Raw genomic sequence first — 56,963 nt, forward strand, 5'->3', positions numbered from 1 at the left:
TTTATGGGCATGAATCAGCAGCAGCCCGAACAGCCCAATCACCAGCAAGGCCAGGGTAATGCTAAAAACCACCATCAGGTGCGGATAACTCCCCAGTTTCTTTTTGCGGGTAGGTCGGTTCATACAAAGGTGAAATTGTGAAGGGTGAAGTTGTGAAGTTGTGCGGGGTACAGCTGCTGATTCACAACTTCACCCTTCACAATTTCACCTTTACATCACCGTACGCGGGTCGTCGTCGATTTGAAGTTCGCGGGCTTTGCGGGCGTTCTGGTCGCGGCGGCGCAGGCGCTTGCGCGAGAACAGCTCCCGGAAGGTATCAAACTGCTCGGTGTGCAAGAGCGATACGCCGGCCCGGGCCTGGTTCACGCCCTGGGTGAAGCTCGTCAGGTCGCGGGGGGTGGTTTCATAGCGCAGCTTCGCCCGGAACTTGCCATCGGGCCGCAGGTAGTACTCCAGGCTCAGATCACCGATAAACGAGGTCTGCGAGGAGGCAATGGGGGTAGTGCCGCCGGTAGTAGCCGTGGTGTTGCTACTGATGCTGCCCTCCCGCGTAATGCGCAGGCGGCCATTCAGGAAGGCATAGCTCAGGCGCAATTGCAAAGCCTGCAAATCCTCGGCAGTCAAGCCGTTCAGGTTAAAGCTGATTTCCAGGTTGGGGTCAATCTGGGACGTCAGCAGGCCCAGCTGGGTAGAAATAATTTGGCCCAGGGAGTTGCCGATGGCGTTGTTCTCGCCCTGCAGGCGCGTAACGGCCAGGGAGCCGATGGGCGTGAGCTGGCGGAACACAATCAGGCTGAACACCTGGCGGTTTAGCTCCTGCTCATCGTTGCGGATGGCGGAGAAGAAGGGAGCCAAATCCCCCTCCAGGGAGGAGGGAATATCGTTGAACTCCAGGTTAAGCCGAATAATGGGCTGCAGCAGCGGGCCGCTCAGATTCATAACGGCCGTTACGGGTACCACCGCCGCGTTGGAGCTGGAGGAGTTGCCGGTATTGTACACGATAGGGGCCAGGGAGGTGCGCTGCGTGTACGTAGCCGTCACGTTCATCTCCCCGGCCAGCGGGTCGCCGTTCCAGCTGATGGTACCGCCCGGCCGCACCACAAATTCCTTGTTCACCAGTCCCTGCAGCGTAAAGTTGTAGGCCCCGCGCACAATCTCCACCTGCCCATACATATTGAAGTCGCCGCGGGTGTCAATGTTCAGGCGCAGCTGCCCGGTGGCCGAGCCCCGGATAATGTCGCCGGTGCTTTCATCCAGCAGCAGCTCCACGTAGGCATCGGGCGTAATATCCAAGTTCATATTCAGCCGAATGCCCGACAAATCGGTAGTGCCGGCTACCTGCACCGGGGCCGTGCGGGCCGTATCGGAGAGGTTGCGGTTCACGAAGCGGATGTAGCTAGCCTGCTCGGCCTTGGCTGCGTTATCGAACGGTAATGATACCCGGGTGCCCGCCTCGGAGCGGGCCGTTACGTTGATAAACAGGTTATCGGCGGGGCCGCGCACCACGGCCGTGCCGGTGGCATAGGCCTGCCCAAAGTACAGTTCGTTGTCTTTGCGGGTGGTATTGAGCACCTGCAGCTTACGGAAGGAGGCGTTGAGGTCCAGGCGCATGTTCTGGAAGCCCTGCTGGTAGATATTGCCATTCACCACGCCGGAATTGCCCTGAGGGTCGCGCACGGCAATGTTCTGCAGGGCTATGCGGTCTTCCAGAAACCGGATTCGGTCGGAGAAGGTGTAGGTGGTGCCCAGGTAAATGAACGTGAGCTGCCCGTTGGTTACATCAATATTGCCGGTAAGCTGCGGGGCCGAAAGCAGCCCGTTCAGGCGCAGGGTGCCCACCCCGGTACCGCTCATGTCACGGAAGATGGTGTTCAGGAACGGCTCGGCCAGCTTGATGGGGGCATTATCGAGCACGCCGGTTAGGCTAAGTTGCTGCTTTTCGGCGCCCGGAGCTATGTAGCCGGTTACGGCCAGCACGCGCTGCTGGTCCCGGCCCACATCCAAGTTTACGCCCAGGCGCTTCAGATCATTGTCCCAGTCGCCCCGGCCCTGCACGTTGCCAATCAGCACGTTGCCCATCTGCAAGGAGTCCACAGTAAGGGTAGAGTTGATAACCAGCGGACCGTACACGCCGCTGATGGTGCCCAGGGCGTTTACCCGGCCGCCAAACTTCTGCGTGCCAGTCAGGCCGCTTAACGTGGCCAGCTCGAAGTCCTTCACCGTTAGAGCCAGCGGCTTGTTGGGGTTCTCCGATAGAAAGCCCTGGGCACTGATGCTCTGGTTGCCGTTGCTGAGCGTCACGTTCTGAAAGTCGAACTCCCGGCCCCCACCCGAAATCACCAGGGAGTTGTCCGGGGCAATGGCCCATTCCTTGCCCAGCACGTTCACCCCCGACTGCCGGAAGGTCACTTTCACAGCATCATCCAGAAAAGCCAGGGCCCCGTTGATCTGGGCCTTGTTGGTGGTGCCGGTCTGGGCCAGGGAAGTGGAGAAGTTAATGCGCTCCTGGTCCCAGACGCCCTCCACGTAGAACTTCTCGGTGGCGCCCAGCCCAGGCAGCCGCTGCCGCTCCGAGGTGACGCTGGCCTGGGCCAGTACCTCAGGCTGGTAGGGCAGCTTGGAAGTGGTCAGGTCGAACTCATTATTGCGCAGCTGCAGGCTGTCGTAGCGTACCTCAGCCACGCGCCCGCCGAGCTGGAAAATGGACGTTTGCCCGTTGCGGAAGGAGCCGTCAATAACCGTAGAATCCGAAACAGTGAGTTGGGGCATGAACAAGTGCAGCACCGGGTTGGGGCGCTTCAAGTACAGGTTCAGACCAATCTGATAGTCGGGGAGGGGGCGCTGGCGCTTGCGGCTGTAGTAGTCAGCAATGGCCACGTCGTTGCTGGCAAAGTTGAGGCGGTACTCCTCCACCAGCGTAGTCACGTCGCGCAGCACGGTAGTAGGCGTGAAGTTGCCATCCAGGGCCAGGTTCAGCACCTCTGAGCGTACCGTGAGGCGGCGCTGCCCCCCGCCATACTGGCTCACAATATCCAGAGTGTCTATGGGCACCGTGCGGCCGGCGTAGCTGAGGCGGGAGTTGCGCAGGCGGGCGTAGCCCAGCAGCTCATCCAGCTTCAGACCCTTGAATTTTACGTCGGCGGTAGTAGCCACTACCACGCTTCGGTTGGTGAGGCCCAGGGCCCGTAAATCGGCCCTACGGATGCGGGCGCGCAGGTCGAAGGCCTGGCGCTGCTTGTTCAGCTCCACAGTGCCGTCGGCGTCGAACTGCAGGTTGGGGTCGTTGGCGGCTAGTTTGCCAGTGAACGACTCGCGGCTGAAGCGGCCGTTGGTGCGGATGTTGCGGAAGCGGTAGCCGTTGAGCCAGATGCTGGGAATGGTGGCGTTGGCCGTAAGGCGGGCCGTGCGCAAATCGAAGCCCACGCCGGCTACTTTGCCGTTCATAGTCACGTCGCGCACCACGCTTTCGTCGCCCAGTAGCCGGCCCAGTTGGAAGCCGGCGGTGCGCACCGTACCCTCGTAGCTGGAGTAGCGCGGGTCGTCCTTAAACTTCAGGTTCACATCCGATACCACCGAGCCCAGGGCTGTCTGGAAGGAGCCGTTGGCCACAAAGTCATTGTAGAAGCCCAGGAACTGTCCTTTCAGCTTCACCGTGCCCAGGCGCTGCACATAGGGCCAGCCCGATGCCGGAATGTAGCGCCGGATGTCGCGCCCATCCACCACCGAAGGCTGCAGGCGCATTTCGATAAAGCTTTCCTTGAAGTTGGGCAGGCCTTCCACGTTGATGTCGCCCTTTACCCGGGTGTTGCGGCCGTAGGTGACATCCAGGTTTTTGGTGGTGAAGTTGCGCACGTAGCCCTTGGCCTCCCCCGAAATCAGGACGGTTTCCTTTAGCTCCCGCATAAAAGGCTGGGGCGCAAACTTGGCAATGTCGTCGGAGTACACCCGGCTGGGCTTGAGCCGGGCAATGACTTTTACCGAATCGTTGAAGTCGGTGAAATTCAGAAAATGCTGGTACTCGAAGCGCAGATAATCATGGAGTTGGCTGTTCTGCACGCGCAGCATCAGCTTATCAAACTCCCAGAATTTGCCCGCGTAGGTCATGTCGGAGGTCAGCTCCCGCAGGCGGGTGCCGGAGGGCGTATCCACAGTGCGCAGGCCCTGAATGTTGGCGTGAATGGTGTCACCCTTAAACCACAGTTGGTCGGCATCGGCGTAGATGCTGTCCAGGTACATGTGGGCGTAGTCCATGGTGCGGCCGTACTCCGGAATGCGCGGTACGTTCTGGCGGTCCAGCACAAAGCGGCCGTTGCGCAGCCCTAGGGCCTCAATCTTAAAGTCGAAAGGCTTGCTGACCTTAGTGGTATCGGAGGGGCCCAGCAGCCGCTTCACCGAGCTGATGAACTGGTCGAGGGTGGTAGAATCGGGTTGGTTTTTATAGGTAACCAGGTTAAAGCGCGGCTCCTCCAGCGTGAGCTTGCCCACGTGCAGGTGGCTGGGGTCAAACACGCTGAACAGGCGAATATCGGCATCGGCCCGGCCAATGTTGAACAGCTCGTTGCCGCGCCGGTCCAGCACCCGCACACCCTCCAGCACCACCCGCGAAAACGGCCGGATATCCACCCGGTTCACGATTACCTGCTGCCCCAGCTTATCCGTAAGAATACGGGCGGCGCGCTGGGCCACGTCCGTTTGCACGCTTGGAATGCGCAGTGCCACTAAAGTCCCCACCACAGCCAGCACTACCAGCAGCAGCAGGGCAAACAACACCTTAAGGATGACGGACAGAAACCGGGGCACGGGAGGAGAGCTGGTACGGGGCAACCACAAAGATAGGCAGTTGGCCCCGACCGTTGCCCGGGAAAACCGCCCGCGCAAGGAAACGGCGCGGTAACCCGCAAGGTTAGCCTAAAAACTCCCCCGCGCGGCATTCTGGCATTTTGCCCCGACCTTTGGGGGAATTAAGAAGTAGGAATCAAGAATGAAGAATTGAGGAAGGCAAAAACCCGGTCGAAAAAGCCTCTTTTCAACTCCTGACTAATTCCTGCTAGCCGCTTGACCTTGCCCGCTATTCGCTGCCTTGCGTCATCAGCCCACTTCGTAATTCTTAATTCTTGATTTTTAATTGACATGACCATTCTCGCCATCGAATCTTCCTGCGACGACACCTCGGCTGCCGTGATGGTAGGCGGGGAAATCCGCTCCAACGTGGTAGCCACTCAGCAGGTACACGAGCAGTACGGTGGTGTAGTACCCGAGCTGGCCTCCCGCGCCCACCAGCAGCATTTGATTCCGGTAGTAGACGCGGCCCTGCAGAAAGCCGGTATCAGCAAAAATGACCTTGATGCGGTGGCCTTCACCCAGGGGCCGGGACTGTTGGGCTCCTTGCTGGTAGGCGGCATGTTTGCCAAAACCCTGGCCCTGGCCCTCGGGAAGCCCCTAATTGCCGTCAACCACATGCGGGCCCACATTCTGGCGCACTTCATCGAGGCGCCCCGGCCCGCGTTTCCATTTCTGTGCCTGACCGTAAGCGGCGGCCACACCCAACTGGTCGTAGTGCGCTCGGCTCTGGACATGGAAATCATCGGGCAGACCACCGATGATGCCGCCGGTGAGGCTTTCGACAAAACCGGCAAGCTGCTGGGCCTGCCGTACCCGGCTGGTCCCCACCTCGATAAGCTGGCCCGCCAGGGCAACCCCAAGCGTTTCGCGTTTCCGGTGGGCACCATGCCCGGCTATGATTTCTCGTTCAGCGGCCTGAAAACGGCGGTGCTTTATTTTCTGAAAAAGGAAATGGCCCAAAACTCCGACTTCATTCAGGAAAACCTGCCCGACCTCTGCGCCAGCATCCAGCACACCATCATCCAGACGCTGCTGCGCCAGCTGCGCCGCGCCGCCCACGACCAGGGCCTCACCCAGGTAGCCCTGGCCGGGGGGGTAGCCGCCAACAGCGGCCTGCGCCAGGCCTTGCAGGATGAAGCCGAAGCCCAGGGCTGGCAGGTATTCATTCCGGCCTTTCAGTTTTGTACCGACAACGCCGGCATGGTGGCCATGACGGCCCACTTCCAGTACCAGGCCGGCGACTTCGCCAACCAGCTCGTCAGCTCCGACCCACGCCTGAAGCTGACCTAGGCCGCCGGAAACCGTTATTTTCGGTCGGGGGCAGCTTTGCCGCAGCGTGCTGCGTACACCCCCCACTGCGAAACCCCGCGCTACCCACCGCGCCCCACTGCGAGAATCAATACCGTGAGCAAGAAAGACGATAAACCCAAGAACATCAACATCCAGAACCGCCGGGCCCGCCACGAGTACGCCTTTCTGGTGCAGTATAATGCCGGAATGATGTTGCAGGGTACCGAAATCAAGAGTATCCGGGAGGGCAGCGTGCAGCTCCAGGATGGCTTCTGCACCTTCCACCAGGACGGAAGCCTGTGGGCCCACAACATCACTATTGCTCAGTACACCGAGGGTACCTATAACAACCACGAGCCCACCCGGGCCCGCAAGCTGCTCCTGAATAAGAAAGAGCTAAAACAATTGGCCGGCAAGGCGCAGGAGCAAGGACTCACCATTATTCCGGTGCGCATGTTTGTCAACGACCGGGGCTTTGCCAAGCTGGAAATAGCCCTGGCCAAAGGCAAAAAGCTCTACGACAAGCGCGACGACCTCAAAGCCAAGGACCAGAAACGCGAAATGGACCGCGCCCGGGACTACTAAGCGACTTGGAGAAAGGATGATTTGGTGAGTTTTCAGCCGGATATTTGGCGGGCTGCCGTATAAATGGGAGCTTCGTACGTTAATGCAGTGAGTGCAAGCGTGCTTGCTGGTAAAGCAGCAACTCACTAAGTCAGCTAACCCACTAAATCACCACTTTGGAACACGGAATCTGCGCACTGAGCGCTGTGCCGGTACGCGCAGAGCCTTCCGATAAGGCCGAAATAGTTACCCAGCTTCTCTTCGGAGAGTGTTACACCATCCTACGGGCCCAGGACCAGTGGCGGCAAATCCGGTTGGCCGCCGATGGCTACGAAGGCTGGTTTGACAGCAAGCAGCACCTGCCCGTAACGCCGGCCTACTTCCAGCAGTGGCAGCACCAGGACCACCCCCGCACCCTGGATGTAGTGCAGATGGTAAGCAACGAAAGCACCCGTATTCCCGTCACGCTGGGCACACGTCTGCCGTTTTTTGATGGCATGACGCTACGGGTAGGGGAGCAGCAGATGTTCTATAACGGGGCCGCCACCAACCCCCAGAACGGTCACGGCCCCCAGGGGCCGGCCGAAATACGCCTGCGCCTGCTCCTGAAAATGGCCCAGACCTTCCTGAAAGCGCCTTACCTCTGGGGCGGCCGCACCCTGTTCGGCATCGACTGCTCCGGCCTCATGCAGCAGCTCTACGGCCTGATTGGCGTGCAGCTCCCCCGCGACGCCAGCCAGCAGATTCATGTGGGCCAGCCAGTGCATTTCGTGGCCCAAACCCGCCCCGGCGACCTAGCCTTCTTCGATAACGCCGATGGCCGCATCATTCACGTGGGGCTCGTGCTGGAAGATCAGCAGATTCTGCACGCCAGCGGGGAGGTGCGCATCGACCCCCTGGACCACAATGGCATCTTCCGCCGCGACTGGCAGAAGTACAGCCACAAGCTTCGCCTCATCAAGCGCCTGCTGCCGGAGGACTGAGTTACCAGTTGATTGTTGTCAGTTCTCAGTTGTCAGTTATAGGATATTAACTGACAACTGAGAACTGACAACAATCAACTGGTAACTCAACACCCCGCCGAACTAAACCCATTGGCTATTGTTAATGCGCTAAGAATCATCTAGCTTTCTGGCAGACCTGATTCCTTTTTCTTAGCGTACTATGGACCAAAAAGTTCTTGTATTGAACGGTGACTACACGGCCATTACGCTGTGCAGTGTGCAGAAAGCCTTCGTGCTACTGTTTCTGGAAAAGGCCGAGTTGATTGCCAAGTCAGAAAACGGGGTGTTGCGTACGGTGAGCAAGGCGTTTCCCAAGCCTAGCATCATCCGGTTGCAGCGCTACGTGCGGGTGCCCTACAAGGGCATTGCCCTGAGCCGGCATAATATTATGAAGCGGGACCATTTCGAGTGCCAGTACTGCGGCTCCACGAAAAACCTCACGCTCGACCACGTACTGCCCCGAAGTAGGGGCGGGGACTCTAGTTGGGCTAACCTGCTCACGGCCTGTGCCAGGTGCAACCACGCCAAAGGACACCGTACTCCCCAAGAGGCGGGTCTTACTATCAGGCAGCAACCCAAAAAACCTACCCTCACCGGCTTCCTTAAGCTCAGCGCCGGCACCCTCGACCAAAACTGGCACCCTTATCTACACTAAAACCGGCAGCCCTTGCGGCTAGCCGGTTTTTTTGTTTCTGACAAGTAGTAGTTATGCAACGCCACCAGCATCCATGGGCTCCTAGCTAAGCCAACCATCCTGTATCTATCAGCCATGAAACAACTTATCCTGCTGGTATGCCTCTTTGGCATCAGCCTTTTCCAGTTATCCTGTAAGAAAGAAGAGGAAGACACTAAAGTCCAGATAAGAGTAAGGAATGCCAGTAACTACCAATTTGAAGCCGTGCAGGTGCTCATGCCCAGTGGACAACACGCCTACGGCACCTTAAACGCCGGCCAAAGTTCCAACTACGCAACGTACTCCGAGGCGTTCAGATACGCGGCAGTAAAGGTGAAAGTCAACGGCCAGGATCTGGAGTGGATACCTACCGATTATGTGGGCGAAACGCCATTGCAGCCCGGTAAGTATACGTACCTGGTAGGCATAACGGACATAGCTAACGGGCGGCTTGGCCTCCGTTTGGAGCAGTAAGTGCTCCTGCCATAACATACCAACGCCCTACCCAAGCATAAGCTCAGGTGGGGCGTTGGTATGTTAGTAGAAAGCTGAATTTAGTACCGGTCAGCAGTACCTTCTACCGCGGTGCCGCTTACAAAGGCCTGCAGGTCACGGTTCAGACGGTCTTTTTCAGTGATAAACAGGCCGTGGGGAGCCCCGCTATACTCCACGTACTGGGCGTGGGGTACAAATTGCGTCATTCGCTCACCGCTTACTTTGGCCGGTACCGTGGCGTCGTCGCCACCGTGAATAACCAGTGTAGGCACTTTGATGGTCGCCAAATCCTGACGGAAGTCGGTGGCGGCAAAGGCGTATACGCACTGCTCGGTGGCGCGGGGTGAAGCCAGCTGGCAGATGCTCTGCATCCAGTCGAGGGTGGGCTGGCTGACGGGGTGGCTGATAGTACCCACGCCGAAGAACTGCTTGCCAAAGGTGGCCAGGAAGTCAAACCGGTCTTTGCGGATGCCTTCCACCATTTTGTCGAAGTTTTCTTTGGGGGCTCCGTCGGGGTTGCCTTCCGTTTGCAGCAGGAAGGGCGTTACGGCCGATACGAAAGCCACTTTGCTTACGCGGGCTCCATTGTACTTACTCATGTAGCGCGCCACTTCGCCCCCACCCATCGAGAAGCCTACCAGCGTCACGTTCTGTAAGTCCAGCTCCGTTAGTACAGCGTTCAGGTCATCGGCGAAGGTATCGTAGTCGTTTCCGTCCCAGGTTTTGCTGGAATTGCCGAAGCCCCGGCGGGTGTAGGCTACCACGCGGTTGCCGTGCTTGGGCAGCTCGGCCAACTGGTATTCCCACATTTCGTAGGTAGCGGGCCATCCATGAATCAGCACAATAGGGGTGCCAGTCCCTTGGTCGGTATAGTGGAGTTTGACGTCGGCGCCGTTAGCGTCTTGGCCGGCTTTGATGTAGCTCATAACGGAGGTGCTTGGAATACGGGGAAAAATCTTTGTGGCTACATACGCTCCAGCTGAAGGGGAGATAGGGAAATGCCAATATGTTGCACGGGTTTGAACGCCTGCCCAAATTCTGCGTTCTTTGGGACGATGAGCTTCCTTTCCAATCATTCCGCCAGCCGACTGCTCCGTGCGTGGTCGGCTCCCGTGGCGGCCGGTATGCTACTGGCTGCCTGTAATTCCGGCTCCGATAAGTCGGCCGGAAAAACCGCTACTACCGAAAACCCAACTGCTTCGGCTCCCTTCGTTGCCGATACTCCGCCTTGGTACCATCAGTACCGGGGTGTATTGCCGGGTACTTCTGATAGCATAACGGTACACCTGCAGCATTTGGGCGAAGCTCCCGGCGAAACCACCATGGGCCGCTTGGTCGGGTTCTACGCCGCTGCCGATGGCCACCCCTACGAGTTGGCCGGCGACCAACCCACCGGTACCGACAGCTTAAACCTCCGCGACGTGAGCCAGGAGCGGGCCGATGCCAACTCCGATGGTGCCCAGTGGCTGCTAAAACAGGAGGGTGCGGCGCTGGTTGGTACGCTGGGCGGCCAACCTCTGCGGCTGCGGTTGGTGCGTACCCCCACGGGTATCCAGTTCAAGGCCCGCACTTTTTCCGAAGACGTGCTGGCCCGCCCCGACCACCCGGAGGATAGCATAGCGGCTCACCTATCCATGTATGCGCTGGTTCCTGCTTCGGGCTCCAACCAGGAAAAACTGGCCGCCAGCCTGGTGCGCGGCCTGCGCGGCGACTCCGTAGAAACCAAGCCGGCACCTTCTCTGGAAAACCTGTGGAAGGAGCAATTGGCCTACTTCACCAAGGAGTATCGCAAGGAAGTAGCTCCTTTGGTTGCCGAAGCCGTTAAAGATACTTCCGACTACCAGCCCCGGGCCTCCCTGGCTTACGAGCAGGAAGCCAACACCTACGTGCTCTGGAACGCGGATAATCTGCTCAGCATCGGGTACTTTGGCTATGATTTCTCCGGTGGTGCCCACGGCATATATGGCACCTACGTGCGCAGCTACGATACCCGCACCGGCCAGGCCCTGCGCTTCGATGATATTTTCCGCCCCGGCACTAAAAAGCAGCTGGAAGGTATTCTCGGCCGCTACGCCCGCCCGGCCCTGGGCCTTAAGGATTCTGAACCGCTGAAAGGCACCTTGTTTCAGAACTCCTTGCCCGTCACCCGCAATGTATACCTGACCAGTGGCGGCGCGGTGTTCGTGTATCTGCCCTATGAGGTGGCCTCTTATGCCCAAGGGGAAATCAGCGTGTTTGTGCCGTACTCAGCATTGCAGGCGGTATTGAAGCCGGGACTGCCTATCAGCGGCGGCCAGGCGGTAGCCCGCCGTTAATAAAGAATGCGCCGGTCCGGCGGCTGCAAGCCGTCGGGCCGGTTGTCGTGTGGTTCACTCGCCCAGCCTCACGCCAACGTCAGCTTCCGTTAACCGGCCCGCCGCGGAATATTTCCAGTAACCTGGGGTATTCTGCGGCGGGCCGGACTTTATTCGGCCCTTTGGGGGTTGTTGACAGTGAAAGGCCACCGGCGTACATAATACCGGGCTTTTGCGCCCGCCTGAATCCGCATCGGGGGCAGAAGCGGTATCTTTGACACAGTTTCTTCTTATCACCTCCTATGCTCGCACCCAAATTCGCGGCTTCTCGCTCCTTTCACCAAGAGCTGAAACGCCGCACCAACGCCTACTTCGCGGAAGCCGGTAAATCTACCACCGGCGGCAAAACCTTGTTTTTCAAGGCCGTGCTGCTAACGGCCGCCTTTGTGGCCGTGTACCTGCACCTTGTGTTCTGGACGCCTTCCGCCTGGGTTGGAGTGGCTGAGTCTGCTTTGCTGGGCCTAATTGGGTCGGCCATTGGCTTCAACGTGATGCACGACGGCGCCCACGGCTCCTTCAGCAAGAAGAAGTGGATGAACCAGTTTGCGGCCTTCACTCTCAACGTGATGGGCGGCAACTCCTATATGTGGAACGCCAAGCACAACCTCATCCACCACATGTACACCAACGTGGAAGGCGTGGACGATGACCTCGACGCCCAGCCCTGGCTGCGCCTGAGCCCCGAGCAGCCCCGCCGCAAGCTCCACCGCTTCCAGCACCTGTACTTCTGGTTTTTCTACGCCCTGCTGTTCATTGCCTGGATTTTCTTCATGGATTACCAGAAGTATTTCAAAGGCAAAATCGGCGAGATGCCCATCAAAAAGATGACTGCCTCCGACCAGGGCGTGTTCTGGGGCTTCAAGGCACTGCATCTGGGTCTGTTCGTGGCGCTGCCCATTTACACTGTAGGCTTTCTGGGCTGGTTGGTGGGCTTCCTGGTGTTTGCCGCCGTGGCCGGTTTCACCCTGAGCATCGTGTTCCAGCTGGCGCATACCGTGGAGCACACCAGCTTCGTGGTGCCCCACGAAACTACCCGCAAGATTGAGGACGAGTGGGCCATCCACCAGATCAAAACCACCGCCAACTTCGCCACCGATAACAAGGTTATCAGCTGGCTGGTGGGCGGCCTCAACTTCCAGGTCGAGCATCACCTGTTCCCCAACATCTCCCACGTCCACTATCCGGCCCTGAACAAAATCATCCGCCAGATGTGCCAGGAGTTCAACATCGAGTACAACGAGTACCCCAAGATGCGCTACGCCGTAGCCTCCCACGTAGCGCACCTGCGCGAGTTGGGCCGGGCGTAGAAAACCGGGAATAAAAAAAGCGGCGGTAGCAATTGCTACCGCCGCTTTTTTTATTCCCGACACCTCTCATCCTACCGTCATGGAGCACGACACGCAAGAACCCGAATTACACTTTTTATAGCCAAGACCAGACTCCGCAGTACAACCACTGCCGCCCGAAGAACAATTGCAGCTGAAGCCACTTTCTTCATCTGCGCGCACGAAGTGCTGGCTTGGCTCGGCAGTGGTTTCGGATTGAACACCAATAGAAGTTTCTCTCTGGCTCAATCTGTTGGTTTCACTGTCTAAGTACTTAAGCGGTACCGCGTAATCGACTAGCGCACCAAAAGCGTTGATTGCCACGTGCCGATACTTGGCAGGGTTTTGAGCAATCATTTTGGTAGGGTCAGCCACTCCATGCACCTTAATATTCAGTTCACGCATTGCCTGCTTAACATATTCAAACTGAAACAAGTCGTCGGGAGACTGAATATTCTTGGTGCGTAGCTCCTTTAGCTGCACTTTGTTTCTGATAAAAGAAATACCGGCATTTACATCAATAAAACCGCCGGTGGCAATGGCGCGGGATGCTTTGCCCGTGCAGGCACTGCCATTTGAACACTGGCTGCAAGCAAAGGAGCCTTGAACATAAAATACGTCACAGCCGCTGCTACACGCTCCGGTGCAGGTGTAGGTAGCCCCCCCGTCAATCATCTTGGCGGCTAAATCCGCGCGGTATTGTAATGAAGTAACGAACTGTATTCCGGCAGGATAAAGAAGTCGCACCGTTTTTCCTCCATCCTCCACGCTTGTTCTGGTTCCGTCCGGTATGGCAACCCCGTCTAAAGTCGCCCCGTGCAGAACGGCTGGGACAGTATGTGTTTGTACCAGGTCAGAGGTAGGTTTGGGAGTTTGCTCCGGCTGATTACAGGCATAAAAGCCAGTGGCGCATAGCAAGGTGGTGGATAAGGCCAAGAAGATTTTTTTCATGGTAATACAGGAATTATATGATGATTGACTTGTGTCAAGGTATTGGGTTATATGAAAAGTTGCCAGGACAAAAACACTGTAATTGTGACATGATGTATGTGCAAAATTTCGCCATAACTCACCATCTGTTCCCTAACATCTCCCACGTCCACTATCCGGCCCTGAACAAAATCATCCGCCAGATGTGCCAGGAGTTCAACATCGAGTACAACGAGTACCCCAAGATGCGCTACGCCGTAGCCTCCCATGTGGCACATTTGCGCGAGTTGGGCCGGGCGTAAAAGAGAAGACCCGATTAATATTCAAAAAGCCGAACGGCCTACTCTGCTTAGAGTGGGCCGTTCGGCTTTTTGATTACTAGCGTTTTAGTTGTGTCACTCTGCGACGAATAAGTGGTAAAGCATTCCTCTTGAACTCCGCTAGTGCGGGGCCAGCATCTTTCCAATCAACTTCATGTATAATTGAGTCATTTTGTAACACACTAATTGACGTGATTCTCAGGTCGCAATTCGGACCAATTAAGCCCTGAGAAGATGATACAGGGACACCGCAATTACACAGATCGAACCCATAGAATGTACTGGTTTTAGGATAGTAGAGGATATATTTCTTATTGTTTCGATAGTCAAGAGAATATCCACTAGCTATAAACCTTGTGTCTCCAACAACCTTCCCACCTGTGCGCTTGGCTTTTCTACTGACAATTGGTTGTAGTATTTGATAATTCGTGTGAAACGTGCTGTCACGGTAAAGGCTAGTAATTCCTTCCTCCGTTAGAGCTTTGCTACGAGCTCTGACCTTATGGTAAGAGCTAAATTGTTGGTAGTAAGTGCTGCAACCGCTAAGCAAAAAAGCGGCAGTATAGAATATGCATCTGAGTTTCATATATGAAGTAATAGATAAGACGATAGATCAAGCTAATCAAATGTAGCAAATACACTTTCGTATTCCTGCCCCAAACTCCGTATCTTTGCGGCCCCGCCAGGGTGGCGAGGCCGGCGCAACTGTGCTGTGTATCAAACAAAAACGCGTTCCGGAGGCGGGCCCTGCGCCGGACGTGTACACGAGGGCCATTGCTTATATCATGGCAGAAGTAGTAGACAACTTCGACTGGGACAACGTTTCAGCCAACGCTTTCGGTGGTAACTACACCGCTGAGCAGCGCGCCGAAATGGAGCAGATGTACAGCAGCACGCTGACTACTGTTCAGGAGGAAGAAGTAATTAAAGGCACCGTGGTTGGTATTACCGACCGTGACGTAATCCTGAACATCGGCTTCAAATCCGATGGTCTGGTGCCCCTCTCCGAATTCCGTGACCTGCCCGAGCTGAAAGTAGGCGACGAGGTGGAGGTATTCATCGAGGACCAGGAAGACCAGAACGGTCAGCTGATCCTGTCCCGTAAGAAGGCCAAGATCAAGCAGGCTTGGAAGTCGATTTACGACGCTCTGGAGAACGACACCGTTCTGGAAGGCGTAGTGAAGCGTCGCACCAAAGGCGGTCTGATTATGGACCTGGACGGCGTAGAAGCCTTCCTGCCCGGCTCGCAGATCGACGTGAAGCCCATCCGTGACTTCGACATCTATGTTGGTCGTCGCATGGAAGTGAAAGTGGTGAAAATCAACGCTGCTTTCGACAACGTGGTAGTTTCGCACAAAGTGCTCATCGAGAAAGACCTCGAGAAGCAGCGCGAAGCCATCCTCAACAACCTGGAGAAAGGCCAGATCCTGGAGGGCGTTATCAAGAACATGACCAACTTCGGTGTGTTCATCGACCTCGGTGGTGTAGACGGTCTGCTGCACATCACGGACATTTCGTGGGGCCGCATTGCTCACCCGAGCGAAGTGCTGCAGCTGGATCAGAAGCTGAACATCGTAGTGCTGGACTTCGACGAAGCCAAGAAGCGTATCAGCCTCGGTCTGAAGCAGCTGACTCCCCATCCATGGGATTCGCTGCCCGCCGACATGGGCGTAGGCTCGAAGGTGAAAGGGCGCATCGTGAATGTTGCCGACTACGGCGCGTTCATGGAAATCATCCCCGGCGTAGAAGGCCTGATCCACGTTTCAGAAATGAGCTGGAGCCAGCACCTGCGTAACCCGCAGGACTTCATCAAGCAGGGCGACGTAGTGGAGGCTCAGATCCTGACCCTCGACCGTGAAGACCGCAAGATGAGCCTGGGCATTAAGCAGCTGACTGAGGATCCGTGGACCCGTGGTGACTTCGGCACGAAGTACGCCGTTGGTACCAACCACAACGGTCTGGTGCGCAACCTGACCAACTTCGGCCTGTTCGTAGAGCTGGAAGAAGGTGTGGACGGCCTCGTGCACGTTTCCGACCTGTCGTGGACCAAGAAGATCAAGCATCCTTCGGAAGTTGTGAAGGTAGGTGACCGTCTGGACGTGGTAGTGCTGGAGCTGGACGTTGCTAACCGTCGTCTGGCCCTGGGCCACAAGCAGCTGGAAGAAAACCCCTGGGATACGTTCCAGACGGTATTCACCCCCGGCTCGGTGCACAAGGCTACCATCACCGAGAAAACCGACCGTGGCGCGGTGCTCGAACTGCCTTACGGCATCGAAGGCTTCGCTTACCCCAAGTCGCTCGGCAAAGAAGATGGCTCGCAGGCTGAAAACGGCGAAACCCTCGACTTCCGCGTGGTGGAATTCTCGAAAGACGACCGTCGCGTAGTACTGTCGCACTCTGCTGTGTACAACCAGCAGGCTGAGGAAGATACGCGCAACTCGAAGTTCGCCAAGAAGAAGCCTGCTGCTGGTGCTGCCGCTCCGGCCGCTGGCGAAGGCAAAGTTGCCGATCTGAAGAAAGCTGAAAAGTCGACCCTCGGCGACCTGGATGCTCTGTCGGCTCTGCGCGACAAAATGCTGGGCAACGAGCAGGGCGCTGAGTAATCAGCAGCCAGCTTTTGCCACCTGAAGAAGGCCCCGGAGCAATCCGGGGCCTTTTTTTGTTCGAACCTAGCTTCCCGAGCCGAGGGAAGGATATTGTCACGTCAGAACGGGTGCCCTATTCTCAGCGGAACGGCTGTACTTGGCTTGTGTCGTTCAATCGGGGAAGGTCTTTCGCGTTGCTCAGGATGGCACGGAGGAAATAAAAATTTTCTTGCACGCTCCCAGCGCCTTACCGGCAAGTGCCAACGAAAACAGGCCGCCGGCTTGGTAGAAGTAGGATTAAGGTGTATGTTTGCATCCTCAAAGCCCCTGGTGACGTGACCGAGTGGCTAGGTAGAGGTCTGCAAAACCTCCTACAGCGGTTCGAATCCGCTCGTCACCTCTTTTTAGAATTCCTGTTTTCAGTGCCTAGTGCCCCGGTTGATTAGCCCCGACCGGGGTTTTTTGCGTCTAGGCCGGCGGGTAGAAAAAAACTTGCCGACCTTGGAGGCTGAGAATGACCCGCTAAGCTCAAGCATAAGGTGCCCCGCTCATAAAAGGTTTGCTGCGGCATAATCCCTACATTCAATTCCGCGTAGAAACGCGCACGCAACGATAATTTCCACCTCTCTCCCCACATGAAGATACTTGACCTTCGCACGATGCGCGGCCCCAGCTATTGGTCCGTGAAACATTACAAGCTGATTGTAATGAAGGTGGATATGCAGGATCTGGCTGATGTATGGTCAAACAACACGCCCGCCCTGGCCGAAAACTTGCCTAGCCTGCTACCGGAGCTATTGGAGTTGCAACCGCACCAGGAAGCTGGCAAACACGGCCCTAAAAACCCACCGCTTACCGAAGAACAACTTCAGGATGGTGAACCCCTGGGCCACGTTATCCAACAGGTGGCTTTGGCTTTGCAGCGCACGGCTGGTATGCCGGTGTACTGGGGGAAATCATATCCGGCGCACCAGGAGGGAGTGGAGTTTGTGGTATTCAGCTACCAGGAGGAGCGGGCCGGGCGCATGGCCGCTGAGGCCGCCGTGCAACTGGTAGATGACCTCTGCCACGGCCGGGAGGTAAGCGTGAAACCCATTGTGGACGAACTGCATGAAATCCGGGAGGAAGAATTCTTTGGTCCCAGCACCTACAGCATTGTAGCGGAAGCCGCCTCGCGCAACATTCCCTACATCCAGCTCAAAAATAGCAGTATTATCCAGCTGGGCTACGGGGTTAATCAGAAGCGAATCTGGGCCACCACTACCAGCTACACTTCCCACGCGGGTGTGGAAGTAGCTGGTAATAAAAACCGCACCAAAGCCATGCTGAAGGATGCGGGTGTGCCCGTGCCTTACGGTACTACCGTGTACTCCGAGGACGGCTTACGCGACGCAGTGGAGGAATTGGGTTTCCCCATCGTGACCAAGCCCCTGGATGGCAACCACGGCAAGGGGGCCACCATTCGCATTATGAACTGGGAAGATGCGGTGGAGGGCCTGAAAGCGGCGCAGAAATACTCTCGCGCCGTAATTGTGGAGCAGTTCATTGAGGGCGACGACTACCGTATGTTGGTGGTAAACGGCAAGCTCATTGCCGCCGCCAAACGCACCCCGGCCGCCGTAACCGGCAACGGGCAGCACACTATTCAACAGCTGATCGAGGAAGTTAACAAAGACTCCCGCCGGGGCTTCGGTCACGAAAAGGTGCTCACCAGCATCAAGGCCGACCAGCACACGCTGGACATCCTCACCAAGCAAGACCTGACGTTGGAATCGGTGCTGCCGGCTGGGCAGACGCTGTATTTGAAAAGCACCGCCAACATTAGCACCGGCGGTACTGCTACTGACGTTACCGACCTAGTGCACCCCTACAACCTGCTGCTGGCGGAACGCGTGGCCGGTATTGTGGGGCTCGATATCTGCGGTATTGATTTGCTGACTTCTGATATTGCTATTCCGCTGAATGAAACGCGTGGGGCTGTTATTGAGGTAAATGCCGCCCCAGGTTTCCGCATGCACATTTCACCCACCGAGGGCCTGCCGCGCAACGTGGCGGCGCCAGTGGTAGATATGCTGTTTCCGCAGGGCAGCACGGCCCGTATTCCAATCTTTGCGGTAACCGGCACCAACGGCAAAACTACTACCTCCCAGCTGCTGGCCCACATTGTGGCTTCCAAGGGCTATAAAGTAGGTTTTACCACCACCAACGGCATTTACATTCAGGGCGTACAGCTGCAAAGTGGTGACTGCACCGGCGGGGTGAGTGCCGAGTTTGTGCTGAAAGACCCCACCGTAAACTTTGCCGTGCTGGAAACGGCCCGCGGCGGCATGCTTCGCTCGGGCCTGGGCTTCCATACCTGCGACGTAGCCATTGTGACCAACGTGGCTGCCGACCACCTGGGGATGCGCGACATTTACACGGTGGAGGAAATGGCGGCGGTAAAGGGCGTGTTGCCTCGCACCGTGCGCAAAAACGGCTGGGCCGTACTCAACGCCGACGACGACCTGGTGTACGCCATGCGCGAGAAATTGGAATGCCGGGTAGCGCTGTTCAGTATGGATGAGCACAGCCCCCGCATCCGGGAGCACGCCGAGCAGGGCGGACTGGCGGCCGTGTATGAGGAGGGCTACATTTCGATTTACAAAAACAGCTACAAACTGCGTATCGACCGGGCCGCCGAATTTCCCATTACGTTTGGTGGGCGGGCGACCTTTAACATTGAAAACTCCCTGGCCGCCGCCCTGGCCTGCTACTGCTACGGGTTCGATAAGGACGACATCAAGTTGGCATTGCGTACGTTTGTGCCCTCGGCGGCCAAAACCCCAGGCCGCATGAACGTCTATAAATTCCCGCAGTTTGAGGTAATTGTCGACTATGCCCACAACACCCACGGCATCGAGAAATTTGCCCAGTTCCTGAATGCCACTGAGGCCACGCACAAAGTAGGAGTTGTATCGGGTCTGGGCGACCGGCGCGACGAGGACACGCTGGGCTTTTCCCGCATTGCGGGCACCATCTTCGACGAGGTAGTGCTGCGCCAGGACCGGGACCTGCGGGGCAAAACCGCCGAGCAACTCAAGGAAATCATGGAGCGCGGCCTGCGGCTGGACAACCCCGAGCTGCCGATTACCTACATCGAAAACGAAATGGACGCCATTGACCACGTGCTGGCCACGGCCAAGCCCGGCTCAGTAGTGGTACTGTTCACGGAGAATATCAAAGCTACGCTCAAGAAGCTGGACGACTTCGAGGCTTCCTTGGCCCAGTAGGTATTTCTGGCCTAACTCTTAGGTTTCAGCTACAGCAGCTCGTTCCTGCAAAAACCAGGCAGCGCCGCCCATTGGGCCGGCGCTGCTTGCGGTTTAGGCTATCTGGGCTTCTGGCCACATCGGCTGATTTAGGGTTGTTCCTCGGGCTTTACGCAGGCGTGGCTCGAGTGACCCAGGCCTGCTTCGTTACTTCGAATACGAAATTAAGCTTCGGCTGCTCACCGTAGTATGTGACCTCCTGCTCGTCAACTTTGGTGGCACCCAAACGCTCAATGGCAATTTGCGACCGTACGTTGTCCGCTCCGATGTGAAAGCGCACAGTGTCCACAAATTGAAACGCGTAGTCTAGCAGCAGCTTTTTTACGGCTGGATTGATGCCTTTGCCCCAGGATTGTGTTCCGTAGAAGGTATACCCGATAAGAATGCTGTTATCCTGGGCAGAATAGTCGTAGAAGCGGGTGCTGCCCACGGTAGCTCCCGTTGCCTTATCCATAATTTTAAAGGCTCCTTGGCTTTGCATGGCGCCCGCAAAGAAGATGGTGAAAACTGGCTTCTGCCACCGGTCCTTGTTAGGGTGCTGCTCCCAGATTTTGGGGTCGGCGGCTACTGCGTATACATCAGCAAAATCTTCTTGCTGCAGGGGCAGCAACCGGATAGCATCGGTTTCCAGAATGGGCTGAAGCGGGAAGGGGGGCATCATGGTTGAGGCGAAGGTGATTTTCTGCTCCTGAATGTAGCTGTCTGCTGCTAGGTACTAAGCAGAAAAAAGCGCCGACCCCAGTGGTCGGCGCTTTTTTCAAAGTAGTTGCTTGCACGCTTCCTCAACTCAGGTGAGGTACGCTAACGGCCTAGCTGGCTATTTCAGTGTAAAGGTGGTTTTGCCAATCATCACGCCGCCCTCATACAGCTCCACGGTATGCAGGCCGGTTTTGTAGGCCGCGCCTTTGGCGTAGAGGAACTGCACGGGCTGGCGGGTGTTGTCGAACACGATATCCTGCTTGGCCGTGTAGAAAGCCTCTGCTCCGTCAATCATGAAAGTGCCGCCGCCAGTGCTCAGGTTGTAGAGGGCCGCGCCATCGGGCTCAATCAGGCGCATCATGATTTGCTTGGTTTCCTTCGGCGACACGTCGTTGCGGCCCAGGTTGAAGGTAATCTTGATTTTCTCGACGCGTTTAGCCTTGAACTCGTTGTCGTCGTCGGCCTTCTCTTTTTCCCGGCTGTTTACCACGCCCACCCGAATGTTCTCGGCCTGCAAGCGTGAGGCTACGGCCACTTTCTCGCTCAGCTCCTGGTTGGAGCGCACTACCGTCGAAATGGTATCGGTGAGCTTGTTTTGGCGCTCTTTCAGCGTAGTAGTTTCAGTGTAGAGTGCTTCGTTGTCGGCTTTCAGCTGGGCAATTTCCTCGTCCTTCTTACGCAGCTGCGTTTCAAAGTTGGCGGCGCGCTGCTTGAAGCGCTGCTGCTCGGCAATGCTAAAGCTGCCGGCCCGGAAAGAGCGGAGCTTCAGCAGGTCAGCATTGATTTGGGACAGCTTAGCTTCCAAGGAGTCGTTGGCCAGGCCCATGCCCTGTACTTCCTGGCTTTGGCGCTCATAATCGGCCTTCAGGGTTTCGTACTGCTTGATTTGCTCTTCCAGCTTGGCATCCTTGGTCACCACATCAGCCTGCAGCTGCTCATTCTGCTTGCTTTTCTGCTGATTCATGTAGAAAAGCACGCCATTGATGCCCAGCAGGACCAGAATCAGGGCCACAATCAGCAGGACGCGGTTGTTGTTCTTGGGCTCGGGGCTGTGGTCTTGTTCCATTGCAGGAGGGGTTAAGTGAAAGCCCGGAGAGTCCGGGCGCAGGTAGTACCTTTAGGGCAAAAATAACGGAGTTCCGTACCCAGGCAAGTGCCGAAGATACAACCCTGCCGCAATTATGCTTCCGGATTCGCTACTTGACGCCGCCTATTGGCAGCAGCGCTACGTAACCGGCCAAACCGCCTGGGATACGGGCCGGATAACGCCGCCCTTGCAGGAATATTTCACCCAGCTCGGCCCACCGGATGCCCGGCGAATTCTGATTCCGGGGGCAGGGCGCGCCTATGAGGCTGAGTATCTGCATACTGCCGGCTGGCCAACTATAATAGTGGCCGATGTAGCACCTGAACCGTTGCAGAACCTCCAACAGCGCGTACCCAGCTTCCCGGCAGAGCACCTGCTACTCGTTGATTTTTTTGCGCTGGAGCCCACGCCTCCCTTCGACCTCATCGTGGAGCAAACATTTTTCTGTGCCCTCGACCCCGCCTTGCGCCCGGCCTATGCCCGACAATGCGCCCACCTGCTGCGGCCCGGTGGTACGCTTATGGGGTTGCTCTTCGATACGGAATTCAGCAAGCCCGGCCCCCCGTTTGGTGGCTCCCGCGAAGAATACCGGGCATATTTTGCGCCCTACTTTGAGTTCGTGCATTTTGATACGGCCACCAACTCCCTGCCGCCTCGCCGGGGGAGGGAGCTATTCATTTGCCTGCGTCGAAAAGAAATGAATTGAGTATGATGCCAACGCCACGCCGGGTTGCATTCACCTTGTTATTGGTGCCAGTCGCTGCGCTGTGGCTTGTGAGCATATTAGCAGTCATTTCATTCGCCTACGCTATTTTCCGCACGTTTTTGTTTCCCTACACGGAACAGGAGTTAGTCCAGACAGTATTGTGGGAATCCGAAGACAGAGATGTTTACGTGCTGTTCTTTTTGTTAAGCTTTGTGGCACTATGCATCTTTTCTTGGGTGCTAAAGAAAACCGTGTATTTGCTACGATTGCGCGCTGGAAGCCATTCTAACACAGTAGCGCTAGTTTAAAAAACCGTTCACCTTCATCATTCTTGCCCTCCTATGCTTGCCCAACTCGCCACCGCGCTGCCCCACTTTCGCAATACTAACTCCGGCCAGTTTTTCCTGATGGCTGGGCCCTGCGTGATTGAGGGCGAAGATATGGCCCTGCGCATTGCCGAGCAGGTGCGCACCATCACCGACCGGCTCCAAATTCCCTTCATCTTTAAAGGCTCCTACCGCAAGGCCAACCGCAGCCGCCTGGATTCTTACACCGGCATCGGTGATGAGAAAGCCCTGCGGATTCTGCAGAAAGTAAGCCAGGAAATTGGCGTGCCCACCGTCACGGACATTCACGAATCGGAGGAAGCGGCTATGGCCGCCGAATACGTAGATGTGCTGCAGATTCCGGCCTTCCTGTGCCGCCAGACCGATTTGCTGATTGCCGCCGCAAAAACCGGCAAAGTGGTGAACGTGAAGAAAGGCCAGTTTTTGAGTGGCGAATCCATGCAGTTCGCGGTGGATAAGGTGCGCCAGTCGGGCAACCCCCACGTTATCCTCACCGACCGGGGCAACTCCTTCGGCTATTCTGATTTAGTGGTAGACTACCGCAACCTGCCCATCATGCGCGAGTTTGGGGTGCCCGTAGTGATGGACGTGACCCACTCCCTGCAGCAGCCCAACCAGAGCAGCGGCGTAACCGGCGGCAAGCCCCAACTCATCGAAACTATTGCCAAGGCGGCCATTGCCGTAGGTGCCGACGGCCTGTTCATCGAAACCCACCCCACGCCCGCCACGGCCAAATCCGACGGAGCCAATATGCTGGCGTTGGATGGGTTGGAAACCCTGCTGCGTAAGCTGACCCGGGTGCGCGAGGCCATTCGGGAAGACGCGGCCGGTGGCCCTGTGCCCATGTAAGCCTGGGAGCTAATCCGGTGTTATAGCAACAGGGTCGTTACGCACAACGTAACGACCCTGTTGCTATTAAGAAGCCAGAAATTTAATCCGTTCCAGCACCTTATCCAGTAGGTTATTAAAGCGGAGGGTAAAGTGTTGTTTAGGCTGGTTGCGGCGGAAGAATACCAGTCCGATGTAGAACAGGTCGATGGTGAGGGTCACGTCGGGGTGCTGTTTCACCGCTTCCCAGGCCCGCTCCATCTCCTCCGACCAGTGAATATCGTCCAGCACGAACACGCTATGCTCAGTGCGGTGCTGGTTTAACAGTTCAAAGTAGCGCAGAGTAGGCTCATAGCGGTGGTTGCCGTCGAAGAAGGCAAAATCAACGGGCGTTTCCAGGGCGGCCACAGTAGGAGCCAGGGTGTCGTCGAGGTTGCCTTCCATAATTTCCGCGTTGCGCACTTGCACGACCTCAAATGTGCGTTGGGCTACGGCCGCCGTAGCCGGGCAGCCTTCAAAAGTTACCACCCGGGCCTGCGTAGCAGCCAGGGCCAGGTAGGAAGTGGTGAGGCCCAGGGAAGTGCCGAGCTCAACCACCGTGCGCGGCTGGAAGTGATTTACCAAGCGAAACAACAGCTGGCCCAACTCTGGGGGTTTAGCGGCGGTGCGGGCAATGTCGCGCAGGCGGCGGGTGCGGCCGGCACCCGTGCGGGAGCCCGCGCCAAAATCCCGTATCTGAATAGTGGTGGCATCGTGGTACAGTTCCACGCGGCGGTTTTCTACCACGCCGTACGCCTCAAAGTGGCCGTCGTGGTTGATAACGTGCGCGTACAAGCTAAATACGAAAGGGGAGTGCAGCCCATGCGCGTTGCCGGAGCGCCACAGAAACCGAAAAAAACTGAAAACCTGAAAGAGCAAAGCGCGCAGAAGCTGAAGTGGACTGCCCTCCTGGCAGGTGTACCAGCAAAGCCGCCCGAAGATACAAGCAATACAAAAGCCGCCTCGAAGGAATCGGGGCGGCTTTCGGTAACTAGCTCAGAAATAGACCTACGTAGTGGAATGCTGGCAGGTAGTACCAGCGTCATTTCGCTCCGTTGGGGTTTAGTTGAGGCGGTAGGGTACTACCAGCGTGAACTCCGGAATTTCAACGGCAAATTCGCTGCCGTCCATTTGGCGCTCCATCTGGTAGGAACCACGCATTTTGCCCACGCCCGACTTCAGATTGCAACCCGACACGTACTGGTGCGACTCGCCGGGCTCCAGCACGGGTTGTTGGCCCACTACGCCTTCGCCTTCTACTTCGCGTACTACGCCATTGGCATCGTAAATGTACCAATGCCGACGCAGCAGCTTCACAGTATACTCGCTGTTGTTGCGGATATCAATTTTATAGGCAAAGACGTAATGCTCCTGGCCCGGGCTTGAATAATCGGGCAGGTAATTTGTCGTAACACTCACGGTCACGCCTTGGGTGGTCGTCGTATTCATAACGTCTGGAGTTCCGAGAAGAGAAAAAAGCGAACAGCCGTATGCGGAAGTTAGTTTATCTACGCAGCCGGCGCACCTCTTGGCCCACCCACCCGAAAAATAATCCTCCCCCGTATGTCTGTAAAGATAGAAGAAAGCTGGCGCAAGGTACTAGCCGCCGAATTTGAGAAACCGTATTTCCAGCATCTTATTGCCTTCGTGAAGGGCGAATATGCCACGGCCACCGTATACCCGCCCGGCCCCCAAATTTTTCATGCCTTTGATGCCTGTCCCTTTGACCAGGTGAAGGTGGTTATTCTGGGCCAGGACCCCTACCACGGCAAAGGCCAGGCCCATGGTCTCAGCTTTTCGGTGGCGCCCGGCGTACGTACCCCGCCTTCTTTGCATAATATTTTCAAGGAACTCCAGAGTGACCTGCCCGGTACGCCTGCTCCGCCCGATGGCAACCTCGACCGGTGGGCGCAGCAGGGCGTACTACTACTCAACGCCACTCTCACGGTGCGGGCCAGTGACCCGGGCAGCCACCAGAAAAAAGGTTGGGAGCAGTTCACTGACGCCGTTATCCAGCAAATTTCTGACCGCAAGGAACACGTTGTATTCATCCTGTGGGGGGCCTATGCGCAGAAAAAAGGGGAAATCATTGATGCCAAAAAGCACCTGATTTTAAAAGCGGCCCATCCTTCACCCTATGCCGCCGACCGGGGTTTTTTCGGTAGTCGGCCCTTCAGTCAGACCAACACCTATCTGGAGCAGCACGGCGAACAGCCCATAGTGTGGTAACCAGCTCACAGATTTTGCGCAGTAGGATGGGCTCTAACGGATTACGTGCACGGTTGTATAAAGTGGCAACCCAGTATGCTCCACCGCCCGCTAACAAAAGAGGCTTGCCCAATCGGCAAGCCACTTTTGTTGTTGATAAGACGCGCGTAAAATCCGTGAGGATCCGTCTTGGTCTGTGAGCTTTGCTTAGTCCACCAGGTTGAAGAGGCGGTTCCAGCGGATTTTCTGCATGAAGGAAGCGTGCGGGTCCATTGACAGCCAGATGAGTACGGCCTTGCCCACAATGTGGTCGGCGGGCACAAAGCCCCAGAAGCGCGAGTCGAGGGAGTTGTGGCGGTTGTCGCCCATCATGAAATAGTAATTCTGCTTGAAGGTGTAGCTTTTCAATGGCTGCCCGTTCTGCAGAATCTGGCCGTTGGTATCCACACTCATGCCCTCATTGTGCTCATAGCGCAGAATAATTTTCTGGTAGAGAGCCGAATTTTGGGGCGTTAGCTGCACCGTTTGCCCCTCCTTCGGGATTTGGATGGGTCCGTAGTTATCCTTGTTCCAGGTAGGGAAAGGCAAGGGGTTTTGCACCGTAACGGACTGGGTAGGGATATAGTCTGGCACGTTGGGGAACACCTGCTGCCCGCGCTCCGGCTGCCCAACCGGCGTTTGCAGGTTGATGATGCCCTTCACGTAGGGCTGCTGCTTGAAGTACTCGTAGGCCGCCGGGGTCATGTGCACTTCGTAGCCGATACCATACTGCTCGGTTTGCATCTGGGGGGGCACGCCATCGGGGGTATCATAGTTTACCACACCAAACTTGCGGAAGTCCTCGGCCAGGTTTTCCCCCGTCGGGATTTGCAGGAAGTAGCTGCTCTGCATTTCCGGGTAGTTCTTGGCGGGCTTGCCGTTGATGAACACCTGGCCCTGCTTAATCTCCAGCACGTCGCCGGCAATGCCGATGCAGCGCTTAATGTAGTTGGTGCGCAAGTCGGCGGGGTGCTCGGCTTCAAACGGCACGTTGAACACCACCACGTCGTTGTTCTTCACCTCCGAGAAGCCCGGCAGCCGGTAGCTGGGCAGCTGAATCAGGTCGGAGTAGCTTTTCAGGCTGGTGCCCCACACCGTTTGGTGGGTAAGCGGAACCTGCAGAGGCGTTTGCGGGGTGCGCGGGCCGTAGTGTAGCTTGCTCACAAACAGGTAGTCGCCTACCAGTAAGGAGTGTTCCATAGAGGGCGTTGGAATCGTGTAGGCCTCAAAAGTGGCCCAGCGAATAAGCGTAGCCGCCACCACCGCAAACAGGATGGCATCGGCCCATTCGCGCGTGGCACTCTTGCGCTTTTTAGGTTCCTTGCCGGGCGTTACGGGAGTTGCCGGATTTTTCTCAAGGTATTTCTCCCAGGATTGTACTGCCATAGTAAGTCAGAGGCCAGAAAAGTAGAGGCGGCCGGAGCCGTTCCGGATTAACGCCGGAAGATGCGAAATAATGCTGTAAGAGGTGAAGTTGTGAAAGGTGAAGTTGTGAAATGCATTGTTTCTGGATTTCACAACTTCACCTTTCACAACTTCACCTCTTACAGCCCCAGCAAATCCTTCATGCCGAATACGCCTTGGCGGCCGGGCAGCCACTCGGCGGCCAGCAGGGCACCCTGCACAAATCCGTCGCGGGTGTGGGCTTCGTGCTTTAGCTCAATGGAGTCGGCGGGGGAGGTGTACGCAACGATGTGCGTGCCTACCACCGCACCCTCACGCTCCGACAGCACCGCCAACTCCTGGGGAGTGGTAGCTGCCTCATTGCGCCAAGTAGTTTTGGCGGGGAAGTGGCGCAAAATGCCTTCGGCGGCCGTGAGGGCCGTGCCGCTCGGCTGGTCGACCTTTTGGGTGTGGTGAATTTCCCGAACCTGCACATCGTAGCCCCCAAACTGGTGCATTTTGGCGGCTATGTACTCGTTGAAGTGGAAGAACAGGTTGACACCCACACTGTAGTTGGAAGCGTAGAATAGCGGAGTGCCCGTTTGCTTGCTCAGGGCCTGGGCCTCGGCAAAATGATGCAGCCAACCCGTAGAGCCGCACACCACCGGAATTCCCTGTTGCAGGCAAGCCACCACGTTCTGATAAGCCGCGTCAGGGTGCGTGAACTCAATGGCCGCGTCTGCCTCGGCTGGGGAGAAATCGGAAATTTGTACGGTAGGGTGGGAAGGGTCTACGATACCGGCAATTTGGTGGCCCCTGGCAATAGCCTGGGCTTCGATGGCCCGGCCCATTTTGCCGTAACCAATCAACAGGAGTTTCATACGAAAGAAGAGTTCAGATACGCAAATACCAACGACGGGCAGGAGCCAGTAGCCGGTACCTGTTATTTCAGGTGCAAGGTAAGCGCTAGGCCCGCAGTGGGCCCCGTGGTGGGGGTGGTGGGCAGTACAGCCGGGTCGAGGCGCAGGCTCAGATCCTCACTGATGTCGAAGTCGCGCAGGTGAGCGGCCACCAGCGCGTCCAGAATAGTAATGCCGTACACTACGGCGTTGTAGGCAATAAACGTGTCGCGGTAGCGGCGGTAAAACACAACGCCCCGCTGGATATTCTCAATGCTGGTTTCCTGGCTCACCAACTCGCCTTTAAGTTCGGCAATAGGCGTGCGTTTTTCGGTGAAATCCTTCTTGCCGTTGGAGTACTCTTTGTACCGTGACTGGTAGTGGTAAAGCCCGTAGCCCGTAGCCCCCAGGCCCCCATACACCAAAGGCAGTTTCCAATACTGTCGGTTATAGATTTGGCCAGAGCCCGGCAGAACCAGCGCCAACAGGGCTGCTTTTTGCGGGCGGGTCACGCGCTTACCAAAAAGCTTTTCTGTCCGCCGTAAAGAATCTGAAACGGAGCGGGTAGCTACTTTCGAGGAATCGGGGCCGGTTGTAACAGTTTGTGCGTGGGCCGTCAGGCCACCCAGCAACAAGAGAATGAAGGCCGCATACCATCTGAATAACATGTTCATAGGGTAGAGGGTAAGGACGCAGATGATTTTACCTGCAGTTGAAGCTGCAGACCAGTTGCCAAACCGCCCGTGGCCAGGGGCATTACGCTGGGCTTTATTCGCAGGGCCAATTCCTCGCTGATATCAAACTCCCTGAGGTGAGCATCGACTAAGGCATCCAGCGCTACCATGCCATAAGTCAAGGCCATGTAGCCGATAAACGTGTCGCGTTGTGTGCGGTACCTATCCAGGCCGGTGGCTACTCCCCGCGCGCTTTTTTCTTGCGTTACCAGTTTGCCGCTGAGTTCTGGAATGGTTTTGCCGGCCGATAACTCCCGCGACGCTACCGCATACTCCCGGTAGCGGGTTTGGTACTGATACAAGCCATATCCCACGCCCCCGAGAGCTCCATATACCAGCGGCAGCTTCCAGTATTTGCGATTGTACATCTGCCCGGCTCCGGGTAACAGCACTGAAAGCAGCACTGCCTTTTTGGGGCGGGAGAGGGCAGTACCAGCACCCGATACGGATAGAGGCCGCCGCGCAGAATCACGCACCACCGCCTGAGCTTGGACCGCCTCTGCCAGCCCACTCAGCAATACAACAGCAGCAGTAATGCGACTAGATGCCATTAGCAGTAGAAAGAAAGGGGCGGAACGATGTTCCGCCCTTTGGTAGTGTTCTAGGCTGGCTGCAGAATGTGGAGGATGCGTTGCATATCCTCTACTGAGTCGAAGGCTATTTTGATTTCGCCTCGGCCCTGGGGGCCCGGTTTCACCAGTACCCGGCTGCCAAACCGCTCCGAAAGGTGGCGCTCGGCCCGCTTCAGCTCGGCCTGGGGCACAGCGGGGGGCGCGGGCTGGGTATGTTTCTTCTCAGTTTCGGCGGCGCTGCCGTTGCGCACCAGCTGCTCCACCCGGCGCACCGACATATCCTCGGCTACGATGCGGTGGAACAGGGCTAGCTGCTGGTCAACGCTGTCGATGGTAATGAGGGCGCGGGCGTGGCCCATGCTAATCACACTGTCGCGCAGGCCAATCTGAATATCGGGCGGGAGCTTGAGCAGGCGCAGGTAGTTGGTTACCGTCGAGCGGTTTTTGCCCACCCGGTCACCTAGCTCCTCCTGCTTCAGGTTACACTCACTTACCAGCCGTTGGTAGCTGAGGGCAATTTCAATGGCATTGAGGTTTTCGCGCTGGATGTTCTCAATCAGGGCCATTTCCAGCATCTGCTGGTCGTCGGCCTTGCGGATGTAGGCCGGAATGGAATCCAGGCCGGCCAGCTTAGAAGCCTGCAAGCGCCGCTCCCCGCTGATGAGCTGGTAGGCGTTGGTGCCGGTTTGGCGTACCGTTACGGGCTGAATGATGCCCTGGATTTTGATGCTCTCGGCCAGTTCCTGCAGCGCATCCTGATCGAAGTGGGTGCGGGGCTGGTAGGGGTTGGCCTGGATATGACCCACCGGAATCAGGCCCACGGAGTTCACGGGGTGGGGCACCAGGCCCAGCCGCTCACTCTTTTTCTCGTAGCTGCCTTCAATGAGGGCATTCAGACCCCGGCCCAGGCCGCCAATCTTGCGCTTGGGCGCGGCAGCGGCCGGAATATTCTTCTCTTCGTTTTTCTCAGACATACCTGCAAGCAACGCCCACCCATTAGCAAGGAGGTGGAAGCGGGATTCAAAAATACACAAACGCCCGGGATGCCGGTACATTTTGTTCCACGCGAAATAAAAAACGTGGAACACCGTGGGCAACAGCCCGCAGAAGCCTATTAAAGAGAAATAAAAAAGGCCGGCGTATGTCGCCGGCCTTTTTTATTTCTACGCTGCGGTATCCTCCGTGGCCTCCTCGGGCTCGTCGGCCGCTTCCACGTTTTTCTCCACTATTTCGCGGGCCAGGTTTAAGTAGCTGATGCTTCCCTTGCTCTCGGCATCGTGCAGGATAACCGGAATGCCAAAGCTCGGCGACTCCGACAGTTTCACGTTGCGCGGAATGATTGTATCGAACACCAGTTGCTGAAAGTGCAGCTTTACTTCCTCCACTACCTGGTTACTCAGGCGCAGGCGCACATCGTACATCGTGAGCAGGATGCCCTCAATCTCCAGCTCCTCGTTCAGGCGGCTCTGGATGATTTTGACGGTGTTGAGCAGCTTGCCCAGGCCTTCGAGGGCGAAGTACTCGCACTGCACCGGAATAATGACCGAATGTGCGGCCGTGAGGGCATTCACCGTAATCAGACCCAGGGAAGGCGAGCAGTCGATGATAATGAAGTCGTACTGATCGGCCAGGGGCCGCAGCGCATCCTTCATCTTCTCTTCCCGGTTGGGCAGATTAATCATCTCCACCTCGGCACCTACCAGGTCAATGTGGGAGGGCATCAGGTCGAGGTGGGGAAGCAGGGTGGTTTGCAGGATGATATCCTGGGCGTTGATGCCGTCCACCATGCACTCGTAAATGCTGTTCTGAATGTCCTTCGGGTCGAAGCCGACGCCGGAAGTGGCATTAGCCTGCGGATCGGCATCCACGAGCAGGGTCCGATACTCCAGCGCTGCCAGGGAGGCCGCGAGGTTAATCGAGGAGGTGGTTTTGCCGACCCCACCCTTTTGGTTGGCTACCGCAATGATTTTGCCCATGTAGTTGAAGCAGTTAGCTGGCGGCAGTGCGCTGTCAGCTTATCTCAGATTATGCAAAAGAAGAAAAAGCGGCCAATTCCCAATGGGAAGTAGCTGCCCAGCTTACAAGGAAGTGGTTTCGCCCACGCTTAGCAACACTAACTCTTTGCCAGCCTGTGTAGCTTTAGCTTTGGCCTCGTCGTGGTTGATGGCAATGACCGGAAAGGAATCATAGTGCATGCCGATGATTTTGGAAGCACCAACCCAGTCGGCGGCTACCAGCGCATCGTCGATGCCCATGGTGTAATGGTCGCCGATGGGCAGAATGGCCAAATCCAGCTTATGCCGCTCACCAATGAGTTTCATGTCGTAGGTGAGGGCCGTGTCGCCGGCGAAGTAGAGGGTTTTACCCTCCGCCTGCACAATATATCCAGCGGCTACCCCGCCATACGAGCCATCGGGCAAGGAGCTGGAGTGGGCGGCGGCTACCATCGTCACGCTGCCGAAGGGCAGGTGCAAAGTGCCACCCAGGTTCATACCCACGGTTTGTAGGCCTTTCTGCTCAAACCAACCGGCTATTTCGGCAATGGCTACCACCTGTGCGCCGGTGCGCTTGCCAATTTCTTCAACGTCAGCCACATGGTCGCCGTGGCCGTGGGTGATGAGAATGTAGTCGGCTTGGATGGCATCAACGTCCACATCTGCGGCCAGCGGGTTGGGCCGGATAAACGGGTCGAAAAGCACTTTGCTGCCACCGGCTTCCAGCAGGAAGCAAGCGTGGCCGTAGTAGGTCAGGGTCATAGAAAACGGAGCAGGGTAGGTAGCCAGTGGGCTACAAACCCCGGATGGGATACCTTTGCAAATATACACTGTTTCGCCGTTCCCATGTTCCCGTTTTCGCGCCGTGTTGTTGGTTTTGCCCTGTTACTGCCTGGTTTGCTGGCTGCCTGCTCCGAGCAAGGTCCGGCCACTGAGCCCCGGCGGGTGTTCCGCTACAACCAGCCCGAAAGCCTGACTTCCCTGGACCCCGCGTTTGCCCGCAACCAGGCCAACACCTGGGCCGTGACCCAACTCTACAACGGCCTAGTAGAGCTGGACGACAGCCTCAAGCCCGGCCCGTCCGTCGCCCGCCGCTACGAAATCAGCCCCGATGGCCGCCGCTACACCTTCACGCTTCGGCCCGATGTGCAGTTTCACGATTCGGAGGTGTTCCCGGGCGGTAAGGGGCGGCGCGTAACGGCTCAGGACTTCGTGTACTCGTTCCGGCGGCTGCTGGATGGAGCTACGGCCAGCCCCGGCGGCTGGATTTTCCGGGGCAAAGTGCTGGCGAAGCCCGATGGGGAGCCTTCGGATACCTGCTTCGTGGCCGTGAATGACTCCACGCTACGCATCCATTTGCAGGAGCCCTTTATTCCGTTTCTAGGGATTCTGACGATGCCCTACGCCTACGTAGTGCCGCGGGAGGCCGTGCAGAAGTGGGGCAAGGATTTTCGGGAGCATCCGGTGGGCACGGGGCCGTTTCGGTTCAAGGAGTGGGACGAGGGTAATGCCATCATCTACCACCGTAACCCCATGTACTGGAAAAAAGACGCCCAGGGCCAGCGGCTACCCTACTTGGATGCCGTGCAGATCAGCTTTATCCAGGACCGCAAAACCGAGTTCCTGACCTTTATGCAGGGTAAGCTGGATTTCCTGAGCGGCATCCGCAGCGGCTCCCGCGACCTGATTATGTACCCTGATGGTACTGTACGAGAGGATTTCAAGGGTAAGTTCCGGCTGCAGAAGGTGCCCTACCTCAATACCGAGTACCTGGGTATGCAGCAGGACCTGACTAACCTGCGCGGCGACAACCTCACCACCGGGAAAGCCCTGCAGGACAAGCGCGTGCGCCAAGCCCTGAACTATGCCCTTAACAAGCCCGAGTTTCTGGCCTATTTCCTTAACAACGTAGGCAAGCCCGGAAATTCAGGGTTTGTGCCAGCCTCACTACCCTCGTTTAGCGCCGAGAAAGTGCCCGGCTACACCTATCAGCCCGAAAAAGCCCGGCAACTGCTGCGCGCCGCCGGCTACGGCCCCGGAAAGCCCCTACGCCTGCGCCTGAACACGGTGGCCGAAAGCAAGGAGTTCTGTGAGTACTACCAGAAAAAGTGGGCCGACGTGGGCGTGCAGGTAGAAATTGACGTGAATCAGGGTGCGGCCCACGGGGAAATGATTGACAACGGCCGCGCCGCCTTTTTCACCCGCAGCTGGCTGGGCGACTACCCCGACGCCGAAAACTACTTAGCCCTGTTCTACAGCCCCAACTTCGCCCCGGCCGGCCCCAACAAAACCCACTTCAAGCGCCCCGCCTACGACCAGCTTTACCAGCAAGCCAAGCTGGAACAGGACGCCGACAAACGCTACGCCCTCTACCAGCAAATGGACCGCCTGGTAACCGAGGAGTGCCCCGTTATTGCCGTGTACTATGATGAAGTGGTGCGCCTCACCCAGAACAATGTGCAGGGCCTCACCCCCAACCCCATGAACCAGCTGGTACTGGAGCGGGTGAAAAAGAATTAAAAATTAAGAATTAGGAATTAAAACTGCTCTGTTATCCTGAGCGCAGCGAAGGAGCCTATCACGTCAGAACGAGTCGTTGATACGATTGTCGTTTTGTGGTTAGAAGGTCCTTCGCTGCGCTCAGGATGACAGAGCAGTTTTAATTCCTAATTCTTAATTTTTAATTGAATTACGGATTCGTGCTCCACATGCCGGCTTCTTTGATAAAGATGCGGCGGTTGAGCTTGAGCTGGCTGACGATGATTTCGGCAATGTCTTCGGGCTGCATCACTTTGTCGGGGTTGCCGTCCGTGAGTTTGTTGCTGACGGCCAGCTCGGTAGCCACGGTGCTGGGCGTGAGGGCCGATACGCGGATGTTCTGCTTGCGCACCTCCTGCATCAGGGACTCGGTGAAGCCCAGCAGGCCAAACTTGGAGGCGCTGTAGGCGCTGGTGGTGGCCGCGCCGCGCTGGCCGGCTGTGCTAGCCACGTTAATGATGTCGCCGGTTTGGCGCTCCACCATCTGGGGCAGTACGGCGCGCGTCACGTAGTAAGCGCCCAGCAGGTTCACCCGGATGATGTTTTCCCACTCCTCGGGGTCCATATCAACTACCTTGGCGAAGGTGCCGATGCCGGCGTTGTTGATGAGGATATCGATGGTGCCGAGTTGGCCCAAAGCCTGTTGCACGGCCGCTTCTACGGCGGTGCGGTCGGCTACGTTGGCGGCTACTACCACGGCTTGGCCACCCTGGGCTTCTATTTCGCGGGCTATTTCCTGCAGTTGCGTTTCGGTACGGGCCAATAAGGCCACGCGTACGCCTTCTTTGGCTAAAGCCACGGCCACGGCCCGGCCAATACCTTTACCAGCGCCCGTTACCAGGGCCGTTTTGCCAGTCAGATTTTCCATGAGTTGGATTAGGTTGAAAGGGAGAGTGGCTATAACTACGTTGGGGGTGAAAGGTTGGCCCTACCTGTTCCGGCTCACTGCCGGAGAAGACATCTGAAAACCTGCTTATCTTTCTCCCCCGTACTTATTTCCCTGCTTCCTATGAAGAAAATTGCCCTCACCGGTCTGCTGGCCGGGGCGCTGCTGGCTGGCTGCAACCCGCAGAACAACTCTGCCGAAACCGGTGCCGCCACCGAAACCACGCTGGCTGACATGAAAGACCTGCCCACACTGTTTGAGGCGTATTGGGAGGAAAACGCCAAGCTGTTTCCGCTGGAGGCTACCGCCCAGGGCGACAACCGCTACAACGACCAGTTGCCCAACGACGGCACTAAAGCGTTCCGCCAGCACCTGCAGAACTTTTACCAGAAGTACCTTGACGGCTTGCACAAGTTCAACCGGGAGGAGTTGACGGCCAATGATAAAATCAGCTACGACATCTTTGAGTACGACCTGCAGAACAAGCTGGAAGGCCTGAAGCTGAACACTTGGATGCTGCCGTTTCAGCAGTTTTGGGGCCTGCCCATCAGCCTGGGGCAATACGGCTCGGGTGAGGGAGTACAGCCGTTCAAAACGGCCAAGGACTACGACAATTGGCTGGGCCGTGCGAAGGGCTTTTCGGTGTGGGCCGATACGGCCATCAGCAACTTTCGCCAGGGCATAAAGGCTGGTGTGGTGCTGCCCAAGGCGCTGGTAGTGAAGATGATTCCGCAGATGCGGGCTATGGAAACGCAGGACCCCACCAAAAGCCTGTTTTACGGCCCCATCAACAAGCTGCCCACCAGCCTGAGCGGTGCCGAAAAGCAACGCATTACGGAGGCCTACAAGAAAGCCATCCAGGAGCAGTTGGTACCTACGTACAAGAAGCTCGGCGACTTTCTGGAAAAGGAATACCTGCCCAAAGCCCGACCCAGTACCGGCATTGCCGCCATTCCGGGCGGAGCAGATATCTATAAATACTACGTGAAAACGTGGACGACTACCGATAAAACGCCGGAGGAAATCTACCAGACCGGCCTGAAGGAAGTGGCCCGCATCCGGGGCGAGATGGAAAAGGTGAAAGCGCAGGTCGGCTTCAAAGGCGACTTGCCAGCCTTCTTCGCCTCCCTGAAAACCGACCCCAAGCTGATGCCCTACAAAACGCCCGAGCAGGTGCTGGGCGCTTTCCGGGCCATTCAGGCCAAAATGCAGCCCAACCTGAAAAAGATGTTCGGCCGCACGCCCAAAACCCCATTCGAAATTCGTCAGACGGAGGCGTTCCGGGCCGCTTCGGCTTCGGCCGAGTATAACCCCGGCAGCCCCGACGGCTCCCGCCCCGGCATCTTTTACATTCCTATTCTGGATGCTACCAAGTTCAACGTTACCTCCGGCATGGAGTCGTTGTTTTTGCATGAGGCCATCCCGGGCCACCACTACCAGACCTCTCTCCAGCAGGAAAACACCGACCTGCCTAAGTTCCGGCGCTTTGCTTGGTACGGGGCCATGGGCGAAGGATGGGCGCTGTACACCGAAAGCCTGGGCAAGGAGCTTGGCCTCTATACCGACCCTTATCAGTACATGGGCGCGCTGGGTGATGAAATGCACCGCGCCGTGCGTTTAGTGGTAGACGTGGCCATGCACTCCAAAAACATGACCCGCGAGGAGGCCATCAAGTATATGCTGGCTAATGAAGCCATTAGTGAGGAAGGTGCCACCGCCGAAATTGAGCGCTACATGGCCATTCCGGGCCAGGCCCTGAGCTACAAAATTGGGGCCCTGCAAATCCGGGAGCTACGCCAGCGGTATGAGCAGCAGCTGGGAGCCCACACCGATAAGCTGCGCGAGAAGTACGCCGGCCAAAACCGCAGCCACTTTAGCCTCAGCGGCTTTCACGATGAGCTGTTGAAGGATGGCGTGATGCCCCTAGCCGTATTGGAGCGCAAAATGGATAACTGGGCTCGTAACCCCCAATAGGTTTTCACTAGCGTACAGCACACAGCTCAAAAAGGCCCGCAACACAAGTTTGCGGGCCTTTTTGCTTGAGAAGCCAGCCAAGCGGGAAGAGTAACCGTTAAAGCAAACATTCATTCTGCCTTTTAACATCCTAGATAATATGAGCAAACATCGTTGGCAAACCCTGGGCCTGGGCACTCTGGCCGGTTTTCGCAGCATGACAGCCCCGGCGTTGCTGAGCAGCAACCTGCTGACCTACCATCCGCGCGCCCTGGTCGGTTCGCCCTTGCGCTACCTGCAGAAACCTGTGGTGGCCCACGGCCTGAAGCTGCTGGCTGCTGGCGAGATGACGGCTGACAAGCTCCCCCAAATGCCCGACCGTATTACGCCCGTGGCGCTGCTGGGCCGGGCTGGTGCGGGCGCACTGGTAGGCGCCGCGCTCTACAAAATCAACCACGATAGTCAGTGGCGCGGCGCCCTGCTGGGTGGTGTAGCCGCCATTGCGGGCTCCTATCTGAGCTTCTTCCTGCGCAAAAAAACCACCGAGCAATCTGGCTTATCCAGCGGGCTGGTGGGTGGCCTTGAAGATGTGCTCACCTTGGCTTCCGGCCTGGCCCTAACCAAAGGCACGCATGCCGGGGAGCCCCAGTCGAGACGTTGGTCTTTGTAAATTCTGGCTGGCTTCTATACGTAAAAAGGCGCCCTCACTGCAGTGAGGGCGCCTTTTTACGTAGCATAGTTTGGCTGTTATTCCTCCCGGGCCGAGCCCCTGGCTTCCGTTGAGTTTTCGGGCATGGTGTTGGCCGGCGAGTTGGGGTTGCCAGGCGAGGCGTTCAGCCCGGCGTCGGCGGAGGTTTTCTGGTCGGCGGGGGAGCCGGTTCCGGCAGGCTGCGTCACCACTTGCTCCCCGCTGATGCTGTCGAGGTCGGTTTCGGTGGCGCGGGCCTTGGGGGCATCCGTGAAATCCTGGCTGGCCTGTGGGTCTTTACCAGGTGTGTTGTTGTAGTCACAAGCGGCGAGGGCCGTGGCCAGGCCAGCAGCCAAAGTGAGGGAGAAGAGGCGTTTCATGGTGAGAATGGGCGTGAAATATAAAATGAACAGGAGAATACTAGTGGCCCGGGCCTGGCCCGGGAGCTGGCCCAGCTGGTACGGAGTTTTGCACGCTCTGCTGCTGTATAGCTCCGCTGGTGCCCGTAGTATCGGCGGTAGTACCGGCCGCGTTTCGGGCTTCGGCAGGCCGGGCTTTTTCACCGCAACCAGCCAAGAGTGCCGTCAGGCCCACCGTGCAAGCTATTCTGGAAGCAAGGGTCATGCAAATGAGGTTAGAAGGCGTAAGGGGGCAAACGTGTGGGGCCGGGCTGCGGTTGCGCTCCACCTTGCCCGGTGGGCAGCAGCGGCTACCTTTGGCCCATGTCCCTTCCTGCCTTCATGAACTGGAGCGGCGGCAAAGATTCGGCTCTGGCCCTCTACCATGCCCTGCGCAACCCCGCCCTGCACGTTACCGATTTGCTCACCAGTGTAAATGCTCACTACGACCGGGTGTCCATGCACGGCGTGCGAGTAGCGTTGCTGGAGCAGCAGGCCCACCGCATCGGGTTGCCACTCACCAAGCTGGAGCTGCCGGAAATGCCCGATATGGCGGAATACGAAGCCCGGATGCGGGCTACTCTGGCTCCGTTGCAGGCCAAAGGAGTTCAACGGGCCATCTTCGGGGATATTTACCTGGAGGATTTGCGCCGGTACCGTGAGCAGCAGTTGGCCAGCATTGGGTTGGCAGCAGAGTTTCCGCTCTGGCAGCGGCCCAACGCCGAACTGCTGCGCGAGTATCTGGAGCTGGGTTTTCGGGCCGTGGTGGTGTGCGTGAATGAACAATACCTCGACCAAAGCTTCTGCGGCCGGGAGCTGAACGCTGACTTCCTGCGCGACTTGCCCCCCGGCGTTGACAGCTGCGGCGAAAACGGGGAATACCACAGCTTCGTGTTTGACGCCCCGTATTTCAGCAGCCCCATCCCGTTTGAGCGGGGCGAAATTGTGCGCCGGACCTACGCGTCCCCTGCCAGCACCGCGTGCACCCCCGCAGATGACTCTGACAGCCCTGCCGCAGCACCAACATCCTCGCTCTTCACCACGGGCTTCTGGTACTGCGACTTACTGCCCGTAGCGCCAACTGCCCGTTGAGTGAATGAAACATTTGGCGCGGTTTAGCAGTCCCTATACCATCTCCAATCCGCTCATTTTCCCATGTCCGACGCGTCGGCCACCATTCTTTTCGACGGGGTGTGCAACCTCTGCAATGGGTTTGTGCAGTTTGTTATTCGCCACGATGCCGCTGGCCGGTTCCGGTTTGCGGCGCTGCAGTCAGAGGCTGGGCAGGCGTTGCTGCGGCACCACCAACTGCCCACACCCTCCGAGCCCGACTCGGTTGTGCTGCTAATAGGCGGACAGGCATATACTCACTCGGCGGCGGCACTGGGGATTTTGCACGGGCTGGGGGGTGGTTGGCGGCTGATGGCGCGGCTGGGTCAGGGAGTTCCTAGTGGCCTGCGTGATGCCGTGTACCGGCTGATTGCCCGCTACCGCTACCGGTGGTTTGGGCGGCAGGATGCCTGTTGGCTACCCACGCCTGAGCTGCGCGCCCGGTTTCTTTAGCACTTACTTTTTCCTTTTTCTCCTTCCCACCCCACATTATGCACGCTCTGGTATTAGCCGGTATTGATCAGCCCGCCGTTCTACAGGAAGTTCCTACGCCTCAGCCTGGTCCGGGCCAGGTACAGGTGCTTCTACACGCCGCCGCCCTTAACCACCGCGACGTCTGGATTCAGAAGGGTCAGTATGCCGGCCTGAAATTTCCCATCATTCTCGGCTCCGATGGAGCGGGGGTGGTTACGGCCTTGGGCGACGGAGTGGATGCCAGTCTGCTGGAGCAGGCCGTTATCATCAACCCCGGCAGCAACTGGGGCCCTAACCCGGCTGCCCAAGGCCGTGAATTTCAGATTTTGGGCCTGCCCCAGGATGGCACGTTTGCGGAGTATGTGTGCGTACCGGCTCAAAATGTGCGGGCCAAGCCGGAACACCTCAGCTTTGAGGCAGCGGCTTCGTTGCCCCTGGGCGGCGTTACGGCATATCGGGCAATGTTTACGCGGGCCAATCTGCAACCCGGAGAGCGGGTACTGATTAGTGGAGTAGGGGGCGGAGTGGCCCTACTAGCCCTGCAAATGGCGGTGGTCACGGGGGCCGAGGTCTGGGTTACCTCTGGCTCAGAAGAAAAAATTGCCCGGGCCGTTGAGTTAGGCGCGAAGGGTGGCATCAGCTACCACACCGAGAACTGGCCGGCTATACTCACCAAGCAGGCCGGTGGGGGCTTTGATGTACTAGTGGACAGTGCCGCCGGCCCTGGCTTCAACCACTTAGTAGATGCTGCCAACCCTGGCGGGCGTATTGTATTCTACGGGGCCACCCAAGGAGATATACCCGATGTAGCAGCCCGCAAAATATTCTGGAAGCAACTGTCAGTACTGGGCTCTACCATGGGCACCGCCCAGGATTTCGCCGCTATGGTGAGCCTGTTTGAGCAGTACCGCATCCAGCCCATTATTGATGAAACCTTCCCGTTGGCCGAGGGCGAAAACGCTTTGCGGCGAATGGCGGATGGCCTGCAGTTTGGTAAGCTGTTGCTAAAAATACGGGAGTAGTAAATAGCTGGTTGGTACTAGTAAAAACCAATAAAATAGGCGAGTTCAGGGGAATCAAATGACTGCTAATATGGTTAGCTATTTAACGAACGAATAACTAACTTGCTGCCATATGAAGACGCCCGCTGATTACCTTGCTTGTCCGGTTTTTGAGTTGACGTATCCCACCGGCGAAGCTGCCGAATCGGTACCGGTAGTGGCCTATAACGACGCCGTACGTGCAGTAGAAGCCGCCTTGGCCGATGCCGAAAAGTATAAGTACCTGCTCATGCGTGCCCTGCGCCGCAGTGGCTCGGTCCAGCAATACCCGGCCATGGTTGCCCTACCAGTTTCTGCCCCCGAAACTCCCGTACTGCCCCTGTACTCCCCCGACGAACTGGCGGCTTAATAGTAGACATCTAATAAACGGCCCTCACTCTGCTTATGGCAAAGTGGGGGCCGTTTGCTGTAAGGCGCAGCTGCCGTAACAGGTGCTACCGGGAGCGTAGGCGCTGGCCCAACTCCTGCGCCAGTGCCACCGCCTGCTCCCGTAGCTCCGGCACCGCCGTCGATTCAAAGTAAGCCGGCCGCCGACTTGGGCCTATGGTAAATAATACCTCTGAGGCCTGCCCATTTGTGCTGATCAAGGCACCATGTTCATCCGTTTGGATGCCCAGGCCCAGCGGATCGGATAGCAGGTGGCCATGCTCCCGCAGGGTTGCCACAACTGGCTCCTGAATGCGGCGGTAGTCGAGTAGGGGGCCAGTACAGGTGATGACGTGCTGGGCCGAAAGTACACTTGGTGGCTGCTGCCCTTTTTGCACGGTTACCTGTAGGCCCTGCGTGGTGGGAACAATGTTTTTCACCCGCCCAATGGCTGAGCGTACCTGCCCGGTCTGATGCATCTCCTCTACTACCAAAGCGTTTTGTGGGGGGCTTCGGTGCCTGAGCACTGACCAGATACCCGCCAAATGCCGCAGAAAGCGGGCCTGCTCTGGCAGTGCCCAGCTAGCCCAAATTCTTCCCAGGTAAGGCCGCAACGAATCCAGTACTGTGCGCCAGTCAATGCCTTGGCTTTGCGCTGCCCGTACGTGGCGGCGCACTACGCGCAGTACCTCCAGTACGGTGCTGCAGGCAGCTAAGTCGGTAGCGTAGAAATCCGGATAGGGTAGGGGCTGGAACTGGTGCGCCGCCGGCCAGCGCCCGTGCCTTGATATGGCTGTTATGGTTCCCTGATGGCCATCGGCGCGCAAGCCCAGCAGCACATCCACGGCCGTTAAGCCAGTCCCAATCAGCACTATTGAATCGGTGGGGCCAATAGTGCGCAAGGCACCCTGAGCCCAGGGGTTACCGTGGTAGTTTGGGTGCTTCAGATAATCGAGGCTGTGGGAAATGGGTACGGGCGGCGGGAAGTTGCCCAGGGCCAATACCACGTACGAACTGAACAACTCCAGCCCATTGTGGAGGCGCACAGTAGCTCCTTGCCCATCAGCCGCTACCGCTACGGCCTGAGCTGTTTGGTTGTGCCAGGTAAAGCGAAATCCGTTGAGAGAAGGCCACTCCAGCACCTGGCTTACCAACTGCTGCATGTAGCGGCCGTAGCTCTGGCGGGAGCAAAACCCCTGTTCGCAGGCTTCCGGGCTGGTTAGCTGCAGCCAATTTTGAAAGTGGTTGGGTTGGTCAGGGAAGGCACTCAGAAACTGGCTGCGCACGTTCAGCAGGTACTCAGGGCGGCGGGCAGTGTAGGCCAGCCCCGGGCCCGGGACGGGCCGCGGCTCCACCAAGTGCACGTCGCAATAATATGGCAGGTCACCGGAGAGCCGGGCCAACTGTACGGCCAGCATGGAGCCTGAAAACCCGCCGCCAATAATCGTTATGATTTTGCGTTGCACCAACCGTCGAAATAAGGGAACCGGCGAGTAAAGTACTCTGGAAAAAATGATATAAAAATTAATTTTTGCTATATAATCGAAAATTAATACCCGAGGTTGATACGTAGTAATTGTTGTAGTTATTCGATAACTGACTGATGGTCAATAAAAAGACAAGACCAGATGGTTATGCAACCGTCTGGTCTTGTAAGTAGCGTAATCCGAAATAAATCCTGCTGTTTACGGAGTCTCTGGGCCGCTCTAATAGTAGTTGCCCGGCACCAAGTAGTTACGCACGTAATCCGTCACGCCATCCTCCAGCTTGGTAAACGGCCGGTTGTAGCCGATGGCGCGCAACTTGCTCATATCGGCCTCGGTGAAGTACTGGTAGGTGTCCCGAATATCCTCCGGGGTGTCGCGGAAGCGGATATCAGCTGTTTGACCGAGGGCGGCAAAAGTGCTCAGCGTGAGGTCCAAGAAGGTGCGGGCTTCGCCGGTTCCTAGGTTATAAATGCCGGAGTGCTGGCGCGTCTGCATCAGAAACAGGCATACCTCCACCACGTCCTTCACGTACACGAAGTCGCGCTGTTGCTCCCCGTCGGCGTATTGGGGGTTATGAGAGCGGAACAGGGTCATGGAGCCTGTTTCCTGTACCTGCCGGAAAGCGTGCAGAATTACGGAAGCCATCCGGCCCTTATGGTACTCATTGGGGCCGTATACGTTGAAGAATTTCAGGCCTGCCCAGAAAAATGGCTTTTCCGGTTGCTGAATAGCCCAGTTGTCGAAGTCGTTCTTGGAGTCGCCGTAGGGGTTTAGGGGCTTGAGCAGCGGCAGTAGGGCATCATCATCGGAGTAGCCCAACGATCCGGAGCCGTACGTGGCGGCCGAGGAAGCGTACACCAGCGGCAGCTGATAGCGGCAGCAGGCCTGCCACATTTTCTGCGAGTACTCCAGGTTCAGCACGTTCAGCACGTCCCGGTTTTGCTCGGTAGTATCAGTACGGGCGCCCAAATGGAAAATGAATTCTACCTGCTCATGGTGCTGCTCCAGCCACTCGAAAAACTCCTCCCGGTCCACGTATTCGCGCAGGTGCTTGCCTTTCAGATTGGCCAGTTTGCGCTCGGCGGTGAAATTATCCACCACCACGATATCGTTGAAGTTGGCGGCATTAAGGCGGGTGACAAGACAGCTGGCAATAAAGCCGGCGGCTCCGGTTACGACAATCATAGGACAGAAATTTAGGCCAAAAGTAAGCCGGTTTACGCGGATTGGCCGAGTAAGCCAAATTTCTTTCCGCCGCCAGCATCGGTACGCAGCATAACCGTAACCAGAAGCCCTAGGTTGCTTAAAAGGCCGCGGCTGCTTACAAACGGCGGTTACCTTTGCGCCCATGTTCTGCCTTTCTTCTTTGGCCTTCCGGCGCCGCACTCTGGGGGTGTTGCCGTTGCTGGTGGCTCTGGCGGCCTGTCGGCCCGATACGCCCGCTACTACTGCCAATGCCCCGGTCAGCACCACTCACCAAGTGCGCGACGACCTGGGCCGCCAGCTTACGCTGCCCACGCACCCGCAGCGGGTAATGGCCCTGGCCGCTTCCATGACGGAAATGCTCTACGCCGTGGCTGATACGGCTACCATTGTGGCCCGCACCCAAGTATGCGACTACCCGGCGGCGGCCCTGCGCAAGCCCATTGTCAACAGCTACCCGCTGGATTTTGAGCGGTTGGTGGCCCTGAAGCCCGACGTGGTATTTACCACGGAAGGCATTACCTCTCTGGCCGATGCCCAACGGCTGCAGGAGCTAGGTATTCCGGTATACTATCAGCGTTACCAAAAAGTAGAGGATATTTTGGGAGGGCTAACCAACCTGGGCAAGCTCCTGCAACGGGAGCAGCCCGCCCGCCGCGTGGTCGACTCGTTGCGGCGGGAGCTTACGGCCCTGGCCGCTCCGGCTGCCCCAAGCGTCCGGCCCCGCGTGCTGGCTATTACCTGGACGGACCCGGTGTACGTGTACGGCCAAAATACGCTGTTCACGGATAAAATCAGGCTGGCGGGCGGCCAGAATGCAGTGGTAGAGAAATTCACGCAGCCCTATCCGGCCCTCACCCGGGAGTATATCCTGAAGCTCAACCCCGACGTGATTCTGGGTGGCAGCTTCGGCAAAATGGACAGCACCTTCTTTAAGCTGTATCCCGAGCTCAAGCGCACCCGCGCCTACCAAACCCGCCGCATCTACAGCCCCACTGACGACCTGATGTCGCGCCCTAGTCCGCGCGTAGTGGCCTCGGTGCGGGAGTTGCAGCAGCTGCTGGCCGGTAAATAATGCCTTCCACCCGCTAGCCATGCCTCGTTCCGCCTTCCCTTGGATTCTGGCCTGCCTGCTGCTCCTGTTGGGGCTGCTGGTACTGGGCCTGCGTGTGGGAAGCTACGAAACGGATTTTGCCCTGCTGACTCGCACCCTGCTGCACTACAATCCTCAAGACCCGGCCCACCTAGTGCTGGTGGAGCTGCGGCTGCCTCGGTTGCTGCTAGCCCTGCTGGCGGGTGCGGCCCTGGCGGTGAGCGGCTACCTCATGCAGCTCATGGTAAACAACCCTCTGGCTGACCCTTACCTGCTGGGTACGGCATCGGGCGGGGCGTTAGGGGCCAGCATCACCTTTGCCTTTGTGCCGGTGCTCATGATAGGCGGGGTGTATTTGCCGCCGCTGGCTGCCCTCGGCGGCGCGTTGGGCGTTACGCTGCTGGTGGTAGTTATTGGGAGCCGCCGGGGCCGTATTGTGCCGGCCCAACTCCTGCTGGCTGGTGTGGCACTCAGTTCCCTTACCACGGCCCTCGGGGGCTTGCTCACGTTTCTGGCCGCCACCGAAGAGAAGCTCCGCACTATCACCTTCTGGGCGCTGGGCGGCTTCGAGCGGGCCAGCTGGGCCATCCTGCCGTATCCGGCCGTCACGCTACTGCTGGGCCTGAGTGCCCTGTGGCTATTACAGAAAAATCTTAACCTGCTGCTGCTGGGTGAGGAGCGGGCCGTTGCCTTGGGGTTGCCGGTGGCCCGCACGCGCTGGCTGCTGCTGCTTATTGCCTCTGGCCTTACGGGGTGCGCGGTGGCATTGTGCGGCCCCATAGGGTTTGTGGGGCTGGTTATTCCGCACATTACCCGTTGGCTGCTGGGCCCCGTGCGCCGCGGTAACCTGCTGTTCTGCGCCTTGCTGGGCGGCACGTTCATGGTGTTCTGCGACTTACTAGCGCGGCTGCTGTATCCGCCGGCCGGTTTGCCGGTGGGGCTGGTTACCGCCCTATTTGGCGTACCGTTCTTTGTATATTTGCTGCGAAAACAGAGTTGATGTGTTTAATCAGCTGATTTGCTGAGGGAGTAGGCAAGTTGCCTGCCACCGCCCAAATAAGTCCGGATTTCCGCATACTCGGTCTGCCAGCTGCTGCCTTTTTGTGTGGTAGCCAGGCGGCCAGCGCAGCAGCACATCAAGAAAACAGCCCCGCATACAATGGTTTACATCAGCCGACAGGAACACTTCAACGCGGCCCACAAGCTCCACAATCCCAACTGGAGCGAGGAGCGCAACCGGGAAGTCTTCGGCCCCTGCGCCAATGCCAACTGGCACGGCCACAATTATGACCTCATCGTCACCGTCAAAGGCCGCCCTGATCCGGAAACCGGCTTCGTCATCGACCTCAAGCAGCTTAGCACGGTTATCCGTACCCACATCGTGGAGCAGGTAGACCACAAGAATCTCAACCTCGATGTGCCGTTCATGCAGGGCCAGCTAGCCAGCACTGAAAACCTAGTAATTGCCTTCTGGCGCATTCTACAACCCGAAATCGAGCGTATTTCGTCGGCCAAACTGCACAGCATCAAGCTCTACGAAACGCCCCGCAACTTTGTGGAATACTTCGGCGAGGAATAAATCAATTAAAAATTAAAAATTGAGAATTAAAAACCAGGTCGTTCCGCAAGCGGGAGGTCCCGATTGTTTTTAATCAGAGCGTCAGTTTTTAATTTTTAATTCTCAATTTTTAATTGACAACATGAAGTACTACCTGATAGCGGGCGAACGGTCCGGGGATTTCCACGCCGCCAACCTTATGCGCGGCCTGCGCGAGCAAGACCCCGAGGCTGAGTTCCGCTGCTGGGGCGGGGATATGATGCAGGAAGCCGGGGGCACCTTGGTGCATCACTACCAGGAAATGGCCATCATGGGCTTCTGGGAAGCGGCTACCAGCATCCTAAAATTCCGGGGTTACCTCAAGGAGTGCCAGAAGGATTTGCTCGCCTACCAGCCTGATGTGGTGATTCTAGTAGACTATGCCGGCTTCAACATGCGGGTGGCCAAGTTCGCTAAAGCGGCCGGCCTGAAGGTATTCTACTACATTTCACCCAAAATATGGGCCTGGAACCAGGGCCGCGTGCATCAGGTGAAGGCATTGGTGGACAAGATGTTCGTTATCCTGCCTTTCGAGGAGGAGTTCTACCAGCGTTTCGACTACAAGGTGGATTACATCGGCAACCCGACCTCTGATGCGGTAGCCGAATTCCAGAAAACCGAGGATTTCTACGAGCGCAACGACCTGGACCCGCTGCGGCCCATCATTGCGGTGCTGCCCGGCTCCCGTAAGCAGGAAATTGAGGAAATGCTCTACGAAATGGTGGCCATTCTGCCGCCCTTCCTCGACTACCAATTCATCGTGGCCGGCGTCGATAACCTTGACCGGAACTACTACGCCAACTTCGAGCGCAACAACGTCCGCATCCTTTTCGACCAGACCTACGACCTGCTGGCCCACGCCACCGCCGCCCTGGTCACCAGCGGCACCGCCACCCTCGAAACCGCCCTGTTCGATGTGCCCCAGATAGTGTGCTACCGTACCAGCGCCGTATCTTACGCCATTAGTAAGGCCGTTATCAAAGTGCCCCACATCTCTCTGGTCAACCTCATTGCTGGCCGTGAGGTAGTAAAAGAGCTTATCCAGGGCGACTTCAACGCCCGCAACCTCGTCACCGAACTCAAGAAAATCACCACCGACGAGCAGGCTATTGCCCGCCAGAAAGCCGGCTACGCCGAAATCCGTGAGAAGCTGGGCCAGCAGAAGTCAGCTAACAAAGCGGCTAAGCTGATGGTGGGATATTTAAAAGGGTAGAGGTATCAGTGGGAAATGGGTTATAAACTAAGGTCACTGAAAAGCACAGTTGAGATTGACAAAAGAAAAGTACAGACTGCTATTAGTAGATAAGCTAACCACGTTGTTAAGGCTGTCCTATTCGTAAATCTTTCCTGTTTTAAAATATTACGACCACCTATATAAAATAGCCCAATTTGAATAATGCCAACAATATGCCAGTTGTTGGGGGCAAAACTTAATAGGAAGGATGCTAAAACCGGAATCCATATTAGTATCCGATAACAAATATTATTGGGCATAGCATGATATAAAAACACTCTTATTGGAATCTGCGGACATTCGCAGACTCCAATAAGAGTGTTTATTCAATAAAAGAGCTTGAAATGTTCTGCGTCCTACCGCTCAGTATAGTGGTAACGGCATTGAATGACATGCACTAGCTCTTTCTCAAAACGATATACCAGCCGATGTTCCCCACTAATGCGCCGCTACCAATAACCGGCGTAGTCATGTTTGAGAGCTTCAGGCTTACCAGTGCCAATGGTCGGTGTCCGTAAACATTCTTTCAGCAACGCCCAAATCTTGCGGGCTATGGCTTTATCGGTATCAAGCCAATACTGAAAATCCTCCCAGGCATCGGCATCCCAACTCAGCGTCATATGGAAGCTGGCAGCTCGTGCACTTCACGCTGGTTGTTTTTGTCGCGGGCAATAGCGGCTTGAAGGCGGGCGGCATTGGTTGGTGAAGCCATCAGATGAGCCGTTTCATCAACCGGGGCTGCCTGTCTGGCTTTGCCGTGCAACGTGACGTAGGGCAAGCTACGGAGTAGTTCCAGCAGAAAACCTGCGCGACTTTCAGGTACTTCAAATGTGATTTTCATATTCGAAAGCAGCTAGTTAGCAAACACCAGACAAGAACTCCTTACGCCGCGCGCAGCTGCTTCATAGCCGTCTGCTCGAATTTGCTCCGGGCGTATTCCTCGTCAATTACCAGTTCGGTAGTGCCTTCTTCCGAGGGCATGTCGAACATGGCGTCGGTCATGATGCCTTCGCAGATGCTGCGCAGGCCGCGGGCCCCGAGGCGGAATTCGTCGGCTTTCACTACAATGTATTCCAGGGCACCTTCCGAGAAGCTCAGCTGAATGCCTTCCATATCAAACAGGCGCTGGTACTGCTTCACGATGGAGTTCTTGGGCTCCGTCAGGATTTTGCGCAGGGTGGCGTGGTCCAGCGGGTTGAGGTGGGTGAGTACCGGCAGGCGGCCAATCAGCTCCGGAATCAGCCCGAAGGCTTTCAGATCCTGGGCTGTTACGTAGCGCAGGAAGTTGTTGGTGTCTACCTTTTCCTCCAGCTGCGTTTTGGCGAAACCGATGGGCTTGGTGTTGAGGCGGTTCTTGATGATCCGGTCGATGCCCACGAAGGCGCCGCCGCAGATGAACAGGATGTTTTCGGTGTTCACCGTAATCATCTTCTGCTCGGGGTGCTTGCGGCCGCCGTGCGGGGGCACATTCACCGTGGTGCCTTCCAGCAGCTTCAGCATGGCCTGCTGCACACCCTCCCCGCTCACGTCGCGCGTGATGCTGGGGTTGTCGCTCTTGCGGGCAATCTTGTCGATTTCGTCGATGTACACGATGCCGCGCTCCGCCGCTTCCACGTTGTAGTCGGCGGCTTGCAGCAGGCGGGTCAGAATGCTTTCCACGTCCTCGCCCACGTAGCCGGCTTCCGTCAGCACCGTCGCATCGGCAATGCAGAAGGGCACCTGCAGAATGTTGGCCAGCATGCGCGTGAGGAAGGTTTTGCCCGTGCCGGTTTCGCCCACCATAATGATGTTCGACTTCTCAATCACCACGTCGTCCTTCTGCGGTTTCTGCATCAGGCGCTTGTAGTGGTTGTACACCGCCACCGACATTACCTTCTTGGCTTCGTCCTGGCCTACCACGTACTGGTCGAGGTAGTCCTTCATCTCGCGCGGCTTCACGAGGTTAAACTTCGGTGCCTTGGAGTTGGCCCGGATCTTATTTTCCTCGTTCAGAATTTGCTGAGCCTGGCCCACACACCGCTCGCAGATGTGGGCGTTGATGCCCGAAATCATCACCGAAACGTCTTTCTTGCTCTTGCCGCAGAAGGAGCACGTAATATCCGCCATTGCTAAAGTAACTCGCTGAAAAAGGGGAGGGGTAGGTAGCTCACGCCGGCCTACCGCAAAGGTACGAAAAGGCCAACGCCCCGTAGGAGCGAAAAAGTGCCCCCACAGTTGCCTTCTAACTTAACAAAAAAGCCCGCCAAAGCGGGCTTTTTTGTTGTAACAGGTTCAAAAGAACGTCATTCCGAGCTTACCGAGGAATCTTGCGTGCTGGTGTTGCCAAACTAATTTTGATTACCAACAAGCGAGATTCCTCAGCTTCGGCTGCGCCTTCGCTCGGAATGACGTTCTTCTAAATACACGTCAGATTACGCCGACTTCTTCTCCAGTACTTCGTCAATCAGGCCGTACTCTTTGGCCTCATCGGCGCGCATCCAGTAGTCGCGCTCCGAGTTGTCGTAGATTTCCTGGTAAGTTTTGCCGGTGTGCTTCGCCAGAATGTCATACAACTCCTTTTTGAGCTTGAGAATCTCGCGGGCTGTAATTTCAATATCCGTCGACTGGCCTTGCGCGCCACCCGAGGGCTGGTGAATCATTACGCGGGCGTGGGGGAGGGCCGAACGTTTGTCTTTAGCACCACCCGCCAGCAGCACCGCACCCATAGAAGCGGCCAGACCCGTGCAGATAGTAGCCACATCAGGGTTCACGTACTGCATGGTATCATAGATGCCCAAGCCAGCGTACACCGAGCCACCGGGCGAGTTGATGTAGAGCAGGATGTCCTTCTTAGCATCAACTGATTCTAGAAACAGCATCTGCGCCGTCAGGATGTTGGCAATGTAGTCGTCCACGGCCGTGCCCAGGAACACAATCCGGTCCATGATCAGGCGCGAAAACACGTCAATTTCGGCGAAGCGCGTGGGGCGCTCCTCAATTACTGAGCGGGTCATACCCGTAGGCATGATCAGGCCGTTGCGGGTCTGGCCTTCTACGTGCTGGATGTATTGGTCAACGCCCAGGCCACTCAGGCCCTGGCCTTTCACGGCAAACTTGCGGAACTCTTGTTTATTCAACATGGGAAGAAAAAGGAGTTGGGATGTAGAGGTAAGAAAAAGGAGCCTCAAGCCTGCCTATACGGACGAACCGCGTGGCCGAGTTCAAACTCTTGGGACCAGATAATAAAAAAGCCCTTACGGCAAGTAAGGGCTTTTTTGTTGGTTCGAAAACCGGAAATGTCAGCGGTTAGCCAGCATTCTGATTGCGGAAGTCCTCGGCCGTAATCGGGTTGTCATTAACAACAACTTTGCCGCGCAGGTTTTCCAGCACTTTCTCTGCCAGAATGGCCTCATACTCGCTTACGTAGTTTTTGCCGTTCTCTTGGCGCAGGTAGTTGTCAGCAAAACCACGTACCGACTCTTCCAGCTCCGGGGTCAGCTCCATGTTGAACTGGCCCAGAATTTTCTGGATGGTGCGGTCAACAATTTCTTCGTTCGATACCTGCAGCTCGTTGGTTTCTACCACTTTGTTGCGGATCAACGACCACTTCAGCTCCTTCTCGTAGTCTTCGTAATGCTCCTCAATCTGCTCGGGCGTCAGCTTGTCCTGGTTGGCGCGCTGCAGCCACTTCTTGAAGAACTCCTTGGGAACTTCAATCGTGGTGCTTTCCAGCATCTTGTCGATGATCTGGCGGTTTACCAGGTTGTCAGATTCCCGGTCGTAGTTCTCCTGTACCGTGGAGCGTACTTTCTCCTCGAAATCTTCTTTCGACGTAATCTGATCTTTGCCGAACACCTTGTCGAACAGCTCCTGGTTGAACTCAGCCGGGGCAGAACGCTGGATTTTCTCGACGGTTAAGGTGTAGTCACCTTCAATTTTCTCGGCTTCCTCCTTGCTCAGGCCCGAGAAGTTGCGAATAGCCTGCAGGTCATCACCGAAAGCTTTTTTCAGGTCGAAGGTAATTTCGTCACCAGCTTTCACCCCCACAAACTTGTCAGCATCAGCCTTTAGCTTGTTGGTGGGCAGCAATACTACGCGGCCTTCACCTTCTTCGCCAGCCTTATTCAGCTTGCCGTAGACGAAGTCATTTGCTTCCGAAGCCTCGGGCTCGGTGGTTTCGCCGAACTGGCGGCCCAGCTGCTCGTAGGTTTCGCTCAAGGTGTTCTCGTCGAGGTCAACCTTGTGGCGGTCAACGCTAACGGCCTGGTCGCCGGGCAGCTCGAACTCGGGCAGCAGGCCCAGCTCAAACTGGAAGGAGTAATCCTTTTGGTTGTCGAAGTCGATGTCCGTGGGAACGGGCAGGGGCTCACCCAGAATCTTCAGGTTGTTCTCCTTGATATAGCCATCCACCGACTGGCTTAGCAGTTGGTTGATTTCCTCTACCAGGATGCCTTTGCCGTACATTTTGCGCACCAACGTAACCGGCACCTTGCCTGGGCGGAAACCCTTGATCTGCGCCTTTTTGCTGTATTCCTTCAGCTTGTTCTCCACGGTGGGAGCATAGTCAGCCTCCGTGAGTTTCACTGTCAGGATGGCATGGAGCTGGTCGTCTTTCTTGTCGAGGGTAATGTCCAAAACTAGGGGTCGGTTAAGGGTACTACGTTGGGTAAACAGCGGGCCAAAACCCGGGTAAAAAGAAACCCCCAACGGGTGGGTTGAGGGTTTAAATGCGGTTTTTACTACAAAAACCTAAAGTGCGGATGGAGGGACTCGAACCCACACGCCTTGCGGCACCAGATCCTAAGTCTGGCACGTCTACCAATTTCGCCACATCCGCGTCTCAAGGCCAACTGCCTCGGGGGCGCAAAACTACGGAAGCCTACCGGAAAAACAAACGCTTAGTCAAACTCTATTACTTTATTCTAGTTGGTTGCTGGGCCCCACTGCTCTTGGATTCGCCCAGGCAAGGACGTATTCCGCCGAAATGTGCGGGTATTTCGGGTGCAGGTCGCTAAATCTGCACGAACTACTACACGCCCTTGTTTGCCAGGAAATAACTAACCGATACTCAGTTCGGGCGTTGGGTTGCCTACCAGGGCCAGGCTTCCTGCGTAAGCCGTACCTTAGCCATTCGATATTCCGGTGCCGTTCGGCGCCGCCCGCGTACCATGTCCATCGTCATCGACCCCGAGGTAGAACGTCAGGAAATTCTGCGCCACTACCGCCGCCTGCTTCGCACCGCTAAGCCTTACTTGAAAGAAGGCGACGCCAAGCTCATTAAAAAGGCCTTCAACACCTCCCTGGAAGCGCACAAAGAAATGCGCCGCAAATCGGGGGAGCCCTACATTTTGCACCCGCTGGCCGTAGCCCAGATTGTGGTGGAGGAAATCGGCCTTGGCACTACCAGTATTATTGCGGCCCTGCTGCATGATGTGGTGGAAGATACGCCCTGGGAGGTAGCCGATGTGGAGCGGGAGTTCGGCCCCAAAGTGGCGCGCATCGTGGATGGGCTCACCAAAATTTCGGGCGTGTTCGACTACGGCACCTCCGAGCAGGCCGAGAACTTCCGCAAAATGCTGCTCACGCTGTCGGACGATGTGCGCGTGATTATCATCAAGCTCGCCGACCGCCTGCACAATATGCGGACGCTGGACTCGATGCCGCGCCACAAGCAGCTCAAAATTGCCTCCGAAACTATTTACCTCTACGCGCCGCTGGCTCACCGTCTGGGTTTGTACAGCATCAAAACCGAGCTGGAGGACCTGTACCTGAAGTATACCGATACGGAAATCTATACCGAGTTGGTAAACCGGGTGCGCCAGAGCCGGGCCGCCCGTAACCGCTTTATTAAGGAGTTCGTGCAGCCCGTTGATGAGGAGCTGAAGGCCCAGGGCTTCCAGTACGAGGTGAAGGGCCGGCCCAAAAGCATCTACTCCATTCTGCGGAAGATGCGCAAGCAGAATATCACCTTCGATGAGGTGTATGATTTATTCGCCATTCGTATTATTCTGGACGTGCCGCCGGAGCAGGAAAAAGCCGCCTGCTGGCAGGTATACAGCATCGTCACCGACTTCTACCAGCCCAACCCCGACCGCCTGCGCGACTGGGTAAGCACGCCCAAAGCCAACGGCTACGAGAGCCTGCACACCACCGTTATGTCGCGCACAGGGCAGTGGGTGGAGGTGCAGATCCGGAGCCGCCGCATGGATGATATTGCCGAAAAAGGCTACGCCGCCCACTGGAAGTATAAGGATGCGGCCACGGCCCAATCGGAGTCCACGCTGGAATCCTGGATCAACAAGGTGCGCGAAATGCTCGAATCCAATAATTCCAGCGCCCTGGAGTTCATGGATGAGTTCCGCCAGAACCTGTTCGTAAAGGAGGTGTACGCCTTTACGCCCAAAGGCAAGCTCATCATCCTGCCCGATAAGGCCACAGCCTTGGATTTTGCTTTCGAGATTCACTCCCACATCGGTCTGCAATGTCTCGGGGCCAAAGTCAACCAGAAGCTCCAACCTCTCAGCTACCAGCTCCGCAACGGCGACCAGATCGAAATCCTGACTTCGCACAAGCAGAAACCCACCGAGGAGTGGTTGCAATACGTGACTACCTCCAAGGCCCGCTCTCGCATCAAGGACTGGCTGCGTGACGACAAGCGCAATAAGTCCGAGGATGGCCGTTACCTGGTAGAAAAGCGCCTGGAGCTGCTGGGCGTGGAGTATAACCAGGACAACCTCAACCGCCTGCTGGCCCACTTCAACACCGGCAACGCCTCCGACTTCTTCTACCGCATTGCCGTCGGTCAGCTTGACGGGCGGGCTATTCAGAAGGACTTGTTCGACACCAACATAGAAGCGCCGCGCTTGCCCTATATGCTGGAACCGAAAGCCTTCGACCACGAGGTGCAGAAGGTGCGCGGCATAAACGCCAATATGCTGGTAATCGGAAACCGCACCGACAAGTTCGATTACACCATCGCCCCCTGCTGCAACCCCATTCCCGGCGACGACGTGTTCGGTTTTGAAACCGACCAGGGCATCGTGATTCACCGCACCTCCTGCCCCAAAGCCGTGCAGATGATGTCCAACTACGGCAACCGCATCGTGCGCGCCAAGTGGACGGATCAGTCGGAGCTGGCGTTTCTGGCCGGTATCCGCATCAAAGGCTCCGATAGGGTAGGGCTGGTGAATGACGTAACGCGCATCATCAGTAACAGCCTCAAGGTAAACATGCGCTCCATCACCATCGACTCCGACGACGGCATGTTCGAAGGCCAGATCATGGTATTCGTGAACGACACGGCCCATCTGGATAAAATGATTCAACGGCTTTCCAAAGTGAATGGAGTGCTGCTGGTTGAACGCTTCGACTCCTGATTAGCTCTAAAAAGTTCTCCCGAAAACGTACAGCATATAATAGTATAAGAAGTTCCCCGCAGCAGGCTGGACGTAGCTACCAAGCTGCTTAACTTTGCCTGTCTCTGCTGGTTCTTACTTTTTACCAGCGAAACCCCACCAATGGCTGTTTCTGAGAAGCATCTCGACCACGAGAAATACGAGGAGGTAAAGAAGATTTTTACGGCCTACCTCGAAAATAAGGGCCTACGCAAAACCTCCGAGCGGTACGCCATTCTGGAGGAAATCTACTCCCGCACCGGCCACTTCGACGTGGAGGAACTATACGCGGGCATGAAGGAGCAGGGCCTGCAGGTCAGCCGCGCCACCGTGTACAACACCCTCGATCTGCTGGTGGAGCATGGCCTGGTCAGCAAACACCAGTTTGGGCGCAACCTGGCGCAGTACGAGAAAAGCTACGGCTACCGCCAGCACGACCACGTCATCTGCACCGAGTGCCATAAAGTCGTCGAGTTCTGCGACCCGCGCATCCACGGTATCCAAACCATGGTCGGGGAGTTACTCAACTTCCATATCTTGCACCACTCTTTAAATCTTTACGGCGTGTGCGGCGACTGTCGCGCCAAAGCCACCCGCTCTCAAGCCGAATGAAAACTGATTCCGCCGTCCAGGATGGCATCCTCTTCGTGCGCCTTTCCGGCGACTTAATCGGTAGCCCCGATACCCAGCAGCTCCTGCAAAGCGTCGACCAGCACCTCGGCGACGACCTGCGCCATTGCGCCGTCGATTTGTCGGGCATTCGCTACATCAATAGCACCGGCATCGGGGTTCTGGTATCGTTGCTGACCAAATTCCGCAGCCGCGGCGGTGAGTTGCTGCTCATCAACCCCGCCGACCACCCGCGCAAAATGCTGGCGCTAACCAAGCTGAACGCTATTTTTTCCATAGCAGATGATGAACAATCAGCTGCTCAACAACTGAAAGCTGCAAACTAATGCCCGTTGACGTACTAGTAGGCCTACAGTGGGGTGATGAAGGCAAAGGCAAAATCGTAGATGTATTAGCCCCTACCTATGATGTGGTAGCCCGCTTTCAGGGCGGCCCCAACGCCGGCCACACCCTCACCTTCGATGGCACCAAGCATGTGCTGCACCAGGTGCCTTCCGGCATTTTCCACCCCCACATTATCAATGTAGTCGGCAACGGCGTGGTGCTTGATCCGGTAGTATTCCGCCAAGAGCTGCAGAAACTCACCGACCGGGGCATTGACTGGGGTAATAATCTCTACATCTCCCGCAAAGCTCAGCTTATCCTGCCCTCGCACCGCGCCCTCGACCGCATCAGCGAAGAAGCCCGGGGCGGCAGCAAAATCGGCTCTACATTAAAAGGTATCGGCCCCACGTACCAGGATAAGGTTGGCCGCACGGGCCTGCGGGTTGGGGATATCCTGTTGCCCGATTTCCAGGAGCGCTACCAGCAAACCGTTGCTCGTCACGCTTCTTTAGCTGAATTCCACGGCCGCGGCCTCGACATTGCAGAATTCGAGGCCGATTTCTTTTCCGCCGTTGAGTTCCTGCGCACCCTTAAACTCACCGATACCGAGTACCTGCTGAACGACCTGCTGCGTCAGGGTAAAAATGTGCTGGCCGAAGGGGCCCAGGGCTCCATGCTGGACATTGATTTTGGCACGTATCCCTATGTAACGTCCTCCAGCACCATTGTAGCCGGAGCCTGCACCGGCCTCGGTATTGCCCCTCGCCATATAGATAAGGTGTACGGCATCAGCAAAGCCTACTGCACCCGGGTAGGCAGCGGCCCGTTCCCCACCGAGCTGCACGACGCAGTAGGGGAACAGATCCGGCAAGCCGGCCGCGAGTTTGGCTCCACCACCGGCCGCCCCCGCCGCTGCGGCTGGATTGATCTGCCCGCCCTGCGCTACAGCATCATGCTGAACGGTGTTACCGAAATCCACCTCATGAAAGCCGATGTGCTGGATGAGTTCGACGAAATCCAGGTCTGCACTCATTATGAATTGCCCAACGGCGAGCAAACCGACCATCTGCCCGACCACGGCGACCTGGAAAAACTCACTCCTATATATAAGAGCCTACCCGGCTGGCGCACCGAGTTGCAATCCATCACCGATCCGCAGGCACTTCCCCAGCAACTGAAAGAGTACGTTCGCTTCTTAGAAGAACATCTGGAAGTACCAGTAAGCATCGTGAGCGTAGGACCTGACCGAGTAAGCACGCTTCACATGAAATAATGCCCGCATCTTTCAAAGCCAAGTAAAATCAGAAACCCTATCTACAGCGC

Annotated in this window: 51 protein-coding genes, 2 tRNA genes and 1 pseudogene (1 of these 54 cut by a window edge); 29 read left to right on the top strand and 25 right to left on the bottom strand. The window is 56.9% G+C overall.

What is annotated here, in order from left to right; genetic code table 11:
• Together ROI90_RS12170 and ROI90_RS12175 are read right to left on the bottom strand one after the other, a co-directional pair.
• Positions 1-123 carry the 5' end (the start) of a cell division protein FtsX gene (locus ROI90_RS12170; protein ID WP_315998621.1) on the bottom strand. It extends 765 nt beyond the left edge of the window, so the window shows 123 of its 888 coding nt (coding positions 1-123); it begins with the start codon at positions 121-123; its stop codon lies off the left edge, out of view.
• An 87-nt stretch (positions 124-210) separates the two neighbouring features.
• Positions 211-4,800: a translocation/assembly module TamB domain-containing protein gene (locus ROI90_RS12175; protein ID WP_315998622.1), complete on the bottom strand. Its 4,590-nt coding sequence runs from the start codon at positions 4,798-4,800 to the stop codon at positions 211-213.
• Positions 4,801-5,130: 330 nt separating this feature from the next.
• Here ROI90_RS12175 and tsaD point away from each other — a divergent pair, with 330 nt between their 5' ends.
• The 5 genes from tsaD (at position 5,131) to ROI90_RS12200 (ending at position 8,847) form a co-directional block, all read left to right on the top strand.
• Entirely contained in the window at positions 5,131-6,132 is a 1,002-nt protein-coding gene (gene tsaD, locus ROI90_RS12180) for a tRNA (adenosine(37)-N6)-threonylcarbamoyltransferase complex transferase subunit TsaD (RefSeq protein WP_315998623.1), read from the top strand.
• Between the two features lie 105 nt (positions 6,133-6,237).
• A complete protein-coding gene (gene smpB, locus ROI90_RS12185) occupies positions 6,238-6,717 on the top strand; it encodes an SsrA-binding protein SmpB (protein WP_380229993.1) in 480 nt (159 codons plus the stop codon).
• Positions 6,718-6,902: 185 nt separating this feature from the next.
• Positions 6,903-7,679 (top strand): C40 family peptidase, encoded by a 777-nt coding sequence (locus ROI90_RS12190; RefSeq protein WP_315998625.1) that lies wholly within the window; start codon positions 6,903-6,905, stop codon positions 7,677-7,679.
• 181 nt (positions 7,680-7,860) lie between these two features.
• Positions 7,861-8,355, top strand: coding sequence for an HNH endonuclease (locus ROI90_RS12195; RefSeq protein ID WP_125433479.1), 495 nt, complete (start codon positions 7,861-7,863; stop codon positions 8,353-8,355).
• Positions 8,356-8,469: 114 nt separating this feature from the next.
• Entirely contained in the window at positions 8,470-8,847 is a 378-nt protein-coding gene (locus ROI90_RS12200; protein ID WP_315998626.1) for a hypothetical protein, read from the top strand.
• 80 nt (positions 8,848-8,927) lie between these two features.
• On the opposite strand, the gene ROI90_RS12205 is transcribed toward ROI90_RS12200, so the two are convergent.
• A complete protein-coding gene (locus tag ROI90_RS12205; RefSeq protein ID WP_315998627.1) occupies positions 8,928-9,794 on the bottom strand; it encodes an alpha/beta fold hydrolase in 867 nt (288 codons plus the stop codon).
• Between the two features lie 129 nt (positions 9,795-9,923).
• On the opposite strand from ROI90_RS12205, the gene ROI90_RS12210 reads away from it, so the two are divergent.
• Complete coding sequence (locus ROI90_RS12210; protein WP_315998628.1) at positions 9,924-11,183, top strand: DUF3298 and DUF4163 domain-containing protein; 1,260 nt, start codon at positions 9,924-9,926, stop codon at positions 11,181-11,183.
• Positions 11,184-11,464: 281 nt separating this feature from the next.
• Positions 11,465-12,529 carry a fatty acid desaturase family protein gene (locus ROI90_RS12215; RefSeq protein ID WP_315998629.1) on the top strand — a complete coding sequence of 355 codons (1,065 nt, stop codon included), beginning with the start codon at positions 11,465-11,467 and terminating at the stop codon, positions 12,527-12,529.
• Between the two features lie 66 nt (positions 12,530-12,595).
• Here the strand turns inward: ROI90_RS12215 and ROI90_RS12220 are convergent, their stop codons facing one another.
• Positions 12,596-13,498, bottom strand: coding sequence for a hypothetical protein (locus tag ROI90_RS12220; RefSeq protein WP_315998630.1), 903 nt, complete (start codon positions 13,496-13,498; stop codon positions 12,596-12,598).
• Positions 13,499-13,587: 89 nt separating this feature from the next.
• Between ROI90_RS12220 and ROI90_RS12225 the strand changes: the two genes are divergently transcribed.
• From ROI90_RS12225 to cphA, 4 genes are all read left to right on the top strand, one after another.
• Positions 13,588-13,779 (top strand): fatty acid desaturase, encoded by a 192-nt coding sequence (locus tag ROI90_RS12225; protein ID WP_315998631.1) that lies wholly within the window; start codon positions 13,588-13,590, stop codon positions 13,777-13,779.
• Positions 13,780-14,582: 803 nt separating this feature from the next.
• Complete coding sequence (gene rpsA / locus ROI90_RS12230; protein WP_315998632.1) at positions 14,583-16,400, top strand: 30S ribosomal protein S1; 1,818 nt, start codon at positions 14,583-14,585, stop codon at positions 16,398-16,400.
• Between the two features lie 311 nt (positions 16,401-16,711).
• Positions 16,712-16,782: transfer RNA gene (locus ROI90_RS12235), tRNA-Cys, on the top strand.
• A gap of 235 nt (positions 16,783-17,017) precedes the next feature.
• The gene (gene cphA, locus ROI90_RS12240) at positions 17,018-19,651 is read left to right on the top strand and encodes a cyanophycin synthetase (protein WP_315998633.1); all 2,634 of its coding nucleotides are present in this window, start codon (positions 17,018-17,020) and stop codon (positions 19,649-19,651) included.
• A 148-nt stretch (positions 19,652-19,799) separates the two neighbouring features.
• On the opposite strand, the gene ROI90_RS12245 is transcribed toward cphA, so the two are convergent.
• Positions 19,800-20,351: a GNAT family N-acetyltransferase gene (locus tag ROI90_RS12245; protein WP_315998634.1), complete on the bottom strand. Its 552-nt coding sequence runs from the start codon at positions 20,349-20,351 to the stop codon at positions 19,800-19,802.
• Between the two features lie 156 nt (positions 20,352-20,507).
• A complete protein-coding gene (locus ROI90_RS12250) occupies positions 20,508-21,455 on the bottom strand; it encodes a hypothetical protein (protein ID WP_315998635.1) in 948 nt (315 codons plus the stop codon).
• Between the two features lie 115 nt (positions 21,456-21,570).
• Between ROI90_RS12250 and ROI90_RS12255 the strand changes: the two genes are divergently transcribed.
• Together ROI90_RS12255 and kdsA are read left to right on the top strand one after the other, a co-directional pair.
• Positions 21,571-22,182, top strand: coding sequence for a methyltransferase domain-containing protein (locus ROI90_RS12255; RefSeq protein ID WP_315998636.1), 612 nt, complete (start codon positions 21,571-21,573; stop codon positions 22,180-22,182).
• A gap of 341 nt (positions 22,183-22,523) precedes the next feature.
• On the top strand, positions 22,524-23,378 hold the full coding sequence (kdsA, locus tag ROI90_RS12260) for a 3-deoxy-8-phosphooctulonate synthase (RefSeq protein WP_315998637.1): 855 nt from the start codon (positions 22,524-22,526) through the stop codon (positions 23,376-23,378).
• Between the two features lie 66 nt (positions 23,379-23,444).
• Here the strand turns inward: kdsA and ROI90_RS12265 are convergent, their stop codons facing one another.
• Together ROI90_RS12265 and apaG are read right to left on the bottom strand one after the other, a co-directional pair.
• Positions 23,445-24,275 (bottom strand): O-methyltransferase, encoded by an 831-nt coding sequence (locus ROI90_RS12265; RefSeq protein WP_315998638.1) that lies wholly within the window; start codon positions 24,273-24,275, stop codon positions 23,445-23,447.
• A gap of 183 nt (positions 24,276-24,458) precedes the next feature.
• The gene (gene apaG, locus ROI90_RS12270; protein WP_315998639.1) at positions 24,459-24,845 is read right to left on the bottom strand and encodes a Co2+/Mg2+ efflux protein ApaG; all 387 of its coding nucleotides are present in this window, start codon (positions 24,843-24,845) and stop codon (positions 24,459-24,461) included.
• A gap of 114 nt (positions 24,846-24,959) precedes the next feature.
• On the opposite strand from apaG, the gene ung reads away from it, so the two are divergent.
• A complete protein-coding gene (gene ung / locus ROI90_RS12275) occupies positions 24,960-25,625 on the top strand; it encodes a uracil-DNA glycosylase (RefSeq protein WP_315998640.1) in 666 nt (221 codons plus the stop codon).
• A gap of 186 nt (positions 25,626-25,811) precedes the next feature.
• Here the strand turns inward: ung and lepB are convergent, their stop codons facing one another.
• The 7 genes from lepB to ROI90_RS12310 form a co-directional block, all read right to left on the bottom strand.
• A complete protein-coding gene (gene lepB / locus ROI90_RS12280; protein WP_315998641.1) occupies positions 25,812-27,029 on the bottom strand; it encodes a signal peptidase I in 1,218 nt (405 codons plus the stop codon).
• Positions 27,030-27,187: 158 nt separating this feature from the next.
• Positions 27,188-27,907, bottom strand: a complete 720-nt coding sequence (gene dapB, locus ROI90_RS12285; protein WP_315998642.1) for a 4-hydroxy-tetrahydrodipicolinate reductase — start codon at positions 27,905-27,907, stop codon at positions 27,188-27,190.
• A gap of 62 nt (positions 27,908-27,969) precedes the next feature.
• Positions 27,970-28,599 carry a DUF5683 domain-containing protein gene (locus tag ROI90_RS12290; RefSeq protein WP_315998643.1) on the bottom strand — a complete coding sequence of 210 codons (630 nt, stop codon included), beginning with the start codon at positions 28,597-28,599 and terminating at the stop codon, positions 27,970-27,972.
• Positions 28,596-29,210, bottom strand: a complete 615-nt coding sequence (locus ROI90_RS12295; RefSeq protein ID WP_315998644.1) for a DUF5683 domain-containing protein — start codon at positions 29,208-29,210, stop codon at positions 28,596-28,598. The genes ROI90_RS12290 and ROI90_RS12295 overlap by 4 nt, the downstream gene beginning before the upstream one ends.
• Positions 29,211-29,260: 50 nt before the next feature.
• A complete protein-coding gene (locus tag ROI90_RS12300) occupies positions 29,261-30,205 on the bottom strand; it encodes a ParB/RepB/Spo0J family partition protein (RefSeq protein ID WP_315998645.1) in 945 nt (314 codons plus the stop codon).
• A 189-nt stretch (positions 30,206-30,394) separates the two neighbouring features.
• Entirely contained in the window at positions 30,395-31,207 is an 813-nt protein-coding gene (locus ROI90_RS12305; protein WP_315998646.1) for a ParA family protein, read from the bottom strand.
• A 102-nt stretch (positions 31,208-31,309) separates the two neighbouring features.
• Positions 31,310-31,987: a metal-dependent hydrolase gene (locus ROI90_RS12310; protein ID WP_315998647.1), complete on the bottom strand. Its 678-nt coding sequence runs from the start codon at positions 31,985-31,987 to the stop codon at positions 31,310-31,312.
• Positions 31,988-32,071: 84 nt separating this feature from the next.
• Between ROI90_RS12310 and ROI90_RS12315 the strand changes: the two genes are divergently transcribed.
• On the top strand, positions 32,072-33,745 hold the full coding sequence (locus ROI90_RS12315; RefSeq protein ID WP_315998648.1) for an ABC transporter substrate-binding protein: 1,674 nt from the start codon (positions 32,072-32,074) through the stop codon (positions 33,743-33,745).
• A gap of 169 nt (positions 33,746-33,914) precedes the next feature.
• Here the strand turns inward: ROI90_RS12315 and ROI90_RS12320 are convergent, their stop codons facing one another.
• On the bottom strand, positions 33,915-34,631 hold the full coding sequence (locus ROI90_RS12320) for a 3-ketoacyl-ACP reductase (RefSeq protein ID WP_315998649.1): 717 nt from the start codon (positions 34,629-34,631) through the stop codon (positions 33,915-33,917).
• A 141-nt stretch (positions 34,632-34,772) separates the two neighbouring features.
• On the opposite strand from ROI90_RS12320, the gene ROI90_RS12325 reads away from it, so the two are divergent.
• Both ROI90_RS12325 and ROI90_RS12330 read left to right on the top strand, forming a co-directional pair.
• Complete coding sequence (locus tag ROI90_RS12325) at positions 34,773-36,623, top strand: DUF885 domain-containing protein (RefSeq protein ID WP_315998650.1); 1,851 nt, start codon at positions 34,773-34,775, stop codon at positions 36,621-36,623.
• Positions 36,624-36,762: 139 nt separating this feature from the next.
• On the top strand, positions 36,763-37,272 hold the full coding sequence (locus ROI90_RS12330) for a DUF4126 family protein (RefSeq protein WP_315998651.1): 510 nt from the start codon (positions 36,763-36,765) through the stop codon (positions 37,270-37,272).
• Positions 37,273-37,349: 77 nt separating this feature from the next.
• Here the strand turns inward: ROI90_RS12330 and ROI90_RS12335 are convergent, their stop codons facing one another.
• Positions 37,350-37,670: a hypothetical protein gene (locus ROI90_RS12335; protein ID WP_315998652.1), complete on the bottom strand. Its 321-nt coding sequence runs from the start codon at positions 37,668-37,670 to the stop codon at positions 37,350-37,352.
• A gap of 342 nt (positions 37,671-38,012) precedes the next feature.
• On the opposite strand from ROI90_RS12335, the gene ROI90_RS12340 reads away from it, so the two are divergent.
• The 4 genes from ROI90_RS12340 (at position 38,013) to ROI90_RS12355 (ending at position 40,682) form a co-directional block, all read left to right on the top strand.
• Positions 38,013-38,780 carry a Dph6-related ATP pyrophosphatase gene (locus ROI90_RS12340; protein ID WP_315998653.1) on the top strand — a complete coding sequence of 256 codons (768 nt, stop codon included), beginning with the start codon at positions 38,013-38,015 and terminating at the stop codon, positions 38,778-38,780.
• A 63-nt stretch (positions 38,781-38,843) separates the two neighbouring features.
• Positions 38,844-39,251: a thiol-disulfide oxidoreductase DCC family protein gene (locus tag ROI90_RS12345; RefSeq protein ID WP_315998654.1), complete on the top strand. Its 408-nt coding sequence runs from the start codon at positions 38,844-38,846 to the stop codon at positions 39,249-39,251.
• A gap of 38 nt (positions 39,252-39,289) precedes the next feature.
• Positions 39,290-40,294, top strand: coding sequence for a zinc-binding dehydrogenase (locus tag ROI90_RS12350; RefSeq protein WP_315998655.1), 1,005 nt, complete (start codon positions 39,290-39,292; stop codon positions 40,292-40,294).
• Between the two features lie 112 nt (positions 40,295-40,406).
• Positions 40,407-40,682, top strand: a complete 276-nt coding sequence (locus ROI90_RS12355; RefSeq protein ID WP_315998656.1) for a hypothetical protein — start codon at positions 40,407-40,409, stop codon at positions 40,680-40,682.
• Between the two features lie 85 nt (positions 40,683-40,767).
• Here the strand turns inward: ROI90_RS12355 and ROI90_RS12360 are convergent, their stop codons facing one another.
• Positions 40,768-42,165, bottom strand: coding sequence for an FAD/NAD(P)-binding protein (locus tag ROI90_RS12360; protein WP_315998657.1), 1,398 nt, complete (start codon positions 42,163-42,165; stop codon positions 40,768-40,770).
• A gap of 240 nt (positions 42,166-42,405) precedes the next feature.
• Positions 42,406-43,371 carry an ADP-glyceromanno-heptose 6-epimerase gene (gene rfaD / locus ROI90_RS12365; RefSeq protein WP_315998658.1) on the bottom strand — a complete coding sequence of 322 codons (966 nt, stop codon included), beginning with the start codon at positions 43,369-43,371 and terminating at the stop codon, positions 42,406-42,408.
• Between the two features lie 163 nt (positions 43,372-43,534).
• On the opposite strand from rfaD, the gene ROI90_RS12370 reads away from it, so the two are divergent.
• The 4 genes from ROI90_RS12370 to lpxB all read left to right on the top strand — a co-directional run bounded on the left by ROI90_RS12370 (position 43,535) and on the right by lpxB (position 47,292).
• Complete coding sequence (locus ROI90_RS12370; protein ID WP_315998659.1) at positions 43,535-44,464, top strand: ABC transporter substrate-binding protein; 930 nt, start codon at positions 43,535-43,537, stop codon at positions 44,462-44,464.
• A 19-nt stretch (positions 44,465-44,483) separates the two neighbouring features.
• Positions 44,484-45,482 (top strand): FecCD family ABC transporter permease, encoded by a 999-nt coding sequence (locus ROI90_RS12375; RefSeq protein ID WP_315998660.1) that lies wholly within the window; start codon positions 44,484-44,486, stop codon positions 45,480-45,482.
• Positions 45,483-45,641: 159 nt separating this feature from the next.
• The gene (locus tag ROI90_RS12380; RefSeq protein WP_315998661.1) at positions 45,642-46,061 is read left to right on the top strand and encodes a 6-pyruvoyl trahydropterin synthase family protein; all 420 of its coding nucleotides are present in this window, start codon (positions 45,642-45,644) and stop codon (positions 46,059-46,061) included.
• A gap of 121 nt (positions 46,062-46,182) precedes the next feature.
• A complete protein-coding gene (lpxB, locus tag ROI90_RS12385; RefSeq protein WP_315998662.1) occupies positions 46,183-47,292 on the top strand; it encodes a lipid-A-disaccharide synthase in 1,110 nt (369 codons plus the stop codon).
• A gap of 377 nt (positions 47,293-47,669) precedes the next feature.
• Here the strand turns inward: lpxB and ROI90_RS12390 are convergent.
• The 6 genes and pseudogenes from ROI90_RS12390 to ROI90_RS12415 all read right to left on the bottom strand — a co-directional run bounded on the left by ROI90_RS12390 (position 47,670) and on the right by ROI90_RS12415 (position 52,129).
• A pseudogene (locus ROI90_RS12390) lies at positions 47,670-47,933 on the bottom strand (Txe/YoeB family addiction module toxin).
• A complete protein-coding gene (locus tag ROI90_RS12395) occupies positions 47,930-48,154 on the bottom strand; it encodes a hypothetical protein (RefSeq protein WP_315998663.1) in 225 nt (74 codons plus the stop codon). Before ROI90_RS12395 ends, ROI90_RS12390 begins: the two are co-directional and overlap by 4 nt.
• A 41-nt stretch (positions 48,155-48,195) precedes the next feature.
• Positions 48,196-49,419, bottom strand: coding sequence for an ATP-dependent Clp protease ATP-binding subunit ClpX (gene clpX / locus ROI90_RS12400; RefSeq protein ID WP_315998664.1), 1,224 nt, complete (start codon positions 49,417-49,419; stop codon positions 48,196-48,198).
• 305 nt (positions 49,420-49,724) lie between these two features.
• Positions 49,725-50,432, bottom strand: coding sequence for a ClpP family protease (locus ROI90_RS12405; protein ID WP_125421224.1), 708 nt, complete (start codon positions 50,430-50,432; stop codon positions 49,725-49,727).
• A gap of 166 nt (positions 50,433-50,598) precedes the next feature.
• Positions 50,599-51,927 (bottom strand): trigger factor, encoded by a 1,329-nt coding sequence (tig, locus tag ROI90_RS12410; protein WP_315998665.1) that lies wholly within the window; start codon positions 51,925-51,927, stop codon positions 50,599-50,601.
• 120 nt (positions 51,928-52,047) lie between these two features.
• Positions 52,048-52,129 (bottom strand) — tRNA-Leu (locus tag ROI90_RS12415).
• 331 nt (positions 52,130-52,460) lie between these two features.
• Between ROI90_RS12415 and ROI90_RS12420 the strand changes: the two genes are divergently transcribed.
• From ROI90_RS12420 to ROI90_RS12435, 4 genes are all read left to right on the top strand, one after another.
• Entirely contained in the window at positions 52,461-54,668 is a 2,208-nt protein-coding gene (locus ROI90_RS12420; RefSeq protein WP_315998666.1) for a RelA/SpoT family protein, read from the top strand.
• A gap of 141 nt (positions 54,669-54,809) precedes the next feature.
• The gene (locus ROI90_RS12425) at positions 54,810-55,298 is read left to right on the top strand and encodes a Fur family transcriptional regulator (RefSeq protein ID WP_315998667.1); all 489 of its coding nucleotides are present in this window, start codon (positions 54,810-54,812) and stop codon (positions 55,296-55,298) included.
• Entirely contained in the window at positions 55,295-55,642 is a 348-nt protein-coding gene (locus ROI90_RS12430; protein WP_315998668.1) for an STAS domain-containing protein, read from the top strand. Before ROI90_RS12425 ends, ROI90_RS12430 begins: the two co-directional genes overlap by 4 nt.
• A complete protein-coding gene (locus tag ROI90_RS12435) occupies positions 55,642-56,913 on the top strand; it encodes an adenylosuccinate synthase (RefSeq protein WP_315998669.1) in 1,272 nt (423 codons plus the stop codon). The genes ROI90_RS12430 and ROI90_RS12435 overlap by 1 nt, the downstream gene beginning before the upstream one ends.
• Positions 56,914-56,963 lie beyond the last annotated feature (50 nt).

Source organism: Hymenobacter endophyticus (assembly GCF_032464715.1).
GTDB classification, from domain to species: domain Bacteria; phylum Bacteroidota; class Bacteroidia; order Cytophagales; family Hymenobacteraceae; genus Hymenobacter; species Hymenobacter endophyticus.

Excerpts from the sequence above, each read along its gene's own strand:
- tsaD (WP_315998623.1), top strand. The coding sequence starts at position 5,131 with ATGACCATTCTCGCCATCGAATCTTCCTGCGACGACACCTCGGCTGCC.
- ROI90_RS12195 (WP_125433479.1), top strand. The coding sequence starts at position 7,861 with ATGGACCAAAAAGTTCTTGTATTGAACGGTGACTACACGGCCATTACG.
- ROI90_RS12200 (WP_315998626.1), top strand. The coding sequence starts at position 8,470 with ATGAAACAACTTATCCTGCTGGTATGCCTCTTTGGCATCAGCCTTTTC.
- ROI90_RS12205 (WP_315998627.1), bottom strand. The coding sequence starts at position 9,794 with ATGAGCTACATCAAAGCCGGCCAAGACGCTAACGGCGCCGACGTCAAA.
- ROI90_RS12210 (WP_315998628.1), top strand. The coding sequence starts at position 9,924 with ATGAGCTTCCTTTCCAATCATTCCGCCAGCCGACTGCTCCGTGCGTGG.
- ROI90_RS12215 (WP_315998629.1), top strand. The coding sequence starts at position 11,465 with ATGCTCGCACCCAAATTCGCGGCTTCTCGCTCCTTTCACCAAGAGCTG.
- ROI90_RS12220 (WP_315998630.1), bottom strand. The coding sequence starts at position 13,498 with ATGAAAAAAATCTTCTTGGCCTTATCCACCACCTTGCTATGCGCCACT.
- ROI90_RS12225 (WP_315998631.1), top strand. The coding sequence starts at position 13,588 with ATGATGTATGTGCAAAATTTCGCCATAACTCACCATCTGTTCCCTAAC.
- rpsA (WP_315998632.1), top strand. The coding sequence starts at position 14,583 with ATGGCAGAAGTAGTAGACAACTTCGACTGGGACAACGTTTCAGCCAAC.
- cphA (WP_315998633.1), top strand. The coding sequence starts at position 17,018 with ATGAAGATACTTGACCTTCGCACGATGCGCGGCCCCAGCTATTGGTCC.
- ROI90_RS12245 (WP_315998634.1), bottom strand. The coding sequence starts at position 20,351 with ATGATGCCCCCCTTCCCGCTTCAGCCCATTCTGGAAACCGATGCTATC.
- ROI90_RS12250 (WP_315998635.1), bottom strand. The coding sequence starts at position 21,455 with ATGGAACAAGACCACAGCCCCGAGCCCAAGAACAACAACCGCGTCCTG.
- ROI90_RS12255 (WP_315998636.1), top strand. The coding sequence starts at position 21,571 with ATGCTTCCGGATTCGCTACTTGACGCCGCCTATTGGCAGCAGCGCTAC.
- kdsA (WP_315998637.1), top strand. The coding sequence starts at position 22,524 with ATGCTTGCCCAACTCGCCACCGCGCTGCCCCACTTTCGCAATACTAAC.
- apaG (WP_315998639.1), bottom strand. The coding sequence starts at position 24,845 with ATGAATACGACGACCACCCAAGGCGTGACCGTGAGTGTTACGACAAAT.
- ung (WP_315998640.1), top strand. The coding sequence starts at position 24,960 with ATGTCTGTAAAGATAGAAGAAAGCTGGCGCAAGGTACTAGCCGCCGAA.
- lepB (WP_315998641.1), bottom strand. The coding sequence starts at position 27,029 with ATGGCAGTACAATCCTGGGAGAAATACCTTGAGAAAAATCCGGCAACT.
- dapB (WP_315998642.1), bottom strand. The coding sequence starts at position 27,907 with ATGAAACTCCTGTTGATTGGTTACGGCAAAATGGGCCGGGCCATCGAA.
- ROI90_RS12290 (WP_315998643.1), bottom strand. The coding sequence starts at position 28,599 with ATGAACATGTTATTCAGATGGTATGCGGCCTTCATTCTCTTGTTGCTG.
- ROI90_RS12295 (WP_315998644.1), bottom strand. The coding sequence starts at position 29,210 with ATGGCATCTAGTCGCATTACTGCTGCTGTTGTATTGCTGAGTGGGCTG.
- ROI90_RS12300 (WP_315998645.1), bottom strand. The coding sequence starts at position 30,205 with ATGTCTGAGAAAAACGAAGAGAAGAATATTCCGGCCGCTGCCGCGCCC.
- ROI90_RS12305 (WP_315998646.1), bottom strand. The coding sequence starts at position 31,207 with ATGGGCAAAATCATTGCGGTAGCCAACCAAAAGGGTGGGGTCGGCAAA.
- ROI90_RS12310 (WP_315998647.1), bottom strand. The coding sequence starts at position 31,987 with ATGACCCTGACCTACTACGGCCACGCTTGCTTCCTGCTGGAAGCCGGT.
- ROI90_RS12315 (WP_315998648.1), top strand. The coding sequence starts at position 32,072 with ATGTTCCCGTTTTCGCGCCGTGTTGTTGGTTTTGCCCTGTTACTGCCT.
- ROI90_RS12320 (WP_315998649.1), bottom strand. The coding sequence starts at position 34,631 with ATGGAAAATCTGACTGGCAAAACGGCCCTGGTAACGGGCGCTGGTAAA.
- ROI90_RS12325 (WP_315998650.1), top strand. The coding sequence starts at position 34,773 with ATGAAGAAAATTGCCCTCACCGGTCTGCTGGCCGGGGCGCTGCTGGCT.
- ROI90_RS12330 (WP_315998651.1), top strand. The coding sequence starts at position 36,763 with ATGAGCAAACATCGTTGGCAAACCCTGGGCCTGGGCACTCTGGCCGGT.
- ROI90_RS12335 (WP_315998652.1), bottom strand. The coding sequence starts at position 37,670 with ATGAAACGCCTCTTCTCCCTCACTTTGGCTGCTGGCCTGGCCACGGCC.
- ROI90_RS12340 (WP_315998653.1), top strand. The coding sequence starts at position 38,013 with ATGTCCCTTCCTGCCTTCATGAACTGGAGCGGCGGCAAAGATTCGGCT.
- ROI90_RS12345 (WP_315998654.1), top strand. The coding sequence starts at position 38,844 with ATGTCCGACGCGTCGGCCACCATTCTTTTCGACGGGGTGTGCAACCTC.
- ROI90_RS12350 (WP_315998655.1), top strand. The coding sequence starts at position 39,290 with ATGCACGCTCTGGTATTAGCCGGTATTGATCAGCCCGCCGTTCTACAG.
- ROI90_RS12355 (WP_315998656.1), top strand. The coding sequence starts at position 40,407 with ATGAAGACGCCCGCTGATTACCTTGCTTGTCCGGTTTTTGAGTTGACG.
- rfaD (WP_315998658.1), bottom strand. The coding sequence starts at position 43,371 with ATGATTGTCGTAACCGGAGCCGCCGGCTTTATTGCCAGCTGTCTTGTC.
- ROI90_RS12370 (WP_315998659.1), top strand. The coding sequence starts at position 43,535 with ATGTTCTGCCTTTCTTCTTTGGCCTTCCGGCGCCGCACTCTGGGGGTG.
- ROI90_RS12375 (WP_315998660.1), top strand. The coding sequence starts at position 44,484 with ATGCCTCGTTCCGCCTTCCCTTGGATTCTGGCCTGCCTGCTGCTCCTG.
- ROI90_RS12380 (WP_315998661.1), top strand. The coding sequence starts at position 45,642 with ATGGTTTACATCAGCCGACAGGAACACTTCAACGCGGCCCACAAGCTC.
- lpxB (WP_315998662.1), top strand. The coding sequence starts at position 46,183 with ATGAAGTACTACCTGATAGCGGGCGAACGGTCCGGGGATTTCCACGCC.
- ROI90_RS12395 (WP_315998663.1), bottom strand. The coding sequence starts at position 48,154 with ATGAAAATCACATTTGAAGTACCTGAAAGTCGCGCAGGTTTTCTGCTG.
- clpX (WP_315998664.1), bottom strand. The coding sequence starts at position 49,419 with ATGGCGGATATTACGTGCTCCTTCTGCGGCAAGAGCAAGAAAGACGTT.
- ROI90_RS12405 (WP_125421224.1), bottom strand. The coding sequence starts at position 50,432 with ATGTTGAATAAACAAGAGTTCCGCAAGTTTGCCGTGAAAGGCCAGGGC.
- ROI90_RS12420 (WP_315998666.1), top strand. The coding sequence starts at position 52,461 with ATGTCCATCGTCATCGACCCCGAGGTAGAACGTCAGGAAATTCTGCGC.
- ROI90_RS12425 (WP_315998667.1), top strand. The coding sequence starts at position 54,810 with ATGGCTGTTTCTGAGAAGCATCTCGACCACGAGAAATACGAGGAGGTA.
- ROI90_RS12430 (WP_315998668.1), top strand. The coding sequence starts at position 55,295 with ATGAAAACTGATTCCGCCGTCCAGGATGGCATCCTCTTCGTGCGCCTT.
- ROI90_RS12435 (WP_315998669.1), top strand. The coding sequence starts at position 55,642 with ATGCCCGTTGACGTACTAGTAGGCCTACAGTGGGGTGATGAAGGCAAA.